This window comes from Streptomyces sp. CT34 (genome assembly GCF_000805335.1).
Lineage (GTDB): Bacteria > Actinomycetota > Actinomycetes > Streptomycetales > Streptomycetaceae > Streptomyces.
In genome coordinates, this window is the sequence record NZ_KN708638.1 from 3279573 (window position 1) to 3337243 (window position 57671).

A 57671-nucleotide genomic window follows, 5' to 3' on the forward strand; every position below is an offset into this window, starting at 1 on the left:
CGGCCATGCCCTGCACACCGCCAACCCGGCCCGCCTGCTGGGCCCGACGAAAGGAGCCCGTCCATGACCAACCGCACCGCCCCGGCCGGCGCCGGCGACGTCCGCAGCGCCGGGGACGACGGCTGCGCAGCGCCGTTCGCCGCGCTGCCCGAGCGCACCCTCGACAGGCGCGAACTGCGGGCGCTGGTCGAAGCGTTGGCGGACCGCCCGGAGCTGTGGCGGGACCGGGTCGCGTTCTCCGACACCGAGCGTCATTACGCGTCCCTGCACCGCGACGCGTTCGTCGACGTCTGGCTGCTGTGCTGGACCCGGCAGAACGACACCGGCTGGCACGACCACGACCTCTCCTCCGGCGCGGTCCGGGTCGTCCAGGGCGTGCTGACCGAGTCCAATCCGCGGATCGGTGGCGAGCATCTGGCGACCATGTTCGGCGCCGGCGAGTCGTTCTGCTTCGGGCCCGACCACATCCACCGGCTGACCGGCGCCACCGACGACGCGGTCTCGGTGCACGCCTACTCGCCGCCGCTGTGGCGGCTGGGCCAGTACGACATCACCGGGGACGGGCTGCTGCGCCGGATCTCGGTGTCGTACGCGGACGAGCTGCGGCCGGTGGGCGCGGCGGCGGGCGACCGGCGGCCGGCGGGCGACACCCCGGCGGCCTGAGTCCGGGCCGCGCCCTCTCCCGCCGCGGCGATCCGGCACGGCGATCCGGCCGGCCATCCAACGCCGCGATCCCTCCCGGCTGTTGGCCTCCGCACGGCGAGCGCCGCCAGATCGCCCCGCTCGGCGGCGCGGACGTCTCCTGGCTGGTCGGCCTCGCTGGTCGGCCTCCCGGTGCCCGCGGTCCTGTACTGAACGGTCGCCCGCCGCGACACCGCACGCCTGGCCGCCCCGGAAGCCGCGCGGGGGCGGCAGACCCCCGCTGGACCGGGGGGCTAGCCCTACCGCGCCGCCGGCCGCCCGCCCGTAATCTGACCGCTATGGCGACACACGACCGCGATCTGAAGAAGGAACTCGACGCGACCCTCCAGACGCGCAAGGAACTGGGGCCGGAGTACGAGTCCGAGCTCGTGGAGTCCTTCCTGGAGAAGCTGGACCAGAACGTGGACCGACGGGTGCGGCGACAACTGGCCGAGCAGCAGATGCAGGTGGCGCGCGGGGTGCAGCCGCGCCGGACGGACGCCGGCGCCGAGTTCTGGCAGCGGTTCGCGGTAGCCGTGGTGTCACTGGTGCTGGCCATCCCGCTGTCCGCGATAGCCGTGGCCCAGGCCGGGCTGGTCGGCCTGGTGGTGTGCTGGGCCGGTGTCGTCGGCGTCAACGCCGTCCACGGCCTGGGGATGCCGCAGTTGCTGAAGGGCCGGGCACAGCGGCGCGACGGCGACTGGGACTGACGGGGACGGGACCGACCGGGACGGGGACCGACCGGGACCGACCGGTCTCCCGCCGTGGAAAGAGTATTGCGGGGACCGCCGCACCCCGGCCGGAGCCGGGGGCGGGACGACGGCGGTCCCCGCAGGAGACGCGAGCCGGGTCAGGGCCGGTGGTCGCATCCTGGCGATCGGAGGTCCGGGAGCCGCTCCGGAGGTCCTGTCGCCTGCCCATCAATGTGCCGGACGAGTGTTAAGCGTGTGCTGCCAGAACGTGACGCATACGTACACCTTGCGGCGACGGCCCTTTTCCTGACGGACACTTGACGCCGCGCCCAGTACCGCGCCCGACGGCTACTTGGCCACCCCGCGCGCCAGATAGGCCAGCAGGTCCTGCCGGCTCACCACGCCCTTCGGCTTGCCCTCGACGAGGACGATCGCGGCGTCCGCGTCCTCCAGCACCGCCATCAGGTCGGAGACCGCCTCGCCCGAGCCGACCTGCGGCAGCGGCGGGCACATGTGCTTCTCCAGGGGGTCGGACAGCGAGGCGCGCTGGGTGAACAGGGCGTCCAGCAGCTCCCGTTCGACGACCGAGCCGACGACCTCGGCGGCCATCACGTCGGGGTGCCCGGCGCCCGGCTTGACGATCGGCATCTGCGAGACGCCGTACTCGCGCAGCACCTCGATCGCCTCGCCGACGGTCTCCTCCGGGTGCATGTGGACGAGCGAGGGCAGCGCGCCCTCCTTGTGCTGGAGCACCTCGCCGACCCGGGCCGCGGTGCCGCTCTCCTCCAGGAAGCCGTAGTCGGCCATCCACTCGTCGTTGAAGATCTTGGAGAGGTAGCCGCGCCCGCTGTCCGGGAGCAGGACGACCACCACGTCGTCCGGGCCGAGCCGCTCGGCGACCCGCAGCCCGGCGACCACCGCCATCCCGCAGGAGCCGCCGACCAGCAGCCCCTCCTCCTTGGCCAGCCGCCGGGTCATCTGGAAGGCGTCCTTGTCCGAGACCGCCACGATCTCGTCCGCGACCGTGCGGTCGTAGGCGGTCGGCCAGAAGTCCTCGCCGACGCCCTCGATCAGGTACGGCCGCCCGGATCCGCCGCTGTAGACGGAGCCCTCCGGGTCGGCGCCGATGACCTTGACCCGGCCGTCGCTGACGTCCTTCAGATAGCGGCCGGTGCCGCTGATGGTGCCGCCGGTGCCGACGCCCGCCACGAAGTGGGTGATCCGCCCGTCGGTCTGCTCCCAGAGCTCGGGGCCGGTCGTCTCGTAGTGCGAGCGCGGGTTGTTGGGGTTGCTGTACTGGTCCGGCTTCCAGGCGCCGGGGGTCTCGCGCACCAGGCGGTCGGAGACGTTGTAGTACGAGTCCGGGTGCTCGGGATCGACCGCCGTCGGGCAGACCACCACCTCCGCGCCGTACGCCCGCAGCACATTGATCTTGTCCGTCGACACCTTGTCGGGGCAGACGAAGATGCACTTGTAGCCCTTCTGCTGGGCCACGATCGCCAGCCCGACACCCGTGTTGCCGGACGTCGGCTCCACGATGGTGCCGCCCGGCTGCAACTCGCCGGACTCCTCGGCGGCCTCGATCATCCGCACCGCGATCCGGTCCTTGACCGAACCTCCGGGGTTGAAGTACTCGACCTTCGCCAGGACGGTTGCCTGGATCCCTTGAGTGACGTTGTTGAGCCGCACGAGCGGGGTGTTGCCGACAAGCTCAATCATCGATTCGTAAAACTGCACGGTGGTCTCCGCGGTCGGGGGCACGCTCTCCTGCGCCCGTGCCGCCAGCCTATTGCCCACCTCCCCGAGGAGCCCGCGCGCCGGGTAACCGGCTCCATTGGGAGCCCGGTGCGTTGCGCGGGGCACCGGAACGGGCATCACCCCGGTGAGGAGTTCTTGCCCTTTCAAGAGCGCGTCCGGCCCCCGGGGCCGCGACGCGCCCGCACTGCACGGGGAGGTGCCCGGCCGATGGCGACGACGGTGACGACGGGGTCCAGGGCGAGGGTGGCACGGCGGATCGCGACCGCCGCCGCGTTCGGCGGCGGCGGGATCGGGCTGCTCGGCGTCGCCGCCGTCGGCGTGCTGCTGACCGAGGTCCGGCTGGCCCGCCGCACGGTCGGCGGCTCCAGCGACGTCCCGCCGTGCGCCGACGGCCGCTACGGCACGGCGTTCGAGGAGTACGGCGACCCCACCGGCCGGCCGCCGCTGCGGCTCGGCTTCCTCGGCGACTCCACCGCCGCCGGCCAGGGCGTCCACCGGCCCTCCCAGACCCCGGGCGCGCTGCTCGCCTCCGGCCTGGCCGCGGTCGCCGAACGCCCCGTCGACCTCCGCAACGTGGCCCTGCCCGGCGCCCGCTCCGACGACCTGGCCCGCCAGGTGGAGCTGATGCTGGCGGACGGCCAGGAGCCCCCGGACGTCTGCGTCATCATGATCGGCGCCAACGATGTCACCCACCGGCTGCCGCCCGCCCGGTCCGTACGGCATCTGTCGGAGGCGGTCCGCCGGCTGCGCGCGGCCGGCTGCGAGGTCGTCGTCGGCACCTGCCCCGACCTGGGCACCATCGAGCCGGTCAACCAGCCGCTGCGCTGGGTGGCCCGCCGGCTCTCCCGCCAGCTGGCCGCCGCGCAGACCATCGGCGTGGTCGAGAACGGCGGCCGGACGATCTCGCTCGGCGCGCTGCTCGGCCCGGAGTTCGAGGCGCGCCCCCGGGAGCTGTTCGGACCGGACAACTACCACCCCTCGGCCGAGGGGTACGCCACCGCCGCGATGGCGGTGCTCCCCACGCTGTGCGCCGCACTCGGCCTGTGGCCCGAGGAGGAGCGGCCGGAGCCGGCCCGCCGCGAGGGCATCCTCCCGGTCGAGCAGGCCGCCGCGCGGGCCGCCTCCGAGGGCGGTACGGAGGTCACCGCCTCGCGCGCCCCGTGGGCCCTGCTCAAGCACCGCAGGCGCCGTCAGCTGCCGGCCCCGGAGACCGCGGACCGGCCGTCCGTCACGGGCTGAGACCGGGCACCGGGGGCGTACGGGAGGACCCGGTGGCGGCCGTCAGCAAGCCCCGCCGGTGGCCGTACGGGAATACGCGACGGCCCCGCCGGGTTCCCATAAGCGCCCGCTTAGAAAAGAGGCCCGCATCACAGCGCGCACCCCGTGACCTCAGCACTACGTGCGGGTAACTTCCCACACAGTCCTGCCCGTCTGCCACCGACCCCGCCCCTCAACGAGGCGCTACGCGCCGCCTCTTCACCTTCGCCTCTTGGAGCCGTGTGATGCCCGAAGCCGTGATCGTCTCAGCCGCCCGCTCCCCGATCGGTCGCGCCTTCAAGGGCTCGCTCAAGGACCTGCGCCCCGACGACCTCACCGCGAAGATCATCGAGACCGCCCTCGCCAAGGTCCCCGAGCTGGACCCGACCGACATCGACGACCTGATGCTCGGCTGCGGTCTGCCCGGCGGCGAGCAGGGCCACAACCTCGGCCGCATCGTGGCCGTCCAGATGGGGATGGACCACCTCCCGGGCTGCACCATCACCCGCTACTGCTCCTCCTCGCTCCAGACGACCCGTATGGCGCTGCACGCCATCAAGGCCGGCGAGGGCGACGTCTTCATCTCGGCCGGCGTCGAGACGGTCTCGCGCAGCGTGAAGGGCACCTCCGACGGCCTGCCCGAAACCCACAACCCGTTCTTCGCGGACGCCGAGGCCCGTACAGCCGCCCGCGCCGAGCAGGAGGGCACGGACTGGCACGACCCGCGCGAGGACGGCCTGATCCCGGACGCGTACATCGCCATGGGCCAGACCGCGGAGAACCTCGCCCGCCTCAAGGGCGTCACCCGCCAGGAGATGGACGAGTTCGGCGTCCGGTCCCAGAACCTCGCCGAGAAGGCCATCAAGGACGGCTTCTGGGAGCGGGAGATCACCCCGGTCGAGCTCCCGGACGGCACGGTCGTCTCGAAGGACGACGGCCCGCGCGCCGGCGTCACGCTGGAGGGCGTCCAGGGCCTCAAGCCGGTCTTCCGCCCCGACGGCCTGGTCACCGCCGGCAACTGCTGCCCGCTCAACGACGGCGCCGCCGCGCTCGTGATCATGTCCGACACCAAGGCCCGCGAGCTGGGCCTGACCCCGCTCGCCCGGATCGTCTCCACCGGCGTCTCCGGCCTGTCCCCCGAGATCATGGGCTACGGCCCGGTGGAGGCCAGCAAGCAGGCCCTCCGGCGCGCCGGCCTGAGCATTTCGGACATCGACCTGGTCGAGATCAACGAGGCGTTCGCCGCGCAGGTGATCCCCTCCTACCGCGACCTGGGCATCGACCTGGACCGCCTGAACGTCAACGGCGGCGCGATCGCCGTGGGCCACCCCTTCGGCATGACCGGCGCCCGCATCACCACCACCCTCATCAACTCCCTCCAGTGGCACGACAAGCAGTTCGGCCTGGAGACCATGTGCGTCGGCGGCGGCCAGGGCATGGCGATGGTCATCGAGCGGCTGAGCTGAGCTGTAGCGGAGGGTGGGAGCCGGGTGCGAGGAACGAGTGCCCGGCACCCGCCCGCAGCGGAGGCGAAGTTCAGCGCGACCACGGGCACGCGCGGCTGAGCTGAGCTGTAGCGGAGGGTGGGGGTCGGACCCGAGGAACGAGTGCCCGGCACCTGCCCGCAGCGGAAGCGAAGTTCAGCGCGACCACGGGCGCGACCACGGGCATGCGCGACCGAGCCGGCCCGGCGCCGGGGCGCCGTCGAGGGTGTGCGGGAAAACGGACCAACTCCCGTTTTCCGCGCACCCTTCGCTGTTGTCCGCACACCGTCAGCGAGACCGCGTGACCCGGATCACCCGTTGACGAGATCGCGACCCAATCGCCGCCACGATTGTGACCAACATCCTGGGGCAGCGGCGTCCTTGCAGCTCAGGCAGGAGGCACTCTGGCATACGAGGCCCTGATGCCTGGCTATTTCGGGGCAAATTACACCGCGAAAGGTCGCCGACCATGGCCAGGCTGATGTAGGAAGTCGGGGAACAATCTGCTAACGGGAGTACGCCGGTGAGCGAGCCGCTACAGCGAGTGCGTGGGTCCGTGAGCGAGCGCGTCAAGGGGGGCACCCCGGCCGACGGCCGGGGGAAGTCCGAGCGAAGCGAGGTTTCGGCATGAGCGTCACCACCCTCGTCCTGCTGCTGGCCGCGGCCGTCGCGGTGGTGCTGGGCGCCGTCGCCCTGCACACCGCCCGTACGCTGCGCCGCCAGATCGGCGCGCTGCACGCCGACCTCGTCGCCGCCCGCGCGGACGCCGAGGCCCGCGCCGAGGACGCGCGGCTGGCCGCCGCGGCGATCCCCGCGGCCCGCGCCGTCCCCGCCGCCGAGACCCCCCTCGCCGATATACGCGCCGCCGTCGCGGACGCGCTGGCCGAGGAGCGGGAGCGCGAGCTGGCCGAGGCCCGCGCCTTCTGGGCCGCTCAGGAGGCCCGGGACTCCCTGAACACGGCGGACGCCCGATCGCTGTTCGGCGGGCTGGGCGGCCTCGGCGACGAGGGCCCGCTCGACGGCCGCGAGGGCCGGCGCGAGCTGCCCGAGCGGCCGGAGCCGGACCGGCTCGACACCCAGCCGTTCGTACCGCGCCAGGCCGATCTCGCGGGGCTGGAGCCGCTGCTGGGCCCGGAGGCGCTGGAGCCGCTGCCGGCACTGGAGTCCGTCGAGGCCCTGGAGTCCGTGGAGGCGCTGGAGGCTCTGGAGACGCCGGAGTTCGAGCCAGCCGAGGAGACCGAGTCCGCCGAGCTGGCCGCCGCCCGCCGGCGCCACCCCTCGCACCCGGACTTCTCCCCCACCCCGGCGATCGGCGACCACGAGCGCACCGTGGCGCGCCTGGAGGAGCTGGCGCGCGAGAGCACCCCGCTGGTCGATGTGCGCCCCGGCCCGCTGGGCACCCTGGACGTCTATGTCTTCGCCGACGGCACCACGCTGTGCCTGACCCCCGGGCACCGGGAGACCGCCGAGAGCGTCGCCGGCGCGCTGCACGCGGGCCAGGTTCCCGTCCTCCTGGGCGGCTCGGGTGTCTCCGGCGGCTACGCCCTGACGTTCTCCTGGGGCGAGGGCCCGGACGAGAACGTCTACATCCTCGCCGACCGGGTCATCGCCTCCCTCTGACCCGCCGCTGACCCGCCGCCCCGGCGACGGCCCGGACCGCCCGGGGCCCGTCCGGCCCCGGTCCGCCGGACCACCCCTGGCCCGCCGGACCGTCCTGACCTGCCGGACCGGTCCCGCCCCCCGAGCAGCCGGCGGAGGCCGTCGGACCGGCCCTAACAGCGTCCCGCCGCCGCCCGGACCCATCGCACGGCCTCCGCCAGCTGTTCGGCGGGGGCCACTTTCACGTCAGCTTCCGCCGCCGGGCCGGCGGCGTCCGGGGTTCCCGCGGCGGGCGACGCCGCGGCGACGCGCAGGGCCTCGACGAGATCGTGGCCGGCCACCGCCAGCTGATCCCCGACGGCGAAGATCCCGGCGTCCGGGAGCTCGTGGGGCCGCTGTCCGGGGCGTTCGATCAGCTGTGCGCGGGTCGCCAACTTCCGCGCCAGGGCGAGCCCTTCGGCCGCGGCCCCGCGGCGCAGGGCGCTCTGCGGCAGCGACCTCAGGCGGTCGGCGAGCGCGTCCACGGCGGTCTGCAAAGGCATCACGTCAAGCACGTCGTGAGCCTATGCGCCACTCCGGGGTGGTTGCCAATGCCCGAACGCTCAGGCACGGTGAGCGAAAGAACCAGCATCGACCGCGTCCGGAGGCGCCGATGTCCCAGCTCTTCTCCGAAGAGACCCACCGGAACATGCTCTCCCGTATCCCGCAGTGCACCGGCCGGGAAATCTCCGAATGGCTGCGCACCGTTGACGAAGGCCCCGCTCTCTTCCGCTTCGACGAAAAGGTCAGCTGGCTGCGCGGCGAACACAATCTCGCGCACGGACACGCCAAGGCGATCGTCCACGAACACGATCTCAGGCGGGCCGCCCGCAAGTTCTGATCCGGGCGCGGCCGTGCCCCCGGAATGCACGAAGGGCCCGCAGGCGGTCGCCTGCGGGCCCTTCGTGCTGTCCGCGCGATGCGCGGTCCGGTGTCAGTCGCGCAGGATCTGGATCAGCCGCAGCATCTCCCAGTAGATCCACACCAGGGTCAGGGTCAGGCCGAACGCGGCCAGCCAGGACTCCTCGCGCGGTGCGCCGTAGGCGATGCCGTCCTCGACGTGCTTGAAGTCCATGGCGAGGAACAGCGCGCCGAGGACCACGCCCACGATGCCGAAGACGATGCCCAGGCCGCCGCTGCGGAAGCCGAGGCCGTCACCCCCGCCGAACACCATGAACAGCAGGTTCACCAGCGACAGCAGGACGAAGCCCAGCGCCGCGATCATCACGAAGCGGGTGAAGCGTTCGGTGACCCGCACGATCCGCGTCTTGTAGGCGACCAGCATGGCGACGAACACCGCCATCGTGCCCAGCACCGCCTGCATCGGGGCGCCGTTCATCTTCGGCAGGTCGTTGATGAAGCCGCTGAGCGCGCCGAGGAAGACCCCCTCCAGCGCCGCGTAGCCCAGGATCAGCGCCGGGACCGGCTTGCGCATGAAGGACTGGACGAATCCCAGCACCATCGCGACCAGGCCGGCGCCGATGGCGAAGGCGAGCTGGCCGGTCAGGAAGATCCAGCCGACGGTGGCGCCGGCGATGACCGTGCCGAGTGTCAGTCCGGTGCGCGTGACGACGTCGTCCATCGTCATCGGGCGGGTCTGCGGGGCGTATTGCGGTGCGTACTGCGGCGCCTGGGTCGCGTACGGGTTGGCTCCGGCGTACGGGTTGGCGGCGCCCCCGGCCTGCGGCGGTGCGTTGAAGCCCGCGTAGCCGGTGTCGCGGCTGAACCCCCGTCGCGAGAAGACCGGGTTGCTGCTCCTCATCTCACTCCTCCATGGCCGCCCTGCGCGGCCTTGACGCAAGCGTAATGGCTTGGCAAAGACACGTCTCTCGTACCTGGGCAGGATCTTCCCCTGAAGTTACGGAGGACACATCTCCTGCCTGGAGGACGATCGGGAGGGCGCGGAGGTGCCCGTATCGGCGGGCGAGTTGCCGGCCGGCGCCGCCTTCGTCACATCTGCCGCTGTGTCATATGCCACTCCGCCGTCAACACCACGGCCGGGCAACCCCGCGTGCGGGTCCGGACAAACTCCGGGTAATCGATCTTTTCCCGTCGTCATCGAACGGGCATTTTCCCGCACCGTCAACTCCGGCGGTCCCGGGTCACCGGCATGATCGGAATCCGATAAATGTCTGATCGCGGGCACGGATGCAACCGATTGACCCCGGATGCCGTCATACCCACTAGCCGGAACCTGCCCTTCCTCGCGTACCACCCCGTCACCACCCGTAGCGGTCCGAGTGCGGGCGGTCGTAAACCCCGAGTGGCGATGGGGCTATTCTTGCCGGAAACAGCAGCGAAAGAGGGTTGAGGTGCCTGTGCCTGACGTCTCAGTAGTCGTCATTGTCTACAACGACGCCGACCGGTTGCCGACCGCGGTCCAGTCCGTGCTGGATCAGACACTCCGGGACGTCGAGGTGGTGATCGTCGACGATTGCAGCACCGACCGTTCTTTCGACGTCGCGCAGCAACTCGCAGCCACCCACCCCGAGCGGGTCAGAGCCTTCCAACTGCCGGAGAACAGCGGTGCCGGCGGCGAGCCGCGCAACGTCGGCATTCAGCACACCAGGGGACAGTACGTCATGTTCCTGGACAGTGATGACGTCCTGGAACACAACGCCTGTCGCAATATGCTGGAGGCCGCCGAGGAAACCGGTTCGGACATCGTCTCCGGCCTGTGCGTCCGACTGCACAAGGACACTCGTAACCAGAAGCGCGACGAGTGGTACTCCTGGTTGTATTCCACGACCCGCACGCTGGATTCCGTTACCGAATTGCCGGACCTTTTTGTGTGGGACACCCTTTCCACCAATAAGTGCTACCGCCGCGATTTCCTCGTCGAGAACGATCTCCGTTTCCCCAAGGGGATGTTCTACGAGGACCTGATGTTTATCGCCGATGCTTATCTCGCGGCGAAGCGGATCACGCTGATTCCCAATCAGGTCTACTTCTGGCACGTCCACGAGCAGGCCGCCGTGAAGTCGGTGACGAACCGTCGGCACGAGATGACCAATTACATCCACCGGCTCGAGGTCCACCGGCGCATTGACGCCCTGCTGGAGCAGCGCGGCCTGGCCGGCATGAAGCTCGCCAAGGACGTCAAATTCCTCAAGCACGACCTCGTGCTGCACCTGCGGGACCTGCCCTTCCGGGACGACGCCTACCGCCAGGAGTTCGCCGAGCTCTCCCGCGAGTACCTGGCGGGCATCGAGCCCGAGGCGTACGAGCGTGTCCTGCCGATCCAGGCCATCTGTGCCTACCTGCTCCAGAAGGGCGACTGGGACAACCTGATCCCGGCGGTGGACACCCTCATCAACCGCGACAAGGTCTCCTCGCCGCTCGCCCAGCACGACGGCCGGATCTACTGGTGCGACGGCCACTACGACGACGACTTCGGCCGCCGGGTGCTGGACGTGACCGACATCGGCTACCACGAGAAGCCGGTCAACCAGCTGTTCCTGCGCAACCAGATCACCCGGTTCTCCGAGGCGGGCAGCTCGGTCTCGCTGGCCGGGCGGATCACCAACCCGCTCGGCGTGATCCCCGAGGGCGCGAAGCTGAAGGCCGAGCTGGAGTTCAGCGCCCGCCGGCGCAGCCTCCAGTCGTTCACCTTCCCGGTGCGGACGGTGCGCCACGACGGCGACGCCGTCCACTGGGAGACCACCGCGGACATCACCGCGCAGCTGCGCCCGCTGGGCATCGTCGACACCATCTGGGACGTCCGGCTGACCCTGGACGTGAACGGCGCGCGCACCACGACCCGGCTCACCGTCTCCGACACCGAGCTGGCCGGCGGCCCGCTGCCGGTCCGGCCGCGGCTGACCCGGATGGTCGCCGACCACATCGAGCCGCATGTCTCCTCCAAGGGGCACCTGGCGTTCCGTCTGATCAGCGAGGGCCGCAACGCCGAGCGCGTCCAGGAGCTCATCAACAGGGGCGTGCGCGGCAAGCCGGGCACGCTGGCCAAGACCGGTTTCCGCAAGGCGAAGGCGCTGCGCAAGACCCTCACCTCCGGGGACAGCAAGCTCCGGGCGTACCACGAGGTGTTCAGCCGGCTGCCGGTCAAGAAGCGCACGGTGGTCTTCGAGAGCCACCTGGGCAAGCAGTACAGCGACAGCCCGCGCGCCATCTACGAGGAGATGCGCCGCCAGGGCCTGGAGTTCGAGGCGATCTGGTCGTACGCCGGGTCCCCGAAGGACTTCCCCAAGGACGCCACCCTCGTCAAGCGCTGGTCGCTGCCGTACCTCAAGGCGCTCGCGCAGGCCGAGTTCTGGGTGGACAACCAGAGCTACCCGCTCAAGCTGACCAAGCGCCCCGAGACCACCTACATCCAGACCTGGCACGGTTCGGCGCTGAAGAACATGGGCTTCGACCAGCCCTCGCTCAAGGCGCAGACCCGCCAGCAGCAGGCCGAGCAGCAGCAGTCGCTGGACCGCTTCGACCGGTTCCTGTGCCGGACCGAGCACGACGCGCGGACCCTGGCCAAGGCGTTCCGCCTCAAGGAGAAGACCCTGCTGCGGGTCGGCTACCCGCGCAACGACGCGCTGGTGCGGGCCCGGCAGCAGGAGGCCGAGCTGGGCCGCCGGGAGCGCGGTGCGCTGGCGGCGGAGCTGGGTATTCCGGCGGACAAGACCGTGCTGCTGTACGCGCCGACGTTCCGCAAGGCGGGCGGCCGGCACGGCCGGTTCGCCCTCCCCTTCGACGTGGAGCGCTTCGCCGACGAGTTCGGTGACCGCTACGTCCTGCTCGTGCGCTCGCACTACCTCAACCACGTGGTGCTGCCGCCGACGGTGCAGGGCCGGGTCATCGACGTGTCGGCGCGGCACGACATCACCCCGATCCTGGAGCTGGCGGACGGTCTGATCACCGACTATTCCTCGGTGATGTTCGACTACGCGCTGCTCGACCGGCCGCTGATGTTCTTCACCTACGACTACGACGAATATGTGCACGAGGGCCGCGGAACGTACTTCGATCTGCTGGAGCACGCGCCGGGCCCGGTGGTGCGCACCGAGGAAGATTTCTTCGAGACCATGCAGTCTTTCGAGACCCAGCAGCTGGAATACGCCAAGGACCGCAAGGAATTCGTCGCCAAGTTCGGGGAATACGACCGGGGCGACGCCGCACAGAGCATCGTCGACCAGTTCTTTGCGCAGTGGAGCCGTTGATGACCAAGTCGAACGCAGCCGGGCCGCGGGACATCTTCTTCGTCTCCAACAGCGTCAACGAGCTGGGCGGAATCACCAGTTGGTCGCACCAGATGGCGCGCCTGTTCGTCGAGCAGGGCCATCGCGTGCACGTCGTCGGCATCGTGCCGCCGCCCGAGGGGCGGGTCCACGAACTGGCCGCCGACCTGCCGTACGAGACCACCACGCTCTACGACGTGCATCCGCCGAGCGTCCGCCCCGTGCGCGGCCTCAAGGACAAGCTGAACCTCGTCGAGCAGCGCCGGCGGACCGCCCGCGAGGCCGGGATGCACGAGCAGGCGGCCAAGATGAGCGCGCTGTTCCGGGCGGCCCGGCCGGGCGGCATCGTGATCGTCACCCAGGTGTGGGCGATGGAGTGGGTCGCGCTCGCCGACACCGCGGGGCTCGCGGTCATCGGAATGAGCCACGAGTCCTTCGAGACCTGCCGCCGGTCGTCCCGCTTCGCCCGCGTCAAGCGGTTTTACCAGGACGTCGACCGGATGTTGCCCCTCACCCGCGAGGACGCCGACCAGTGGATCCGGCAGCGGATGGACAACGTCGGCTTCATGCCGAACCCGCTGCCGTTCTTCCCTGACGTTCCCTCGGACCGCGCCCGGAAGGTCGTGGCCAGCATCGGCCGGCTCCACGAGGAGAAGGGCGTGGACCTGCTCCTGGAGTCCTGGGCCAGGGTCGCCTCGCAGCACCCGGACTGGACGCTGCGGATCTACGGCTCCGGTGAGGAGGCCGACGCGCTGCGCAAGCAGGCGGCCGAGCTGGGGGTGACCAATTCGGTCGAGTGGATGGGCCGGACCAGCGATGTGGCCGGGGCGCTGCGGGAGAGCGCGGTCTTCGCGCTGAGCTCGCGCGGCGAGGGCTTCCCGCTGGCTCCCATGGAGGCGATGGCCACCGCGGTGCCGTGTGTGGCGTTCGACGTGGCGCCGGGTGTCCGCGAGATCATCACGGACGGCACGGACGGCTTCCTGGCGCCTCCGGGCAACGTCACCGAATTCGCCCGGCACCTGGACACACTGATGTCCGACAAGGAACTGCGGGACCGGATGGGCGAGGCGGCCCGGGAGAACATCCAGCGGTTCTCGACCGACGAGATTGTCGCCCGCTGGGAGGCGCTGTTCGCGCTCGTGGAGCGCTGAGCCGGCCCGGTTCTCAACGCCGCGGGCCGCCGGTTTTCACCGGCGGCCCGTTCTCGTTGAAAGTTCAGGTATGTTCTGGTCTTTGATCCCCGCTGCTCGCGGGGAGTGCCCGGAGCCGGACTTGAACCGGCACGGCCCGAAGGCCAGCGAGGTTTAAGCTCGCCGTGTCTGCATTCCACCATCCGGGCTTGGGGTCCCCCATGCCGCCTCAAAGAAGGCAGCACGAGCGTAGCCCGCGGCGCACGGGGCACATCGGCCGCTCATCCCGAGGTTGTCTTATTTTATTGGCAACTGAGGATGCATCAGCCACCGCCAGAGCCCCCGGCACATGCCTGATGCCCATGTTCGGCGTTGCGTGCCACGGCCAAATTCGAACCCGAATTGACGGAAAGTCGACGCCCGTCCGATGCCCCGTCGGCGCGCCGGCGGGCCCCTGCGGCGCCGTCCGCCGGTCGACCTTGAAGCCGTCACGGCATCAGGGTCCGACTCATACCCAGGGATGACGGAGCCGTTGTCGGCTAATCCCCTGGAGTGGTCCAAGGACGGTCACACGGGTTGACGTCCCGGCCCCTGTCCCTGCCGGACGATGGGATCCGTTGTTCTTCTGCCCGCTTCCCCGGCCGCCCGGCCGGCACCGAGGCGGTCGGTCCCCGTCCCGACAGGAGCCCCTTCCCGTGACCACCACCCACTCCGGCGTCAGCACCGCCGGCCGCAGCACCGCGGTGGCCGCCCGCGCCACGGATCTCACCAAGGTCTACGGACAGGGCGAGACCCAGGTGGTCGCCCTGGACGCGGTCTCGGTCGACTTCCGCCAGGCCCAGTTCACCGCGATCATGGGCCCCTCCGGGTCCGGCAAGTCGACGCTGATGCACTGCATGGCCGGTCTGGACTCCATCTCCGGCGGCTCCGCACGGATCGGCGACATCGAGCTGACCGGGCTCAAGGACAAGAAGCTCACCCAGCTGCGGCGCGACAAGATCGGCTTCGTCTTCCAGGCGTTCAACCTCCTTCCGACGCTGACCGCGCTGGAGAACATCACCCTGCCCATGGACATCGCGGGCCGTAAGCCGGACCGCGCCTGGCTGGACCGCGTCGTGGAGACCGTCGGCCTGTCCGGCCGCCTCAAGCACCGCCCCAGCCAGCTCTCCGGCGGCCAGCAGCAGCGCGTCGCGGTCGCCCGCGCGCTGGCCTCCCGGCCCGAGATCATCTTCGCCGACGAGCCCACCGGAAACCTCGACTCCCGCTCCGGCGCCGAGGTCCTGGGCTTCCTGCGCAACTCCGTGCGCGAGCTGGGCCAGACCGTGGTGATGGTGACCCACGACCCGGTCGCCGCGTCGTACGCCGACCGCGTCATATTCCTCGCCGACGGCCGGATCGTCGACGACATGCCCAACCCCAGCGCCGAGATGGTGCTGGAGCGGATGAAGGGCTTCGACGCCAAGGGCCGTACGAGCTGACCGACAGCAGCCGACTCCGCCACCCCGGACCTCTCCTCCAGGACTGACCCACTCATGTTCCGTACCGCCTTGCGCAATGTGCTCGCGCACAAGGCCCGGCTGCTGATGACCGTTCTCGCCGTGATGCTCGGCGTGGCCTTCGTCTCCGGCACCCTGGTCTTCACCTCGACCGTCTCCGACGCGTTCCAGTCCAGCTCCCAGAAGGGCTTCGACAACGTCGACGTCGCCATCCAGCGGCACTCCTCCGACCCCGCGGCCGGCGCCCCCGGTGCCAGCGGCGCACCCGGCGCGCCCTCCCCGCTCGACCAGAAGCTGCTCGACAAAACCGCCCGGCTGCCCGGCGCCGCCTCCGCCACCGGCACCGTCTCCGGCTTCACCGCCATCGCCGACAAGAGCGGCAAGCTGATCGGTGACGGCTTCACGACCCGCGGCAGCAACTACTTCCCCGGCAAGGACGGCAAGGACGCCCGCTATCCGATGCGGGACGGCGCCGCCCCCAAGGGCGCCGACCAGTTCGCGCTGGACGCCCACACCGCGGACCGGGCCGGCTACAAGGTCGGCGACACCGTCCGGATATCCGTCGACGGACCGGTCCGCGAGCAGAAGCTGACCGGCGTCTTCACCACCGACGACGGCACCGTCGCGGCCGGCGGCAGCCTCGCGCTGTTCGACACCGCCAGCGCCCAGAAGATGTTCGCGACGCCCGGCGAGTTCAGCGAGATCGACGTCAAGGCCGCACCGGGCACGTCCCAGACGGCCCTGAAGGACGCGGTCGAGAAGGTGCTGCCCAAGGAGGGCGCCGAGGCGACCACGGGCAAGCAACTCGCCGACGACCAGGCCAAGATGATCGCCCAGAGCATGGACGGCATGAAGACCGGCCTGCTGGCCTTCGCCGGTATCGCGCTCTTCGTCGGCGTCTTCATCATCGCCAACACCTTCACCATGCTGGTCGCCCAGCGCACCAAGGAGCTGGCGCTGCTGCGCGCGGTCGGCGCCAGCCGCCGCCAGGTGACCCGCTCGGTGCTGATCGAGGCGTCCGTGGTGGGCGCGGTGGCCGCGGTGACGGGCCTGGTGGCCGGTATCGGCATCGGCGCCGGACTGCGTGCGCTGATGAGCAGCACCGGTGCGAAGGTGCCGGACGGCCCGCTGGTGATCTCGCCGTCCACGATCCTCACGTCCCTGCTGGTCGGCATCATCGTCACGGTCCTGGCCGCCTGGCTGCCGGGCCGTCGGGCCGCGAAGATCCCGCCGGTCGCCGCGATGAACAGCGTGCACGCCACCGCCACCACCAAGTCCCTGGTGGTCCGGAACACCATCGGCGCACTGTTCGCCGGCGTCGGTACGGCCGCGGTCCTGGTCGCCACGGGTATGTCCGACGGCAAGGCGACCATGGCCGCCGGTGCCGCGCTGCTGCTGATCGGCGTGTTCATCCTGACGCCGCTGCTGTCCCGCCCGCTGATCGCCCTCGCGGCCCCCGTGCTGCGGATGTTCGGGATCTCCGGCGTCCTCGCCCGGCAGAACGCGGTCCGCAACCCGCGCCGGACCGCCGCCACGGCCTCCGCGCTGATGGTCGGGCTGACCCTGATCACCGGTCTGACGGTGATCGCGGGCAGCGTGCAGCAGGGCATCGACAAGATGGCCACCGCCTCCCTGAAGGCCGACTACGTGGTCTCCATGGCGAGCCGGACCCCGCTCTCCCCCGACGTGGCGAAGAAGATCGCCGGCCTGGACGAGGTCACCGCGTCCAGCCCGCTGCGCAACTCCCCGTCCCGAATAGGCACCGGCACCGAGTATCTGACCGGCGTCAACGGCAAGGACTTCGGCAAGCTCACCGCGCTCGACTTCACCTCGGGCTCCCTCGGCACCCTCGGCGGCGACCGTGCCGTCGTCGACGACGGCACGGCCAAGGAGAAAGGCTGGCACACCGGCTCCCGCTTCCCGGTGACCTTCGAGGACGGCAAGCAGGGCACGCTCACCGTCGCGGGCGTCTACCAGGGCAACGAGATGATCCACGGCATCATCCTCGACAACGCCACCCTCGCCCCGCACCAGAAGCACGCCACCGATATGCAGGTGATGGTCAAGACCAAGGACGGCGCGACCGCGGCGTCCAAGGACAAGCTGGTCACCGCGCTCGGCAAGAACCCGGCGATCACCGTCGCCGACAAGAAGGACGTCTCCAACGCCATCGCCCAGGTCTTCACCCTGATGCTGAACATGCTCTACGGCCTGCTGGCCATGGCCGTGATCGTCGCGGTGCTCGGCGTCATCAACACCCTGGCGATGTCGGTCTTCGAACGGGCGCAGGAGATCGGCATGCTGCGCGCCATCGGCCTGGACCGCCGTGGCATCAAGCGGATGGTGCGCCTGGAGTCGCTGGTGATCGCGCTCTTCGGCGGGGTGCTGGGCATCGGCCTGGGCGTGTTCTTCGGCTGGGCGGCCGGCGAGCTGATCGGCGGCTCGCTGCCGACGTACCAACTGGTGCTGCCCTGGGGCCGGATGGGCGTCTTCCTCGCCATGGCCGCGGTCGTGGGCGTGCTGGCCGCGCTCTGGCCGGCCCGCCGGGCGGCCCGGCTGAACATGCTCCAGGCGATCAAGGCCGAGTAGCCACGGCAGGTAGTCACAGCAGCGGGATCGCGGGGCCGCCGGCACGGCCCGGCGCACGATCCGATCCCGGAAGGGCCGGAGGGCCCCGGCACCACGGCATCCGTGGCACCGGGGCCCTCCGGCCTGTCCGAGGGGTCGGGGCCGGGGCCCGCCGCGCGGCCCCGCGGACGGCCCGGGGAGGTCGCGCGGCGCCCCCCTGTCAGCCCCGCCAGTCGCGCGCCCGCAGGCGCATCCCGGCGGCACCGGAGTCCGGCGTACGGACCGCCAGCACCTGGTTGACCCCTATGCGGTTCCGCTCGAACGACAGCGCCGACGCGGCCATGTAGAGCCGCCAGACCCGGGCCCGCCCGGGGGAGGTGAGGCGTACCGCCGCCGCCCAGTGCGCCTCCAGATTGGCGACCCACTGCCGCAGCGTCAGCGCGTAGTGCTCCCGGATCGCCTCCACGTCGCGCACCTCGAAGCCGGCCTCCTCCAGCTGGCCGACGGTCCGCCCGACCGGCGCCAGCTCGCCGTCCGGGAAGACATAGCGGTCGATGAACTCATCGACGTGGTACGCCTCCTCGTCGGCCAGCGGACGGCGGGCGATCTGGTGGTTGAGCAACCGACCGCCGGGCTTCAGCAGGGCGTACAGGGCGCTCGCGTACTCCGCGTACCGGGCCCGGCCGACGTGCTCGGCCATGCCGATCGAGGAGATCGCGTCGAACGGCTCGTCATGGATCTCGCGGTAGTCCTGCACCCGGATCTCGACCCGGTCGGCGAGCCCGGCATCGGCGATCCGCTTCCGGGCGTAGCCGGCCTGCTCCTCGGAGAGCGTGATGCCGACCGCCCGCACGCCGTACTCGCGGGCGGCGTGCAGCACCATCGAGCCCCAGCCGCAGCCCACGTCCAGCAGCCGCTGGCCCTCCTTGAGGCCGAGCTTGCGGCAGATCAGGTCGAGCTTGTCGCGCTGGGCGTCCTCCAGGGAGGCGGCGCCGCCTTCACCGGTCCCCCAGTACGCGCAGGAGTAGACCATCGACGGGCCCAGCACCAGCTCGTAGAAGTCGTTGCCGACGTCGTAGTGGTGGCTGATGGCCGCCTTGTCGCGCAGCAAGGTGTGCAGCGGGCCGCGGCGCGGCCGGGCCTCCTCGGCGGGCGGCGCGGGCGGGACCGGTGCGCCGGCCAGGGACAGCAGCTCCCGGGCGGCGGCGCGGATCTCGGGGCGGGCCAACGCCCGCAGGCCGGCGGCGCGCCGCGGCTTGGGGGCATTGGCGGGGCGCTCCCAGACCAGTTCGGCGAGCAGGTCGAGCGCCTCGTAGAGGTCGCCGTCGACGTCGATGTCGCCGGCCACCCAGGCGCGGGCCAGGCCCAACTCGCCCGGTTTGAAGAGCAGATGGCGCAGCGCGCGGCGGTTGCGGAGCACCAGCGCGGGTGCCCCCGGAGGGCCGGACTCGCTACGGTCCCAGGCGCGGATCCGCACCGGGAGCGGGGCTCCCAGCACCTTCTCGGCGAGCTTGGTGAGCCGTACCGCGGCGTCGGCCATGTCGCACACCTCCGTGTTGACGAGTCGGGCAAAGAAGTTTCACCCACCACGTAAACATCAAGTGGGCGCCCAGATAGTCCCGTTCGCCAGCAAGAGAACCGCAATACGTCCGGTTTCGGCCACACCGGACACGCCAAAGGGCGCCCGCCCCACGGATGGCGGACGCCCTTCGGGCTGGTCGGAGTACCGACCGGAGATTCAGGAAGCCTTGGCCTTCGGCTTGTCACCACCGGCCGCTGCGGCCGGGGCGGGCGCCGGCTTGGCCGCCTCGTAGAACTCCTCGCGGGGGTTCTCCATGGCGCCGAGCGAGACCACCTCACGCTTGAGGAACATGGCGAGGGTCCAGTCGGCGAAGACCCGGATCTTGCGGTTGAACGTCGGCATCGCCATGCCGTGGTACGCGCGGTGCATGTACCAGGCGAGACGGCCCTTGAGCTTGATCTTGGTCTTGCCCATGACGATCATCGCGACGCCCTTGTGCAGACCCAGACCGGCCACCGCGCCCTTGTTGGCGTGGCTGTACTCCTTCTGCGGGAAGCCGCGCATGCCGGACACGACGTTGTCGCCGAGGACCTTGGCCTGCCGCAGCGCGTGCTGCGCGTTCGGCGGGCACCAGGCGTTCTCGTTGCCGGCCTTGCGGCCGACCACGTCGGGGACCTGGGCGTTGTCGCCGGCCGCCCAGATGTAGTCGGTGCCCTGCACCTGGAGGGTGGCCGCGGTGTCGACGTGGCCGCGCGGGCCGAGCGGCAGGCCGAAGCGGGACAGCACCGGGTTCGGCTTGACGCCGGCGGTCCACACGATGGTGTTGGAGACCACCTCGAGGCCGTTGTCGAGGACGACATGGCCGTCGACGCAGGACTTCATGCTGGTCTTGAGGTAGACCTCGACGCCCCGGGACTCCAGGTGCTCCTTGCCGTAGGCGCCGAGCTTCGGACCGACCTCGGGAAGGATCTTGTCCGCGACGTCGACCAGCAGGAAGCGCATGTCCTCGCGCTTGACGTTCTTGTAGATCTTCGCGGCGTCGCGGGCCATGTCCTCGACCTCGCCGACGGTCTCCGCACCCGCGAAGCCGCCGCCGACGAAGACGAAGGTCAGCGCCTTGCGGCGGACCTCCTCGTCGGTCGTCGAGTCGGCCTTGTCCAACTGCTCCAGGACATGGTTGCGCAGGCCGATGGCCTCCTCCACGCCCTTCATGCCGATGCCGTTCTCGGCCAGCCCGGGGATCGGGAAGGTACGGGAGACCGCACCCATCGCGATGACCAGGTAGTCGAAGGGCAGCTCGTACGCCTCGCCGACCAGCGGCGCGACGGTGGCGACCTTGCGGTCCTGATCGATGGTGGTGACCCGGCCGGTGAGGACCTCCGCCGTGGGCAGCACGCGCCGCAGCGGAACCACGACGTGGCGGGGAGAGATGCTGCCGGCCGCAGCTTCAGGGAGGAAGGGCTGGTACGTCATGTACGAGCGCGGGTCGACGACCGTGACGGTCGCCTCGCCGTACCGCATCTTCTTCAGAATGCGGCGCGCCGCGTACAGGCCTACGTACCCACCGCCTACAACGAGGATCCTGGGACGCTCCGTGGTGCTCATGCAATCGAGTATCCACCCCCACATGGGGGGTCGCTCGTGAGCCCCTTCACAAGAATGTTGGGGGCGTCTGCTACACTCCGCCGGCTCCGTGACCGACGCCATAGCGAAGTCGGGGAACCACGGTGTAACGCGACACGTTGGAGACCCCCGTTGATCAGGGCTTGTCCCGTCGCACACCGCCGAACCACACCTCGTGTGCACACTCGCGTAACACAGCGGAGACACACCGCGGACCCGGCAATTCGCGGGCGGGAGGGTCCTAGGACCTTCGAATGAGGGTCGGACGGACGGATAGTTCGCCCATGAGGCGGGTTTTTCATGTGAAGGATTTCACGAACTTTCTTTCCGGCGGTCCGTCCGGAACCCCCGCGACCCGCCTGAAGGCCGCTCAGACGGCGGCTGATCCGCTCAAAATCCCACTCAGCGGGGGCGGTTGCCGTGCCGGGCGCCGCCCGGCGGCACCGGCCGCCGGGACGGTCCCCGGCACGGCGAAGAGGCCGGGGCGGGGGTCAGACCATGCTCCAGGCGATGCCGTCCAGAATGTCGTGCTCGCTGACCACGACCTCCTCGGCGCCGATGCGCTCCATGATCGACAGGAGGACGAGGGCGCCGGCGCCGATCACGTCGACCCGGCCGGGGTGCATGACCGGGCTGGCCGCGCGTTCGGCGTGGGTGGAGGCGAGCAGGTCCCCGGTGATCTCGCGGACCTTGGCGAGGGAGATCCGGGAGTGGTGGATGGCCGCGGAGTCGTAGTGGTCCAGGCCGAGGGCGATGGCGGCGACGGTGGTCACCGAGCCGGCCAGGCCGACCAGGGTGCCGGCCTCGCTCAGCGGGACGGTCTCCTCGGCGCGGTCCAGGGCCGCGGCGATGTCCGCCTTTATAGCGGTGATCTGGCCGGGGGCCGGCGGGTCGCTGATCTCCCCGCCGTGGACGAGATGGCGCTCGGTCATCCGGACGCAGCCGACGTCGACGGAGCGGGCCGCCCGTACGGAGCCGTCGCCGAGGACGAACTCGGTCGAGCCGCCGCCGATGTCCACGACCAGGTAGGGCGGTGCGATATCGGGGCGGCCGGTCAGTTCGCGGGTGGCGCCGGTGAAGGAGAACTCCGCCTCCTGGTCGCCGGTGATCACCTCGGGCTCGACGCCCAGGATGTCGACGACGCCGCGGACGAAGTCCTCGCGGTTCTCCGCGTCGCGGGAGGCGGAGGTGGCCACGAACCGGATCCGCTCGGCGCCCAGGCCCTTGATCACCGCGGCGTACTCGCGGCAGGCCGCGAAGGTGCGCTCCAGCGCCTCGGGGGCCAGCCGGCCGGTCCGGTCGACGTCCTGGCCGAGCCGGACGATCTGCATCCGGCGGTCCAGGTCCTTGAGTTCACCGGTGCCGGGGTCCAGGTCGGCGACCAGCAGCCGGATGGAGTTGGTACCGCAGTCGACGGCGGCGACCCGCTTCACTTGGCGTCTCCTTCGGGGGCGTCGGAGGTTTCCGAGGTGTACCGGGTCGCGGCGGCCGGGGACTGCGCGTCCTGCGGGGCGTCGGCGCACGGGGACACGCAGGGGCCCTTGCGCCACCACTCCGGGAGCATCGCCAGGGCCTCGTCGCCGAGCGGGTTGACGCCGGGCCCGGCCGCCAGCGAGTGGCCGACGAGCACGTGCAGGCACTTGACCCGGTCGGGCATGCCGCCCGCGCTCGGGAAGCCCTGGAGCACCTCGATCTCGTCCCGGCGCCGGATGTAGTCCTCGTGGGCCGCGCGGTAGGCGGCGGCCAGCTCCGGGTCGGCGGCCAGCCGCTCGGTCATCTCCTTCATCACGCCGTTCGCCTCCAACGTGCCGATCGCGGAGGCCGCGCGCGGGCAGGTGAGGTAGTAGAGCGTGGGGAAGGGCGTGCCGTCCTCCAGGCGCGGTGCGGTCTCCACGACGTCCGGCTGCCCGCAGGGGCAGCGGTGCGCGATGGCGCGCAGGCCGCGCGGCGGGCGGCCGAGCTGCTCCTTGAAGGCGGCGATGTCCGCGGCGGTGGGCTCGGTGGGCTCGGTCTGGGGCGGAGGCGTTTCCATGGGCGCTTTCGGTGAGGGCGGCGGGTTCTGGTCCGGCCGCGGCAGTGCCGGACGGGGCGGCGGACCGCCCCGCGGGGCCGGCCGGCCGCCGGGCTCGGTGCGTACCGCCGCGGGGGCGTGCGGGTGGGGCCGTGCGGACGGTCCCGGTGTCGACAGTACGGGCTACCGCTGGTCCGCGGCGTCGACACCGTCCCACAGCTTCTCGTACCAGGGCTGCTGCGAGGCCGCCGACCCCTTCGGTGCCGGGCGTACGCCGGAGCCGTCCTGGACGATGTAGCCGGTCTCGCCCGGCATGACGTAGTGCAGATGCCGGCGGGCCTGCTGCCGGACGTACTCCGGATCCTGCCAGCGGTCCTTCTCGTCGCGCAGCCGGTTCAGCTCGGCGCCGGCGTCCTGGGCCTTGCGGCGCTGCTCGGCGATGTCCGAACGCTGGGAGATGTACTGCCTTATCGGGTACGCGAGGGCGACGACCAGGGAGCACATCACCAGCGCCAGCAGGGCGGCGCGGCCGGTGAGGCGATTGCGCCGCGGGCGCCGCTTGGCGCGGTAGACGCGGGCGGCGGCCTGTTCGCCGAGCGCCTTGAGCCGGGTCGCGGTGGAGAACCGGTCCGCGGGCACGTGGCCTCGCCTCCCCTTCAGATTCCGTCGTGCCGCCGTGTCGCCACAACGACGTACGTCCCCGGCAACGGTACGGGACCGGTGCCGGGGACGCTTCGCTTCGCTCCGCCTTTGCTCCTTTATTGAGTCCTTGGGGGCAAAGCCCGGAAGTGCCGCGGCTGGGGTCGTCAGCCCCGGCGGTGTCGTTCCGTCAGCCCGTGAGGCGGGGGACCGCCGGGCGTTTCAGGGCGTCAGCCCTTGAAACGCGGGAAGGCGCTGCGGCCCGCGTAGACCGCGGCGTCGTCGAGGATCTCCTCGATGCGCAGCAGCTGGTTGTACTTGGCGACGCGCTCGGAGCGGGCCGGGGCGCCGGTCTTGATCTGGCCGCAGTTGGTGGCGACGGCGAGGTCGGCGATGGTGACGTCCTCGGTCTCGCCGGAGCGGTGCGACATCATGCACTTGAAGCCGTTGCGCTGGGCCAGCTCGACGGCGTCCAGGGTCTCGGTCAGCGAGCCGATCTGGTTGACCTTCACCAGCAGGGCGTTGGCGGAGCCCTCCTCGATGCCGCGGGCCAGGCGCTCCGGGTTGGTGACGAACAGGTCGTCGCCGACCAGCTGCACCTTGGCGCCGAGCTTGTCGGTGATGACCTTCCAGCCGGCCCAGTCGTCCTCGAACAGCGGGTCCTCGATGGAGACCAGCGGGTAGGCCGCCACCAGCTCCTCGTAGTACTCGGTCATCTCGGCGGCCGAGCGGTCCTTGCCCTCGAACCGGTACTTGCCGTCCTTGTAGAACTCCGAGGCGGCGACGTCCAGGGCCAGCGCGATGTCCTGGCCGGGGGCGTAGCCGGCCTGCTTGATGGCCTCCAGGATGAGGTCCAGGGCCTCGCGGTTGGAGCCGAGGTTGGGGGCGAAGCCGCCCTCGTCGCCGAGGCCGGTGGACAGGCCGCGCTCCTTGAGGACCTTCTTGAGGGTGTGGTAGACCTCCGCGCCCCAGCGCAGCGCCTCGGAGAAGGACTCCGCGCCGATCGGGGCGATCATGAACTCCTGGATGTCCACGTTGGAGTCGGCGTGCGAGCCGCCGTTCAGGATGTTCATCATCGGGACCGGCAGGATGTGCGCGTTCGGGCCGCCCAGGTAGCGGAACAGCGGCAGGTCGCTGGCCTCGGCGGCGGCGTGCGCGACGGCGAGGGAGACGCCGAGGATGGCGTTGGCGCCGAGCGAGCCCTTGTTGTCGGTGGCGTCCAGGTCGAACATCGCCTGGTCGATCAGCCGCTGCTCGGTCGCGTCGTAGCCGACGAGCTCCGGGCCGATCTGCTCGATGACGGCGAGGACGGCCTTCTCCACGCCCTTGCCCAGGTAGCGGTTGGGGTCACCGTCGCGGAGCTCGATGGCCTCGAAGGCGCCGGTCGAGGCACCGGACGGCACGGCGGCACGCCCGGTGCTGCCGTCGTCGAGGCCGACCTCGACCTCGACCGTGGGATTACCTCGCGAGTCGAGAATTTCGCGGGCTACGACGACGTCGATGGACGGCACGTTGTCTCCTTCATGGGTGTCTGGAGTTCTGCAGCATGAGCCTAACGGCCCCGGACGGATCCGCTCGCCCTCGGCCCGCTCCATGGGACGGAAAAACCCAACAAGCAGGGCAAAGGCCCAGTTCACGGGAGGTTCAGGCACATTGTTCGCTGAGCGGGGAAAGCGGTGGAAGCCGGCCGTCGGCCGGGCGGCGCGACGCCACGGACGCGGCGCCATGACGTCATGACGTGGTGACGTCATGGAGAAGCCCCGCCGCGGCGCGCTCGGGGGAAGTACGCGCCGGGGCGGGGCAGGCTCGGACGGCCGGTCCGGACCGGGTCCGGCTCACGTTCGGCTCGGGCTCAGGAGGCCGGGCCGGCCGAAGCGGCTCAGACGCTGAGCTTCTGGCCCGGGAAGATCAGGTTCGGGTTGCCGCCGACGACCGACTTGTTGGCCGCGTAGAGCGACTTCCAGTCGGTGCCGTGCGCCTTGGCGATCTTCGCGAGGGTGTCGCCGGGCTTCACGGTGTAGGTCTCACCGGAGCGGTGCGAGGGCTGCGGGGCCGACTCGGCCTTCTCGCGGACCGGGGCGGACTTCTTGGTGGTGCCCTCGGTCTTCTTGTGGGTCTCGGTGGTGCCCTGGCTCTTCTTGGCGGTGGAGCCGGACGGGTCGACGTTGGCGGCCGGGCCACCAGCGGTCAGGTTGCCGGCGCCGGCGCAGGACCAGGCACCCGGGCCCTGGATGGCGAGCAGCTTCTCGGCGACGGCGATCTGCTGGGCCTTGGTGGCCAGGTCGGCGCGGGCCGCGTACTTGGTGCCACCGGCGGCGGCCCAGCTGGAGTTCGAGAACTGGAGGCCACCGTAGTAGCCGTTACCGGTGTTGATCGACCAGTTGCCGCCGGACTCGCACTGGGCGACCTTGTCCCAGGTGGCGACCGAGGCCGCGGAGGCGGAGGTGGCGCCCATCAGCGGGACGGCGACGGCGGCACCGGCGACACCGGCCAGGGTGGCGACGCGGACGGCCTTGGAGCTGCGGCGGTGCTTGCCCTTGTTGATCAGCATCGTGTGTTCGTTTCCTCACCGACGCCTGCGAGGTGAGCTGTCGGGTTCGGGCCATGTGAGTTGCCCGGCCGTGTGTGCTGCACACATGGCTTCACCCCAAGCCGGCTGACCCGCTTTCACGGGCGGGGCCGGCGCTTACCTTGGGTCCCCCGCTCCTGCCTTCGGCGCTTGCGCGACGGTTACCTCCGACCGCCGGCAGGATTCGGCGTGCGATCGAAGAACTCGCTTTGGCGAGCGGTCATGACCGTAAGCAGTAATCCGCTTGGTGTTCAAACCCCATGTTCTGAACCAAGTTGACCGTTTTTGATCATCAGGGGTGGCATTTCCGCAGGTCGGCACCGGTATGGCAGCGGGGGGCGGGACCGGACCCGCCCCCCGCAACGAGAGCCTTGTCTCACTTTGAAGAAAACGGACGAACCGGCGGTAACTAGCCTTCTCCGTGCCCGAGATCGAGCAGCTGACCAGGCTGAATCAGGTCCGCGTCGGCTCCGACGACGTCCTTGTTGCGCTCGTAGAGCGCGGGCCAGCCGCCGCGCAGGTCATGGCTCCCGGCGATCGCTGACAGGGTGTCACCGCGACGTACGAGGTAGCGGTCGGCACCCGCGGGGGGCGTGTCGTGCGCGTCACCGCCGCGGGAGGCGTGGCCGCCCGGGGAGCGGGTGGGGTCGTCGCCCCGGTCGCCACCCCGGTCCTCGCCCGGGCCCGCACCGGGGCCGTTGCCGCCGGGCTTGCCGTTGCCCTTGCCCTTGCCGTCGTCCCCACGACTGTCCCCGATGCCGTCTCCGGCACCGTCCCCGCTGCCGCGCCTGCCGTTGCCCTTGTCATCACCCTTGCCGTCGCCCTTGTGCTCGCCGTCGTCCGGGGCGCCGCGGTGCTTGCCCCGGCCGGGCGGCGCGGACGGGGTCGACCGGTCGCCGCCGGGCGACGGGGAGGCGGTGCCGGACGGTGACGGGGAGGCGGAGCCGGACGGCGAGGGGGTCGGGGTCGGGGTTGCCGACGGGCCGGTGGGGTCGGTGGAGCCGCTGGGATTGGTGGGATCGGTGGGGTGGTCGGACGGCGTGCCCTGGTTGCCCGGGTTGCCCGGGTTGCCTTGGCCGTCGCGGTTGCCCTGGTCGCCCTGGCCGCCGGGGTCCGTCGGCCCAGGGGCGTCGGGTCCGGGGGCCGTACCGGACGGTCCAGCGGTGCCCGAGTCGCCGTCCGACCCGTCGGAGGGGTCGGTGGTGTGGGAGGGCGACGGGCGCGGGGAGGGCTTGGTGGTGCTGCCGGGGTCGACGTCCGGCGTCCGGCCGCCCTTGGTGAGGCCGGCGCTCGCCGCACAGCCGGAGAAGGCGTCCAGGCCGCGGTCGTCGAGTATGGCCTGGGCCACGGCGATCTGCTGGGCGCGGCTGGCGAGGTCGGGGCGGGCGGCGTAGGCCGCGCCGCCGTAGCCGTCCCACATCTCCTGGGTGAGCTGGAGGCCGCCGTAGAAGCCGTTGCCCGCGTTCGCGCTCCACACCCCGGCGCTCTCGCACTGGGCGACCTTGTCCCAGGTGGCGGTGTCGGCGGCGTGTGCGCCGCCGGCGCTGAGCAGGGGCAGGGCGAGGCCCGCGCCGGTCACTCCTGCCGTGACAAAGATGGCCGGTGCTTGACGGGGGCGACGGTGCCGGCCGTTCCCGGAACGCATGCGGTTGCCTTTCGCGCGGCGGTTGAGTTGTCGGATCGGCGCCACAGCGGCCCCGGCCGGTCCGCCGGGTCTGCCGTCGGTCCGGCCGCCGGTCGAACAGTTCGACCGCGATCGTCCGTGGAAAGGTAGCCGGGGTCACGGGTAGTCACAAGTCGGTGTAGTGGAGATCACGCATAGGTCACGTAGCTGACGTCATGTCAGATGTGGCTGGGTCCGGCGGTCTTCGCCGGTCAGCGGGGGTGCGGTGTGAACTCCACCGGGAGGGACCGCAGTCCGCGCATGATGAGCCCGCCACGCCAGCGCAAATCATCCGGTTCCACCGCAAGCCGGATGTCCGGGAGTCGGGTCAGCAGGGTGGCGAGCGCGGTCTGCCCTTCGAGGCGGGCCAGCGGCGCGCCGAGGCAGTAGTGGATGCCGTGCCCGTATCCCAGGTGCGGGTTGTCACGCCGGGTGAGGTCGAGGACGTCCGGCTCGGTGAACCGCGCCGGGTCGCGGTCGGCGGCGGCCAGCACCACGAGCACCGGGTCCCCCTCGGCGATCCGCTGCCCGCCCAGCGTCAGCTCCCGGGTCGCGAACCGCCAGGTGGCCAGCTCCACGGGACCGTCGAAGCGCAGCAGCTCCTCGATGCCGGTGGCGAGAAGTTCGGTGTCGCCGGCCGCCATCGACTTCTGGAGCAGCTCGCGCTGGGCGGGGTGGCGCAGCAGCGCGTAGGTGCCGTTGCCGATGAGGTTGACGGTGGTCTCGAAACCGGCGAAGAGCAGGATGAAGGCCATCGCCGCGGCCTCGTTCTCGGTGAGGTGCTCGCCGTGGTCGGAGGCGCGGATCAGGCCGGAGATCAGGTCCTCGTCCGGGGCGGGCGTCGCGCCCAGGCCCGCCCGCTTGCTGTGGATCAGCTCGGCCAGGTACGCGCGCATCTTCTTCACCGAGCGGGCGACGCCGCCGCGCGGCCCCCCGCCGTGGCCGGCTTTTATGTGTCGCAGCATCATGCCCGCCCAGTCGCGGAAGTCGTCCTGGTCCTCGGGCGGGACGCCGAGCAGGTCGCAGATCGCGTAGATCGGCAGCGGGAACGCGAACTCGTGGATCAGGTCCGCACTCCCCCGTGCCGCGAAGCCGTCGATCAGGCGGTCCGTCAACTCCTGTACGCGCGGTGCGAATTCGGCGACCCGGCGGGGGGTGAACGCCTTCGAGACCAGGCGGCGCAGCCGGGTGTGGTCCGGCGGGTCGATGTTCAGCAGATGCGTCATCAGGTTCGCGCTGCGCTCACCGGGGATGCCGATCTTGCCCTTGCCGTGGGCCGCCTCGGAGTGGTGCACCGGGTTCTTGGACAGCCGCGCGTCGGCGAGCGCCTGCCGGGCGTCCGCGTAGCGGGTGACCAGCCACGCCTCGACGCCGCTGGGCAGCGCCGTCCGGTGCACCGGGGCGTGCTCCCGCAGCCAGGCGTAGGCCGGGTACGGGTCGGCGGCGAACTCCCAGGTGAAGAGGTCGGGGGTGGGACCGGGGGTCGGACCGGGGACGGCCACGGGGCAACCGGTGGGCGGGCCGCCCACCGGGCGGGCGTCGGGCCGGCTCTCCGGACAGGCATCGGGCCCGGTTTCCGGGCGGGCGTCGGACATCTGCTGCACATATCGACCGTAACCGGTGACGCACCCGCCCCACTCCGCCCGCACGTCACACCCGTGGCCCGCCCCCACGGCTCACCCGCGGCTCATCCCTAACCCACGGCTCACCCGTCACCCGCGGCTCATCCCGTCACCGGGACTCACCCCGTCACCCGGGGCTCACCCCGTCTCCACGCCCAGCCCCGTCAGGAACGCCGCCGCGGCCGGCGACGGTCCCAGGCCGCTCCACACCACCCGCTCGGTGCGCTCCGGCGCCGGCCGCACCCGCACGATGCGCAGCCCGGTCAGCTTCCGGGCGAACGCCTCCGGCACCATGCCCACGCCGAGCCCGGCCCGGACCAGCTTCGCCAGGAACTCCACGGTGGTCACCTCGAACGCCACCTCCGACGTCAGCCCCGCCACCCGGAACGCCTCCTCGCGCTGACGGCGGGCCGCCGAGCCCTCGGCGTAGTCGACGAAGGTCTCGCGCGCCACCCGCGCCAGCGTCGTCCACTCCCGCCCGGCCAGCGGATGCTCCGGCGGCACCACCGCGACCAGCTCCCCGTGCGCCAGCACCTTCTCCCGCACGCCGACCGTGCGCGCCCCGGGCACCAGCCCGACGAACGCCACGTCCAGCACGCCCGCCCGCACCCGCTCGATCAGCAGATCGCTCATGTCCATCTGGAGGCTGATCCGCACCTTCGGGTACTTCGTACGGAACGCACCCAGCTCACGGGCGAGATCGACCGCCTCGACGGTGGAGATCGCCCCCACCGCCAGCCGCCCGCGCACCTCGCCGGTCGCCGCCTCCACCTCGGCGCGGGCCCGCTCGGCCGCCTGGAGCGCCTGCCGGGCGACCGGAACGAACGCTTCCCCGGCGGCGGTCAGCCGCACGCTCCGGCTCGTCCGGTCGAAGAGCCGGGCCCCCAGCTCCTTCTCCAGCCTGGCGACCTGATGGCTGAGCGCGGACTGCACCACATGACAGCGCTCCGCGGCCCGGGTGAACCCACCGGTCTCGGCGACCGCGACGACGTACCGCATCTGCTGGAGCTCCATGCGCGCGATGGTAGGCGCGCGACCACCGGCACCCGCCGCGCGCCCGTCCGTCGCGATACGAGATCGACGATCAATCGCTGTACGAGATCGATGCGATGAAAACTATGTGTTGGACCGATGGATGGCGCGGCCCCGAGGCTGGACGCCATGAGAACCATCACGCCGCAGCAGACCGCACCGGACACGCACACACCACCGCCCCGCCTGGGGCGCGGCACCCTGCTGCTCATGTCCGCCGCCGCCGGACTGTCCGTCGCCGGCAACTACTTCGCCCAGCCCCTCCTGGACGTCATAGGCCACGACCTCCACCTCTCCGCCGGCACCGCCGCCCTGGTCGTCACCGTCGCCCAGACCGGCTACGGAATCGGCCTGCTGCTCCTCGTCCCCCTCGGCGACCTCCTGGAACGCCGCCGGCTCGCGGTCGTCCTCTGCGCCCTGACCGCCGCCTTCCTGACCGTGACGGCGAGCGCCCCGAACGGCGCGCTGCTGCTGGCCGGCACCGCCCTGACCGGTCTGGCCTCGGTCGCCGCCCAGGTCGTCATGCCGTACGCGGCGACGCTGGCCGCTCCCGAGGAACGCGGCCGGACCATCGGCACCGTGATGACCGGCCTGCTGCTCGGCATCCTGCTGGCCCGTACGGCGGCCGGGCTGCTCGCCCAACTCGGCGGCTGGCGCACCGTTTACTGGGTCAACGCCGCCCTGATGCTGCTGATGGCCGTCCTGCTGCGGCTCCGCCTGCCCGCCCTCCGCACCACCGCCGGGCTGCGCTACCCCGCCCTGCTCCGCTCAACTCTGGCCCTGTTCGCGCAGGAACCGATGCTGCGCCGGCGGGCGGCGCTCGGCGCCCTGTCCTTCGCGGGCTTCAGTGTCCTGTGGACCGCGATGGCGTTCCTGCTGTCGGGACCCGCGTACGGCTGGCAGGAGTCCACGATCGGGCTGCTGGGGCTGGTCGGCGCGGCCGGTTCGCTCGCCGCCTCGGTCGCCGGGCGCCTCGCGGACCGCGGACTGGTCCACCGGGTCACCGGCGTCTGCGCGTTCCTGCTCCTCGGCTCCTGGGGGCTCCTCGCGGCCGGCGGCGCGGGCGGCGGCTGGTCGCTGGCGGCGCTGCTGGCCGGGGTGATCGTGCTGGACCTCGCCGCCCAAGGGGTGCACGTCAGCAACCAGAACCTGGTGTACGGGGTACGCCCCGAGGCGCGCAACCGCCTCAACTCGGCCTACATGACCAGCTACTTCGTGGGCGGCGCGGTGGGGTCGGCGCTGACCTCGGTGGTGTGGAGCCGCGGCGGCTGGAACGGCGTCTGTGCGCTGGGGGCGGGGCTGGCGGTGGCCCTGGCGGGGGTTTGGACGGTGGAGCGGCTCAGGCGGAGAACTCTCCGTGCCTGACGGCCGAGACGAAGGCTGACCAGCTTTCGGAGGGGAAGATCAGCGCGGGGCCGGTGGGGCGCTTGCTGTCGCGTACGGGGACTTGGGCGTGGCCGCGGGCTACTTCTAGGCAATCGGCTTGACTGCCGCCGCTGTGGCTGGACTTGTACCAGTCGGTGAGTGTGGACGAGTCGGTGACGGTGTGCTCACTGCTGACCATGTGCGTGTTCCTCCGCTGCCGCTCTGACGAGGTCCAGTGACTCCTTTCGCGACAAGGCGTCGCTCAAGGCCAGAGAGTAGGCCGTCTGACAGGCGTTCACCAACGACGGATCATCCATCAGACGCCCGGTCTCGAAAGCGTCGACATACGCTACCGGGGCGGAGCCCTCGAAGCTCATCAGTGTGAGCAGACTCTCCATGAGCGGGTGTGCACCGACGCGGTACGGAAGGACGTGCAGTCGAATCCGTCGCGACTCGGCCAAATCGACGATCTTGTACAGCTGTTCCGCCATGACCTGAGGCCCACCGACCGCGCGTCGCAGCACGGCCTCGTCGAGAAGCGTCCAGACGACCGGAGCCGATGGTCCGTCGAGAATCCGGGCACGCTCTGTTCGGATGAAAACTTCCCTGTCAAGTTCCTCGTCTGTGGGGTTGGGGCGATAGGCGGCGAACACAGCCCGCGCGTAGCCGGGCGTCTGGAACAGGCCGGGAACCAGCGAGAGCGCGAACTGCTGGATCAGCGTTGCCTGTCGCTCCAGTTCGGCCGCGGCAGCGAAGCGAGGGTCGTACTTGCTCTCCAGATCCTCCAGCCACCGGCCGAAGAACCCGTCCGTCCCCAGCGCCCGGTCGATCCGCTGCGCGTCATCCGGCTTCGGAAGCCGCCTACCCGCCTCGAAATGGCTGATCAGCGTCGGCGAGCACACCACGAGCTCACTCAGCGCCTCCTGCGTCAGGCCGGCCGCGATGCGCCGGATCCTCAGCTCCTCGCCGTACTTCTCCCGGGGCGTACGTGGCCGGTGTTCCCTCTGCATGGCTGAACTCCCCTGCTTGACGGCTGCGTTGTCGGGCTCGACCCACTAGCAGCGTAGCCAGCACAGGCCCGACTCTGTGAGGGAACGACCACACAGCGTGAAGAAACGCAGAACCCTCGCGACCGGGGTGCACCGGCCCGAGGGCGTGGCCACCAACCCCACGGAGGTTGACGACATGACCGACCCTAATCGACGGCTCATGGACGGCGGGCGGCTTCTGCCATGGACCAGTCCGGAAGGGAAGCCGTGCTATCTCCTCGCGAGCGACGGGGCCGGATACGTCTCCCGCATGGCCGACCGGGTCGAGGCGGCGCAGCTCGACTCGGCGGCCGAACTCATCGAGGAGGCCGGTCGCGTCCTTCGCACTCGGACGTGGACGCCAGGTGAAATCCACCTACTCGCGGCCGACTTGACCACATCGCTCGCCAATGTGCGCCGGGTGGCGGTGAGTCGGGGCGACCGGTTGCCCGTGGCCCCGTACGACGACACGGACGGCGACGACGACGGTCGCAGAGCGGATCACTTGCTCTGATCGGGCACGGGGTGGCCCAGGGCCGCGGCCTTGCGGTACCAGGCCGCGGCTTCAGCCTCGTCACCGTCCTTCTTGTGCAGCTCGGCGAGGCGGAACGCACCGTAGGCGTCGCCCATTTCGTACCCCTTGAGGTACCAGTCCCTGGCCCCTTCGGCACCGTTATGCGTTTCGAGGAGTACTCCGAGATTGGTGGCGTGCATCGCACGGCCCTCGTCGGCGCCGTCCCGGAAGTTCTCCGCCGCATCGCCCACGGACTCCGAGCGCGTGGAGTGGTGCTTGAGCACCTCGGCGGCCCACGCATCGCCCGCGTCCATAGCCCGTCGCAGCCATACCCTGGCGGACTCCTGCTCGTTCCACAACAGGTTCGCGGCAGCCACGCCTGCCGCGACCGGCGCGTACCCGGCACGCTCCGCCTCTAGATAGCTGTCGATGGCGCCGTCTTCATCGCGCCTGCCGAACAACAGATCGCCGAGTATGTACGCCGCCTCCGCGCTGCCGCCTTTCCGCCCCACCGTCAACCAGTGCTCGGCCCGCGCCCGCAGCAGCTTCCCCAGCAGTGTCGCCGCCTCCGCGTCTCCGGCCTCGGCAGCGCTCTCCAAGTACGGCTCGGCGGCCTTGCCGTCGCCCCGCTCGGCGAGCATCCAGCCGAGCCGCCCCGCCGACTGTGTCTGCCCGGTTTCTGCGGCCCGCCGGAACCACTGCTCAGCCTCGGCCTCCTCCCCCAGTGATTCCGAGAGGACGCCGAGGTTGTGCAGGGCGGAGCTGTCCCCCGCCTCCGCGGCGCGCTCAAACGCGGCGCGCGCTTCCGCTGCGACCTCCCCGTAGTCGTACGCCTCGTCTGTCCGGGCCGCCTCCAAGGCACAGCCCCACACTTGGCCGTCCACGGCGGGCAGTTCGTCGCGCCGGGCCGCCGTCTCGACGAGGAACGGCGCGGCCCGCCAGGTGTCGCCCGTGACGCGGTCGAGCAGCCGCAGCAGCCCGTGGCGGCGCTCGACCGCCCAGGCACGGGCGTCCTCGATCGACTCGCGGTCCATCCCGGTCACGTCCGCATAGCCCTCGTGGACCTTGAGGAGGAGGTCCATGGGGAGGGGGCCGGTGAGCCCGCAGCGGGCGAGGTCCAGGGCGGCGCGGACCAGGGCGTGGCCGCGCGGGTGCCGGTCGGCGCGGCGGGCGCGCCACCACTCGTCCCAGAGGAGGGGGGAGAGGGTGAGGTAGGCGGGGGCGCCTTCGGGGCCGCTGGACGCGACCGCGTCGAGCAGCCGGGGGTCGGCCGTGTGTTCCGCCGTCGTGGCGAGCCGTTGCCGTTCCGCCGGGCTCCACTCCCGCCCCAACTCGACGGTGTGCGCGAGGTCGAGGACACGGCCGCGCGGCTCGTTGCGGCACGCGTCGTACGCGTCCTCGCGCATCGTCGCGATCACGACGACCCGCAGCGCGGTCAACTGGGCCAGCAGACGCGGCTCCAGCCCGCCGTCGCCGTCACCGAGATACCCGTCCAGGTCGTCGAGCCAGAGGACGTAGCGGTCCGGGCGGCCCTGCAACAGGGCCGGCAGTCCGCGCAGATCCGTGCCTCGTGCCGGCGCGAACGTCCGGAAGTCCGCGAGCTCTCCGGCCATCGCCTCCAGCGCGCTGCGCGACTTGCCGGTGAACGGTTCACCGAGCAGCAGCATCAGACCACCGCGCAAACGGGCCTGCGTGACCGTGGAGTTCAGCTCGGTATCGCGGTCGCGGATGACGTAGGGAGGCAAGGGCGGATACCCGCCCACGCGGTGGGTGGGGCGCACGCCCAGCGCGATGGGGTCCACGTCCCCGGCCAAGGGCCAGCCCGCTGGGTCAGGAATGGCCCCGGGGAAGCCGCCCGGGTGCAGGGTCACCGCGCCGATGGTTTCGGCCTGCACCACGCTGCCCAGGCTGCCACCGGAGATGACGTTCTCCGACCGCCGTGGCTGCTCATTTTCCACCCGCGCCCCCTCATCTACCGCTCCCCCAACGGTACTTAACCAACGCGCCCTTCAGCGGCTTTCGGCCGCCACCACCGCATCCCGATACGTCCGGGCCGCCGCCCGGAGTGCGGCCTCCGGGTCGACGCCCTCGGACTCGGCGCGGACGGCGAGGGAGAGCAGTTCGTAGCCGATGCCCGGGCCCGAGGGGGTCGGGACGTTCAGGCCCGCGGTGCGGACCCGGGAGGCGAGCTTGGCCGCCAGGGCGAGGCCGGGCTGGGCGAGCGGGATGCCCTCGGTGACGGACTCGCGCTGCTTCTCCTCGGCCTTGGTGCGGAGCCAGTGGGCCTTGACGTCCTCGGGGGTCTGGGCGGTCTCGGCGCCGAAGACGTGCGGGTGGCGGCGGAGCAGCTTCTCGACGATGGTGCCGGCCACGTCGTCGACCGAGAACGGCTCGTCGGGGTCGTCCTGGGCGATCCGGGCGTGGAAGACGACCTGGAGGAGCACATCGCCCAGTTCCTCGCGCAGCGCCTCGCGGTCGCCCTCCTCGATGGCCTCGACCAGCTCGTACGCCTCCTCGATGGCGTACTTGGCCAGGTCGCGGTGGGTGCGGATGCCGCTCCAGGGGCACTCGGCGCGGATCTGGTCCATGACCTGGACGAGGTCGAGCAGCCGGGCGCCGGGGAGGTCGTAGGAACCAGGGAGCAGTTCCAGGTCGGGCATGGTCTCGCGGCCGGATCCGGCGAGCCGGGCCAGGCCGTCGGTCAGCGCGCTCTCGCCGTCGGCGGAGGTGATGACCACGGCCGTACGGGCGCCGGATGGGGGGACCTCCCGTGCCGTTGAGGCTACGGGGGAGCAGTAGTCGACCAGTTCGCGGGCGGTGGGGGCGGCGATCTCGACAGTGACGCCGGCCTCCCGTAGGTAGGGCAGCTGCGGATGGTCCGGGTCGGCGCAGAGCACCCGCTCGGCGGCCCGCACGATCTGCCACGCGGGCCAGGACAGCAGTCCGGGGGCGACCCGGTGGCTGGTCGTGAGCAGGACCAGGCGGCCGGTGCCGGCGCCCTGGGGGTGGGGCTCGGCGCCGGCGTCGGCGGCGGAGGTGGCGTCAGCGTTCACGCTTCGAACGTAACGCAAGGGGGTGACAGAGACGCCGGTGCCCGCCCCCTCCCCAGGGGGCAGGCGCTAGACCTGCTGCTGTTGTGGCGCCGCCGGGATGATCCACGGGTCCTTGGTCTCGCCGAGGATGACCTGCTGGTCGTCCCACTTGCCGAACCGCGGATTGACGTCGACCCCCATCGCCCGGGATGTCGTGGACAGCACCTGGGCGAGCTTCTGCTGGCCCTGCGGAAGGTTGCGGTCCGCGCCGAGGTGCCGGGCCAGACCGTCCATCAGCAGCTGGTTGCGGACCATCGCATCGATCTCGTCGGGCGCGATGCCCTGCTGGAGCCACATCAGCTTCAGGCGCTCCGCGCCGCCGGAGTGCTGCTCCGCCGTCGTCCGCCACCGCTGGATCTCGGCGCGGGTGACCGTCACCCCGGCGTCCTTCGCGGCCCGCGCCAGCACCTCGTCGAAGATCATGCCGTTGAGGGTGGCCAGGCTGAGCCGCCCGGTGTTCGTGACCAGCTGCTCGCCCTGCGGGGACTTGGCCTGCGCGGCGCGGATGTCCTTCACCCTGGACTGGAGCTGCGCGACGGTGATCCGCTTTCCGTCGACGATGGCGGCGGCACCGGGATGCGCGTCGGTGCCGCAGGCGGCGAGCAGCGGGGTCGCGGCCAGCAGAGCGGCGGCGGCGGAAACGGAGAGCGCTGTCCTACGGCGGAACACTTGGCCTCCCGGCAGATCGTGCGACGACGGAACGGACGGAGACTCGACCTCGAGGGTCGATGCTATGGAGTCGGCGTGGCTCAGGGCCACTGCTTCGGCCAACGATCCGCGCGGGGGCTCGGTTCTCCGGGTGGGGCCGGGCGCGACCGCCGCCGAGGCGCCGCCCCCTGGCACACACCTCCCTGACGCGGACCGATCCGCCCGCGGTCCCGATCCGCCCCGGTCCCGGCCCGTCCGCGGGAACGGACCGGCGCGCCCCGACGTCTGAGTCACCGACGCGCGGCGAGGGGGAGCGGCGCGGAGGTCGTGCGGTGGCCGGGCCACGGAGCGGCGGACGGCGCGGTCCGCTCCACTGTTCCCACGCGTGGCAATGGCGATCCGGGACAGGTGAACAGGACGCGGACCGCCCGGCAGCCCCCGGACCACCCCATACATCCATTCGAGTAAGTTTTCGGAAAGCGAGAGTGAGGACCCCCATGGACACGGCCGCAGCACCGGCGGCGGGCGACCGCATCGGCCCGGCGCGCGGCACCGCCACTCCGGCCACCGCGTCCCCGGCCCGTCCGAGCGCGGCCCGGCTGGCCGCCCTCCGGGCGCCGCGCCTCGACCCGTACTGGATCGCCGGGCTGTGCTTCCTCGCGTTCGCCACGCTCTCGTACTGCCGCTTCCGCTCCCTGTCCGACGTGTCCTGGGACCTGGGCATCTTCGAGCAGGCGATACGGGGCTACGCCCACCTCGGGGCGCCGATCGTCGACCTCAAGGGACCCGACACCAACATCCTCGGCGACCACTTCAGCCCCATCCTGGTCCTGCTCGCCCCCATCTACCGCCTCCTCCCCTCACCGCTGACCCTGCTCACCGCGCAGGCCGCGCTGTTCGCGCTGTCCGCGGTGCCGGTGACCCGCGCCGCCGCCCGCCACCTCGGCCGCCGGCCGGGCCTGGCCATCGGCGCCGCCTACGGCCTGTCCTGGGGCATACAGAAAGCCGTCGACTTCGACTTCCACGAGATAGCGTTCGCGATGCCGATGATCGCCTTCGCCCTCGAAGCGGTGCTGCGCGGCCGTTGGAACGCGGCGGTGTTGTGGGCCGCGCCGCTGGTACTGGTCAAGGAGGACCTGGGCGTCACCGCCGCCGCCATCGGCGCGCTGGCACTGCTCCGCACCCGGCGCGCGAGCCCGCTGCCCATCGCACTGGTCGCGTTCGGCATCACCGCCACCGCCATCACCCTCGGCCTGATCATCCCCGGCTTCAACGGCTCCGGCTCCTACGACTACTGGAGCAAACTCGGCCCGCACGGCGGCGCCTCCCCCGCCGTCCCGGTCGACGTCGCGCTCCGCACCGTGCTGTGGGTGCTGCTCCCCACCACCGGGCTGCTCGCCCTCCGCTCCCCGCTCCTCCTGGTCGCGCTGCCGACGCTCGGCTGGCGCTTCCTCTCCCACGACCCGCACTACTGGGGCATCGACTGGCACTACAACGCCGTCCTGATGCCCGTCGTCTTCCTCGCCCTGGTCGACGCCCTGCCGCGCGCCCGCGCCTCCGCCCGCCCGTGGCTGCGCTCGTACGCACACCATCTGCCGGCCGCCGTACTGGCCGCCGCGCTGGCGCTGACCACCAGCCTCCCGCTGGCCCGGCTGACCGAGGCCGCCACCTACCGCAAGCCCCCGGGCGTGGCCGCCGCCGAGCGGCTGCTCGACCGGATACCGGACGGCGCGACCGTGGAGTCCGACGTCCGCCCGATCAGCCACCTCACCGGCCGCGCCCGCGTCTACTGGACCGGCGACACGGGCGGTCTGGCGCCCGACTACGTCGCCACCGAGCTGCACGACAACCACACGCCCGAACAGGCCCTGGCCGAAGTGGCCGCGCGGCACCCGAAGTCCACCTACGTCCCGCTGGGCACGGCCGCGGACATCGTCGTCCTCAAGCGAACGTCCGCGCCGGTGCGCTGACGGTATCGCCCCCACGTTGTCGGATTACCCGCCGTGGGGGTTGCCGCCGTTCTCCGCCTTCGGCGGAGGGGGGGGTGGGCGGGGGGGCTCGGTGTGTGGTGGGTGGCGGGGTCGGTCCTCCGGGGGTGGGTTTCCGGACTGCTTCGCTTTACGCTCCGCTTCGCTCCGCCTTTGCTCTTGTTCGGGCCTTCGGAAGCAAAGCCCGGAAACCCACCCCCTCCGGCCCGCCCCCTCCCGCCAGAGACGCGCGCCCCCGCCCGGTGGGGGAACGGTTTCCGGGCCGTCGTGGTGAACCCCCCGACCAGAAGCGCGGGTTGGGCGTGAGCACCCAGGGCCGCTCCCTCTTCCCCCAGGGGTGGGGACCCACGAGTCCGGCGGGAGGGTGTGGGGCCGGAGGGGTGGGTGTTCGGACGTAAAGCGAAGCAGTCCGAACACCCACCCCGGAGGCCCCGCACCCGGCACCCACCACACACCAGGGGCCCCACCCCGAACACCCTCCCGCCGAAGGCGGAAACCGGCCACCGACCCCGCCCGCTCCCGCCGAAGGCGGGGAAAACGCACCCGCACCCCCGCGGCGGGGAAGCCGGCAACATGGGGCGCACCCCCAGCCGGCAACGTGGGAGTCATCCCAAAACGGTCGTCAGGAACTCCCCCACCCACGACAGCAGTTCGCGCCCCACCAACGGCTTGCCGCCGATCTTGCCGGTCGTCGGGCGCGGCACCAGGATCTGGCGGGTGGCCGGCTTGAGGACCGTACGGGGGTAGAGGCGCTTGAGGCGGAGCTCCTGGGATTCGCGCAACTCCACCGGGCCGAAGCGGATGTTGGAGCCCTGGAGGGTGATGTCCGAGACGCCGCAGGCGCGGGCCAGCATCCGCAGGCCGGCGACCAGGAGGAGGTTCTCGACCGGCTCGGGCAGCTTGCCGTAGCGGTCGGTCAGCTCCTCGCGGACCGCCGCGATGTCCTCCTCGGAGTTCGCCGAGGCGATGGCGCGGTACGCCTGGAGGCGCAGCCGCTCGCCGGGGGCGTAGTCGTGCGGGACATGCGCGTCCACCGGGAGTTCGATCTTGACCTCCAGTGGGGGCTCCTCCTCCGCGCCGCCCTCCAGGGACGCGCGGTAGTCGGCGACCGCCTCGCCCACCATCCGTACGTAGAGATCGAAGCCGACGCCGGCGATATGGCCGGACTGCTCGCCGCCCAACAGGTTGCCCGCGCCGCGGATTTCGAGGTCCTTCATGGCGACGTACATGCCCGCGCCCATCTCGGTGTGCTGGGCGATGGTCGCCAGCCGCTCGTGGGCGGTCTCGGTGAGCGGCTTCTCCGGCGGGTAGAGGAAGTAGGCGTAGCCGCGCTCGCGACCGCGGCCCACCCGGCCGCGCAGCTGGTGGAGCTGGGAGAGGCCGAAGTTGTCGCCGCGCTCGACGATCAGGGTGTTGGCGTTGGAGATGTCGATACCGGATTCCACGATGGTCGTGGAGACCAGAACGTCGAACTTCTTCTCCCAGAAGTCGACCACGACCTGCTCCAGCTGCGACTCGCCCATCTGACCGTGGGCGGTCTGGATGCGCGCCTCGGGCACGATCTCGCGGAGCCGGGCCGCCGCGCGGTCGATGGACTCGACGCGGTTGTGGATGTAGAAGACCTGGCCCTCGCGCAGGAGTTCGCGGCGGATGGCGGCGCCGATCTGCTTCTGCTCGTAGGGGCCGACGAAGGTGAGGACCGGGTGCCGCTCCTCGGGGGGCGTGGTGATCGTGGACATCTCGCGGATGCCGGTGACCGCCATCTCCAGGGTGCGGGGGATGGGGGTCGCGGACATGGTCAGCACGTCGACGTTGGCGCGGAGCTTCTTCAGCTGCTCCTTGTGCTCGACGCCGAAGCGCTGCTCCTCGTCGACGATGACCAGGCCGAGGTCCTTGAACCTGGTCTCGGAGGAGAAGAGGCGGTGGGTGCCGATGACGATGTCGACGGCGCCGTCCCGCAGGCCCTCCAGCGTCGCCTTCGCCTCGGTGTCGGTCTGGAAGCGGGAGAGCGCCTTGACGTTGACCGGGAACTGGCCGTACCGCTCGGTGAACGTGCCGTAGTGCTGCTGGACGAGGAGGGTGGTGGGGACCAGCACGGCCACCTGCTTGCCGTCCTGGACGGCCTTGAAGGCGGCCCGGACCGCGATCTCGGTCTTGCCGTAGCCGACGTCGCCGCAGATGAGCCGGTCCATGGGGACGGACTTCTCCATGTCCTCCTTGACCTCGGCGATGGTCGTCAGCTGGTCGGGCGTCTCGGCGTACGGGAACGCGTCCTCCAGCTCGCGCTGCCAGGGGGTGTCCGGGCCGAAGGTGTGGCCGGGCGCCGCCATCCGCGCCGAATACAGCTTGATCAGGTCGGCGGCGATCTCCTTGACGGCCTTCTTGGCGCGCGCCTTGGTCTTCGTCCAGTCGGCGCCGCCGAGCCGGTGCAGCGTCGGGGCCTCGCCGCCCACGTACTTGGTGACCTGCTCCAGCTGGTCGGTGGGGATGTAGAGCCGGTCGCCGGGCTGGCCGCGCTTGGCGGGGGCGTACTCGACCAGGAGATATTCGCGGGTGGCGCCCTGGACCGTGCGCTGCACCATTTCGATGTAGCGGCCGACGCCGTGCTGCTCGTGGACGATGAAGTCGCCGGCCTGGAGGGTGAGCGGGTCGATCTGCTTGCGGCGGCGGGCCGGCATCCGGGCCGCGTCCTTGCCGGCGGCCTTCTGGCCGGACAGATCGGTCTCGGTGAGCACCGCGACCTTCAGGCCCGGGTCGATGAAGCCGTTGTCGATCGAACCGCAGGCCACATGCACGACGGACGGCTCGATCTCGCCCAGGTCGGCCTCCAGGCGGGCGGCGATGCCCTCACCGCCCAGCACCTCGACCGTACGGGCCGCGGGGCCGTGGGCCTCGGTGACGAACACCGTGCGCCAGCCGTCCGCGAGCCACTGCTTGGTGTCGGCCAGCGCCCGCTGGGTGTCGCCCCGATACGTCTCCGGCGCGTGCATCCCCAGCTTGAGGGTGTCCCCGTCGGCGTCTTCCTCGTCGCCGGCGGCGAACGGAGACACCGACCACCACGGCATGCCCAGCTCGCGGGCCCGGTCGCGGACGTCCGCGATGCCCCACAGGGACGCGGCGCCCACGTCGATCGGGGCCGAACCCCCGCCCGCGGTTGCCGCCCAGGACGCCTGGAGGAACTCCTGGCTGGTGGCGACCAGGTCGGCGGCCCGGGTGCGCACCCGCTCCGGGTCGCAGACCACCGCCATGCTGCCCTTCGGGAGGACGTCCAGCAACAGCTCCATGTCGTCCACGAGGACGGGCGCCAGGGACTCCATGCCCTCGACGGCGATCCCCTCGGCGATCTTGCCGAGCAGCTCGCCCAGCTCCGGGTGCTGCTCGGCGAGGTGCGCGGCCCGCGCCCGCACCTCGTCGGTCAGCAGCAGCTCGCGGCACGGCGGCGCCCACAGCCCGTGCTCGGCGACCTCCAGGGACCGCTGGTCGGCGACCTTGAAATAGCGGATCTCCTCGACGTCGTCGCCCCAGAACTCCACCCGCAGGGGGTGCTCCTCCGTGGGCGGGAAGACGTCCAGGATGCCGCCGCGGACCGCGAACTCGCCGCGCTTCTCGACCAGTTCGACGCGTGCGTAGGCAGCCGCCGCCAGTCCGTCGACGACCTCCTCCAGATCGGCGGTCCGCCCCGTGCGCAGGCTGACCGGCTCCAGCTCGCCCAGCCCCTTGACCTGCGGCTGGAGCACCGAGCGGATCGGCGCGACGACGACCGAGACCGGGCCCGCCGTCGGGTCGTCCGCCTGCGGGTGGGCGAGCCGGCGCAGCACCGCCAGCCGGCGGCCGACGGTGTCCGAGCGCGGCGAGAGGCGCTCGTGCGGCAGCGTCTCCCAGGAGGGGAACTCGACGACCGCGTTGTCCTCGCCGGCCGGCATCAGCGAGCGCAGCGCGGCGGCCAGGTCCTCGGCCTCCCGGCCGGTGGCCGTCACCGCCAGCACCGGGCGGCCGGCCTGCCGGGCGAGAGCGGCCACCGCGAACGGGCGGGCGGCCGGCGGGCCGACCAGGTCCACGTGCGGCCGGTGTCCGTCGGCCGCGGCCTTGACCGCTTCGGCGAGCGCCGGGTCCCGTACGACGGCGTCGAGCAGACCAGTCAGGCTCATGAAAAAGATTCCGTCCCAGCGAGGCGAACAACGCGACCGGTCCGACACTCCCTCGGCAGCGCCGACGGGCGCGCACGGACCAGGGTTGCCAACCTTACGCGCGCCCACTGACAACCGACCGCCGGATCGGGCCGCCGGCCCGTCCCACCCTTCGAGAAACCCCGTTCCGCCCGGCGCCGGTGCGTGGAAGGGTGTCGGCAGAATCATGCCGACTACACGTAGTGGGTCGGGCGCACAGGACAGGGCGGTCGGGCGGGTGCCGGCCGCGCCACGCACCACGCCAGGAGGGGCCCGGTGAGCCGCATCACCCAGGACAGCCACAGCGCCGGCCGGAACGGCGCCGGGAACCAGCGACCGGGCGGGCCGGGCGCCACCGGCCCGGCCACCTCGCGGCGCGGCCCCGTGGTCGCCGCCCTCATGCTCGGCATGGCGCTCGCCGCCCTCGACTCGACGATCATCGCCACCGCCATCCCCCAGATCGTCGGCGACCTCGGCGGCTTCGCCGTCTTCTCCTGGCTCTTCTCCGGCTACCTGCTCGCCGTCACCGTCACCCTCCCCGTCTACGGCAAGCTCTCCGACACCTACGGCCGCAAGCCCATCCTCGTCACCGGTATCGCCCTCTTCCTCCTCGGTTCCCTGGCCTGCGCCGGCGCCTGGAACATGGCCTCCCTCATCGCCTTCCGGGTCCTCCAGGGCCTGGGCGGCGGCGCCCTCCAGGGCACCGTGCAGACCATCGCCGCCGACCTCTACCCGATGAAGGAACGCCCCAAGATCCAGGCCAGGCTCTCCAGCGTCTGGGCCGCCTCGTCCGTCGCCGGGCCGGGGCTGGGCGGGCTGCTCGCCGCGTACGGCGACTGGCGCTGGATCTTCCTGGTCAACCTGCCCGTGGGCGCGCTCGCCCTCTGGCTGATCGTCCGGCACTTCCACGACAGCGAACGGGCCCGCACCGCCGCCGGGCAGCGCCCCCGCGTCGACTGGCCCGGCGCGCTCGCCATCTTCGCCTGCGGCGGACTGCTGCTGACCGCCCTCGTCCAGGGCGGCACCGCCTGGCCCTGGCTCTCCGCGCCGTCCCTGCTGCTGCTCGCCGGCAGCGCGCTGTGCGCCGCGGGCACCGTCGTCATCGAACGCCGCGCCGCCGAGCCGATCATCCCCGGCTGGGTCTGGCGCCGCCGCACCATCTCCGCGGTCAACCTCGCCCTCGGTGCCCTGGGCCTCCTGATGGTCGCCCCCACCACCTTCCTGCCCACCTACGCCCAGACGGTCCTCGGCCTCGGCCCGATACCCGCCGGCTTCGTGCTCTCCGTGATGACCGTGAGCTGGCCGATATCCGCCGCCTTCAGCAGCCGGGTCTACACCCGCACCGGCATCCGGAACTGCGCGCTCCTCGGCATGGCCGCCACCGGCCTGATCCTGCTGGCCTTCCCGCTGCTCCCCTACCGGGGCGCCGCCTGGCAGCCCGCGCTGCTCATGCTGGCGCTCGGTGCCGCGCTGGGCCTCTTCCAGCTCCCGCTGATCATCGGCGTCCAGTCCTCGGTCGGCTACGCGGAGCGCGGCACCGCCACCGCCTCGATCCTCTTCTGCCGCCAGGTCGGCCAGTCCATCGGCGCCGCGCTCTTCGGCGCCATCGCCAACGCCACCCTCAACGACCGCCTCGCGCACGCCCCTTCGGCCATCCGCACCGGTCTGCCGCACGACCTCGACGCGGTCTCGCACGCCCTGGAGCACGCCGGTGCGCTCACCGCCCGCACCGCCGACTACCTGCGCCGCGCCGTCGACACCACCGTCCACCACGTCTACCTGGGCGCCGCCGCTGCCGCCGCGCTCGCCCTGCTCGCCGTGCTCCTGCTGGCGCCGCACCGCTTCCCCGTCCACGCGGATGCCCGTACGGGCACGAGCCCCACGGACGCGGCCACGCCTGCCGCGCCTGCCGCCCCGAACAGCTAGGCCCTGTCGTCGAACTCCCGTCGTCCGCCCGAAGGGTGGGCCGGGCGGCGTCCGGTGCGTGCTCTCGGCGTGCCGGGCGACGGCCCCCGTACTGGAGTACTGGGGTCGTTGCCCGGTGCGGCGAAGGGGGTCCCCCCGCCCGAGCCGTGCGAGGCCGGTTCGAGGGTGGGGGCGCGTGCAGGGCGTCGCCCGGCAGGCGGGAGTTCGACGACAGGGCCCAGGTGCGTTGTTCGGGCAGGTTGGTGACGCGGCTGCCCGAGGGGGCGGGACGGTCCGACGGGTCAGGGCCGGGGTCCGCCTGGGCTACCGGCCGCCGCCGCGCTCGATGCGGGGCCGCTGGGTCTCCACCGTCTCCTCGTTGTCCGGATCGCCACCGGGGGCGGCGGCACCGACCGCGGGACCGGCGTCCGCGCCCATCGCGGCGAAGTCCCCCGGGTCCTTGCCGGTGAGCGCCGCCAGGCTGTTGCGCACATGTGCCATATGGGTCCGGACCTCCTCACGCTCCTCGTCGTGCTCCCGCACGATCCGCTCGGTGGCCCGCTCGATCCGCTCCGCGTCGACCCGCGCCTGCGCCAGCAGCTCCGCGGCCCGTGCCTCGGCGTCCTCCTGGCGGTGCCGGGCCGACTCCTCGGTCTCCGCGGTCAGCCGCCGGCGCTCGGTGACGACGGCCTCCCCGTGCGCGTCCAGCTCGGCGACGCGCAGGTCCATCTCGGCCGCCAGGCTGGTCAGTTCGCGCTCCAGGCCGTCCCATTCCTCGTTCTGCCGCGCCTCCTGGTCGCGCAGCAGCTGCGCCGTGCGGCGGCGCATCTCCACCAGCCCCGCGGACGCCTCGGACCGCAGCTGCTCGGCGTCCTTGACCGCCGCGGCCACCAGCGCCGACGCCTCGTCGCACGCCGCCTCCTCGATACTGCGCGCGTCCTCCGACGCCTCCGCGCGCAGCCGCTGCGACGCCTTGTCCGCCGCGGTCTGCGTCCGATGCCCGAACGCGGCGGCATCGTCGCGCATCCGCTCCGCGGCGGCGTCGGCCTCGGACCGCAGCCGGGCCGCCTCGGACTCCGCGGTCGTCAGGATCAGCCGGGCCTGGTCGCCGAGTTCCTCGTAGGTCTGCTCCGGCAGCTGCGCCACGTAGGCGCGCAGCTCGGCGAGTTCGTTCTCCATCTCGTTGCACAGGTGCGTCAGCCGTGCGGCCCGCTCCCAGCAGGAGTCCCGGTCGATGGAGAGCCCCTCGACACGGCGGTCCACGTCCTCAGGGCGGTAGCCGCGTCCTCGTACGGTCTCGAACCCGTGAGGCGAAACCGAAGTACTCATCCCTCAAGCCCCTCTCCGCTGCGCACAGCAGTCGCGCGGACCCGCATTCCTCCGGACAGTCCCGCGCACATCTTTCTGGATAGGCCCGAAGCGGCTCCATTACGACACTCCGCCCATTCCCTCCCACAAGGATGCGGCATGTCCGGCAGAAGCCAGAATTGGATCTTCGCCCGCGAGGGGGGTGCCGACTGTCAACGACCTGACACGGTCGGATGTCACGGGAAGCGCGCGGTGCGGCGCGGCGCGGCGGCGCGCCGCACCGCGCGCGACGGAAAGCGGGGGCGCGGACGGCCGAGCCGTCCGCGCCCCCGTCGTGTGCCGCGCCGGATCAGCCGGCCCGGCCGCCGGCCTGGTTTGACGAGGAGGGCCTACAAGACGAGAGGGCCTACAACAGGCCGTCCCACATCTGCTCCAGCAGGACCGACCACCAGGTCTCCGGCGATCCCAGTGCCGGCGGGTCCAGCGCCACCAGCTGTGCCTGGAAGTCGACCGTCCAGCGGCCCGCCTGCTCCGGCGTCAGCCCGTAGCGCAGCCGCCACATCCGCCCCAGCATCGCCAGGCAGCGCACGAACTCCGGCAGCCCGGTGTTCACGAACTGCGGTGCCACCGGCTGCCCGCCGGGCCCGGCCTCCAGCGGGACCGCGACGACGTTCGCGGTCCCGTACTGGACGCACAGCTGACGGCCGAAGTCGTTGCCCATGACCAGGTACGAGCCCGCGTCCGGCGCCGGCTGCACACCGCGTTCCGCGGCCAGTTCCGCCAGCGTCGGCACCGGGCGGCCCGGCTGCGCCTGCGCCCAGAAGAACGGCCCGAAGTCGACCGGCAGCCCGGCCCACACCAGCATCTGCGCCACGACGTCCGGTACGCCCTGCCGGGAGACCGCCCGCTGGTCGAAGTGGAAGATCCCCTGCGGGCCGAACGCCTGCTCGAGCTCCTGCCCGATCGCCGGCGGCGGCACCGGCATCGCCGGCTGCACCTGCGACGGGTGCGGCAGCGGCGCCCGGACCGGCGCCGGCCGCGCCGGACCGTCCGCGACCTGGTGCAACTCGCCCTGGTGCTCCACGAGATGGCGCACGCCCTGCTGCCGCGAGGCGTGGTCCCGGCCGTACGCGGCGGTGTGGCTGATCCGCACCTGCGGCCAGGTCTCCCGGATCATCCGGGCGCAGTAGCCACCGGGCAGATCGCAGCACTCCAGCTCGGTGTGCAGCTCCACCACCTGCTGCGGCGGCACGTTCATCGCGCGCAGCTCGTGCAGCAGCTGCCACTCCGGGTGCGGCGTACCGGGCGCCGAGCGGCGCACGATCTTCTGCTCGGAGCCGTCCGGTGCGCGGTAGCTCAGCACGGCCATGTAGCCGGGGCCGACGGTCGGTTGACCGCTGGGCGCCTGCGGATAGCCGTACGCACCGGGCGCGCCGGGACCGCCGGTACCGGTAACTCCGGGACCACCGGGGCCGGGTGCGCCGGGCGGGCCCGGCTGGGGGTACCGGCCGGCGCCGGCCGGGGCGGGACCGGGCAGGTCCGGAGGGGCCACCGGAGCGCCCGGCGGCGGGACGCCGGGACCGGCGGACGGCGGCATGCCGGGGACACCGGGACCGCCCGGACCACCGGGGACACCGGGACCGCCCGGACCACCGGGGCCACCGGGGCCACCCGGACCCGGCAGCGCGGCGCCGCTCGCGAGCATGGTCGCCGCGGCGTGCACACCACCGCCGGCGTTGCCCGGCGGGGGCGGCGGCGGAGGCGGGCCGCCCTGGCCGCCGGCGCCCCGGCCGCCCGCGGACGCACCGGGCTTGCCCGGCGCCCCCGGAGGCCTGGGCGCGCCGAGCGCACCGGGAGGCGCGGGCGGTGGCGGCACGCCGGGACCGCCGGCGCCCGGACCGTTCGCCGGGCCGGCGCCGGGCATGCCGCCCTGCAACGCCGCGCCGTCGGCCAGCATCGTCGCGGCGGCGTGCACCCCGCCTCCGGGACCGCCCGCACCGGGACCGGCCGTACCGGAAGCACCCGGTCCACCGGCCGCACCGCCGTCCGAAGGCCCGTCGACCGCGCTCAAGTCCAGGTCCGCCGCGTCCAGTTGGGACACCAGCTGGGTGGGTACGTAACCGCCGGCCGGCGCACCGGGCGCACCGGGGCCGGAGGGCGCCGGGCCGTCACCGGGGCGCGCGTCCGCCTTCTGCGTCGCCTCGGCCGCGACCGCCTCCGGGTCCGGTCCACCGGCCCGGCCCTCCCCGGGAACACCGGGCGCGCCGGGAGGCGGCGGCGGGCCCCCGGCGTCACCGGGCACCGACGCGCCGTCGGCCGGCATCGTCGCCGCGCCGTGCGCCCCGCCCGAGTACGGCGGTGCCGGGGGCACGGGGGGCGGCAGCGGCGCCGACGGCGGCATCACACCGGGCGGCGGCGGGACCTCGGCGACCGGCGCCCCGGACGGCGGCGGCAGGTCCGGCAGCCCCGGCGGCGGCACGGACGGACCCGGCGGCGGGGGCGGGGGCATCGCCCCGGGCGGCGCGGGCGGCATCTGGGGCGGCGCCGACGGCACCGGCGGAGCCGCGGGCGGTCCACCGGGCCCGTCCGGACCCGGCTGACCGCCGTCCGGGGAACCCGGCGGGGGCGCCACCTGCGTACGCGGCAACTGGCTGCCGCCGTACAGCAGTTCGGTCTTCGCGTCGGGCCGGGCCCGCGGCTCCGACGGGGTGTCACCCGCCGCGTCGAGACCGGCGAGCGGCGGCGCGAACACCGTCTGGGGCAGCCCCACCGACCGGTCCTCGCCGTCGTCGTCGGAGGTGGTGTCCGCGGCGGCCCACGGCGTCTCCCCGCCGGAGGCAGCACCGGACGCACCGGACGCACCGACCGCACCGGGCGCGGCGGGGGAAGGAGTTGGGGAAGAGGAAGGAGAGGAAGGGGACGGGGAGGAGGGCGCGGGGGGCGCCTCGGCGTCGTTCACGTTCACCTCGGCCCAGGCGTCCGCGGCGGCCGGCCCGGCAGCGGAGGCGGAAGCAGCATCGGCACCGGCACCCGAACCGGAACCCGTAACGGAGTCGGCGTCGGAGCCGGCCCCGGAGCCGGATGCCGGCTCGGCCTGCGCGCCGGCCCCGCCGGCCCCACCGTCCGCGTCGGCCGTGCTCGTGCCCGTATCCGTGCCCGTGCTGCTCTTGCGTCCGCCGATCCCGATCGCGTCCGCCGCCTCCTGGAGCCACTCGGGCGGCGTCAACAGGAACGACGTGGCCTCCAGATCGATCCGCTGCGGCGGCGCCTCCGCCGCGCGCCCGCCGTCGACCGGCGAGCCGTACTCCTCCTCGTACCGGCGGATCACCTCGCCGACCGGCAGCCCCGGCCACAGCGTCGTCTCCCCGCTGTCCCGGGCTATGACCAGCCGGCTGCGGCCACCGTCGACCCCCGGGCCGCCCTCGCGGTCCTCCGCCCAGGCCACAAAGCCCAGGTCGAACTCCCGTACCCGCACCTCGCGTTGGAGCGGTGGCGGCACATCGCCGTTCACCCACTGCTCCGCACGCTCCTGCGCCTGCGCGAATGTCACCACCGCGATCAGCCCCCCACCGGTACGGCGTACGCGAAGCCGCCGTCCACCATCAGGTTCGCCACCGTCTCCAGCTCCGGCGGATTGCCCGCCAGCCGTCCCAGGAACTCGTCGAAATCCGCACCGCAGGGCAGCAGCAGCCGCGCCACCCGCTCCTGCACCGTCAGGCCGTTCTCGTCCCGGGCGTCGTCGTAGGGGCAGAACCACACCGAGCCCGGCGCCTCGCCGCGCACCTTCACCGCCACCACCCCGCCCTGCGCGAACGCCACTCCCAGATAGTCCTTGGTGAAGTGGTCGCGCAGGCACTTGTTGACATAGACCAGGTCGTTCAGCGCCGCGTCGTCCCGCACCGTGAAGAACGGCTGGTCGACCAGCAGTCCCAGCTCCGCGTCGAGCGCCGCGCCCACCGGCGCGCAGCCGCCCGCCGCTTTCAGGAACGACCGGTAGGCGCCCGGCAGCCGGTAGCCCAGCGCCTCCTCGGCCTGCGCCAGCTGCTCCTCGGGCACCGACAGGTCGCGGCGCGGCAGCCCGAAGTGCACCGGCCGGGTCTCCTGCAACGGCCGGGTGCCCCGCTTGTCGTGCGCCACCGCCGCCGTCGCCAGCCCCGCGTGGTGCCGCAGCAGCGCCTTCACCTCGACCGGGATCAGCTCCATCCGCCGGGTGCCCGCCACGTGATGCCAGGTCCAGCCGTGCGGCGTGGCCACCGCGGGCACGTCTATCCACAGCTCGTGGCCCTGTGCGTGCAGCGCCGCGTTCGCCGACACGTAGTCCGTCAGCCGCAGTTCGTCGACGCCGAAGCCCTCCGGAGGCTCCGCGATCTCGGCCGCCGCCCGGGCGTACGGCGAGAAGTCCGGGAAACCGTGCCCGTCCATCCGCACCCCGGCCGGATAGCGCGCGGCCCGCACCGGATCCGGGAAATGCACGACCTGCCCGGCATAGGCCGAGTTCGGTGGCACGGGACGTCCTCCGGCCTGGAGGCCGGGATGCGCCCCCAGCCCTTGCCGACCTGTCGTCATCGCGGTTGCCCCCTGGCTGAAGCTGGCTTTGGGGCACAGCCTATGTGGTACCGCAACGCCCGCCCGTCGCCCGGCCACCGCCCCTCGACGGCGCCGCGGCGCGGCGACACCCCCAACCGCCCCCGCCCACCCACGTCAGCCCCGTGACACCCCCGCGTCACCCGGCACCCCGCCACCCCGGCACCGCCCAGCGGCACCCCGCCCACCAGCCCCGTTACCGGGCATCCGACGAACCGTCACAGCCCAGTGACATCCCTGACAGCGTGCCCGACTACCGCAATGCCCAGCACATTTGGCAGTCTGACTCCGCAACCAGGGGGATTGCAGGGAGGGAAGCACCACCATGAGCACCACCGCACACCACACATCGACCACCGGCTCGACCTCCGGCGACCCCCGCGCCACCGGCGACCCCCGCATCGGCTGGAGCGGCACCGCCGACACCGACCGCGCCCCGGTCCTGCGCCACCGCCGCGACGGCATCCTCCCCACCATCGGCGCCGCCCTGTCGGTACGCGGACAGACCCTCACCGGTACGGCCAGCAAGGCGGAACAGCCCCCCACCCTGCACCCCCTCGTACAGGACTTCCTGGACACCCTCGCCACCGACCGGCGCTACCGCTTCACCGGGCGCTGTCCCGAGGCCGTCCTGCTCTCCCGGCACCTCACCGCCGTCGAGGCCAACCGCGGCAAACGGGCCTCCCGCAAGCCCCTCACCAACGGCGAGGCCCGCCGCTCCCTGAAACACTCCAAGATCACCGCACGCCATATCCGCGAGGACGGCGACCCCGAGCACGGCAACTACGCACCGCCCTGCCGCTCCTGCGACGCCCTCCTCGCCCACTTCGGCGTCATGCCCATCGGGGCGTCGACGCCCCAAGGGAGCTGACCGCCACCATGCCGCCCACCCCCGCGCCGCGCACCCCGGCCCACGAGCGCACCGGGTCCACCCGCTTCCCCGCCGCCGTGGACGTCGCGCTCCAGGACGCCGGCTGGCAGCCCGGCCGCTGGGACATAAAGCAGGCCGAGGAGTGGGCCGACACGCTCCGCGCCCACGCCTCCCCCGCCGGCCACCGTCACACCGTCTTCGCCGCCGCCGTCGAAGCCTGGGCAGAGTTCGGCGGCCTGCGCATCACCGGGCCGGGCCCCGGCCGGCACATCGCGCCCACCCCCTTCGCCATCGACCCGCTGCACGGCCTGCACCTCGCCCGCACCCTCGGCGACCTCGGTCGCGCCCTCGGCACCGACGTGGCCCCCCTCGGCCGGGAAGAACTCCCCGACACCAAGACCACCCGCGGCACCACCCACCCCCAGGCCGCCCTCGCCATCGACACCGAGGGCCGCGTCTACAGCCTCGACCACACCGGCGACTGGTACCTGGGCCCGGACCTCGACCAGGCCCTGAGCACCCTCGTCCTGGGCACCCGTCCGAGCCGGCTGACCGTCGCGGCGGACTGAGCGGACTGAGCGGACTGAGCGGACCGAGGCGACGAGCCGCAGCAGCGCAGCGGGCGGCGCACGGAGTCCGGGCCGGGGACGGAGGCTCCCGCTCGGCCGGTCACGCCGCCGTCCGTCTCACCCGGCCGCGGCCCCGGAGCCCGCACCGGCCACCGGCACCACCGCCGACACCCGGAAGCCCCCCGCGTCCGTCGGGCCCGAGACGAAGACGCCGCCCAGCGCCGTCACCCGCTCCCGCATCCCCACCAGGCCGTTGCCCCCGCTCGGCAGCCCGGCGTCCGTCGCCCCGCGCTCCGACGGGCCGTTCTCCACCTGCACCGCCACCTCGCCGGCCCGGTGCGCCAGCCGCACCCGCGCCCGCGCGCCCGGCGCGTGCTTGTGCACATTCGTCAGCGCTTCCTGCACCACCCGGTAGACGGTCTGCTCGACCCGCGCCGCATACCGGCGCCCGCCACCGCCGTCCGCGGCCCCGGTGCCGTCCTGCGCATCGCCGGCGGCGCCGTCCACCGAGAGCTCCACCGTCATCCCGGCCGCCCGGGACTGCCCCACCAGGTCCCCCAGCTCCGCCAGGCAGGGCCCGTCCCCCTCCGGCTCGCCCGGCGCCGCGGCGGCCGAACCGGCCGCGTCCGCCGGCGCCGGCCGCACCGCCTGCGACGCCACCGCCACCAGCCGCGCCGGCTCGTCCGACCCGGCGGCGCCCCGGACCGCCGCCCCCTCGGCCGTCCGCAGCACCCCCAGCATCTCCCGCAGCTCGGTCAGCGCCTGCCGCCCCATGTCCCCGACCAGCGCCGCGTTCTTCGCCGCCTTCCGGGGGTCCTTGAGCGCCACCGCCTGGAGCGCCGCCGCGTGCACCACCATCAGGCTCACCCGGTGCGCGACCACGTCGTGCATCTCCCGCGCGATCCGGGTGCGTTCCTCGTTACGGGCCCACTCGGCCCGCTCCTCGGCGCGGTCCGCGAGCAGCGACAGCTCGCGCTCCAGACCGTCCGCCCGCTCCCGCAGACTCTCCACCAGCCGCCGCCGGGCGCCGATGTACAGGCCCCACAGCACCGGCGGGGCCGTCAGGACCAGCCCCACCGCCAGCGACATCGCCGGCACGAACCACTCCGGCGGATTGAAGTGGTGGTCCGCGGCCACGTCCTGCCGCATGCCGAGGAACGTCGTCACCAGCGTCCCCACCACCGTCATCCCGGCCAGCAGCCCGGTGATCCGGCGCGGCAGGTCCGACGCGGCGAGTGTGTAGAGCCCCACCACGCTCAGCAGCCCGCCCATCTGGGCGGGCATCACGGCTATCGAGACCAGCACCACCACGACCGGCCACCGCCGGCGCAGCAGCAGCACCGGCCCGGCCACCAGGCCGAGCAGCATCCCGAGCGGCTCGGGTACCCCCACCGTGTGCGCGAACGGGATCCCCTCCGCCGTGCACTCCACCGTGGACGCCACGGCCAGCAGCACGTCCAGCACCGCACTGCGGCGCCGCGCCCACCACCAGGGACCGCCCCCCGGCCTGCCTCGCGCGGCCACGTTCTCACTTGCCCCCGTTGCGGTCATACCGACCAGCGTACGGGCGCCGCCGTCCGTTCCCAGGTTCCGTGCACGGACACAGGTCTGGCCCATTACAAACCGTTACGACCAGATATCCCGTGAACCGCTGAATCGTTCGCATTTCCACCGCCCACCGCATCCACATCCGCGGGGACTCCGGGAGGTGAGAACTCCGGGAAACGCCGAGAAAAGCCGAGAAAGCCGGGAAGGCCGGTAAGGACGGGAAGGCCGGGAAAGGGAGGCAACGGCCGCCCCGTCAGGCGCGATCCGCATGGCGCCGCCCCATATCGTCGCGCCGGAGGCCGGTGGTACGGCATAGTGGTGGGTGCCAAGCGATCAGCCCGACGCAATGTCCGGTCTGAATCGCATTTCCATCCCCTGTGGTGTAATTGGCAGCACTGAGGCTTTTGGTGCCTTATGTCCGGGTTCGAGTCCTGGCGGGGGAGCACACGCCGGCAACGGCACGGTTCGGGTCCTGACCACTCGGTCAGGACCCGCCCTCGTTTCGCCCGCAAAACGCCCCGGTATCCTTCCGGTGACCACCACCCGAAGTAGCCAAGAAGCCGAAGGGCATCTCCGTGAGCGCCAACCGCCCGGCCGCCGTCGTCGTTCTCGCAGCGGGTGAGGGAACCCGCATGAAGTCGGCGACCCCCAAGGTCCTGCACGCGATCTGCGGACGCTCCCTCGTCGGACACGTCGTCGCCGCATCCCGTGAACTGGACCCCGAGCACCTCGTCGTGGTCGTCGGCCACGCCCGCGAGCAGGTGCGGCAGCACCTCGCCGAGGTGGACCCCGCCGTCCGCACCGCCGTCCAGCACGAGCAGAACGGCACCGGGCACGCCGTGCGCACGGCGCTGGACGAGCTGCGCGGCAGCGGTGCCGCCCTCGACGGCACGGTCGTCGTGGTGTGCGGCGACACCCCGCTGTTGACCGGCGAGACGCTGCGGAAGCTGAGCGACACACACGCGTCGGACGGGAACGCCGTCACCGTGCTGACCGCCGAGGTCCCGGACTCCACGGGCTACGGGCGGATCGTGCGGGACGAGGTCTCCGGCGCGGTGACCGCGATCGTCGAGCACAAGGACGCGAGCCCGGCGCAGCGGGCGATCCGGGAGATCAACTCCGGGGTGTTCGCCTTCGACGCGCGGCTGTTGGTCGACGCGCTGGGCAAGGTGCGTACGGACAACAGCCAGGGCGAGGAGTACCTCACCGATGTGCTGGGGATCCTGCGCGAGGCCGGGCACCGGGTCGGCGCCGCGGTGGCGGCGGACCACCGGGAGATCCTGGGGATCAACAACCGGGTGCAGCTGGCGGAGGCCCGCCGGCTGCTGAACGCGCGGCTGCTGGAGCGGGCGATGCTGGCCGGCGTCACGGTGGTCGATCCGGCCACGACGTGGGTGGATGTGACGGTGTCGTTCGAGCAGGACGCGACGGTGCAGCCCGGGACGCAGCTCCTGGGGGCCACGCATGTCGGTGCGGGTGCCGAGGTCGGTCCGCAGTCGCGGCTGACCGACACCCGGGTCGGCGCGGGCGCGTCGGTCTCCTTCACGGTGGCGGACGGCGCGGAGGTCGGGCCCGGCGCTTCGGTGGGTCCGTACGCGTATCTGCGGCCGGGGACGGTGCTGGCCTCGAAGGCGAAGGCCGGGACGTTCGTCGAGATGAAGAACTCGCAGATCGGCGAGGGCACCAAGGTGCCGCATCTGTCGTACGTGGGAGACGCGACGATCGGCGAGTACACCAACATCGGTGCGGCGAGCGTGTTCGTGAACTACGACGGTGAGGCAAAGCACCACACGACGGTCGGTTCACACTGCAAGACGGGCTCGGACAACATGTTCGTGGCGCCCGTCACGATCGGGGACGGCGCGTACACCGCCGCCGGTTCGGTCATTACCAAGGATGTGCCCCCGGGTTCGCTGGCGGTCGCGCGCGGCCAACAGCGCAACATCGAGGGCTGGGTCGCGCGCAAGCGACCCGGGAGCGCCGCCGCGCAGGCCGCCTCGGCTGCTCGCCAGGAGTCCGGTCAGGACTCGGATGCCAAGTCCGAGGGCGAGCGGTGACTGTGCCGACGGGTACGCCGTGCGGGGCGTACCGTGATGAGCGCACGCAAACTGTGATGCAAGGAGATTTGCTGTGACCGGGATCAAGACGACCGGCGAGAAGAAGCTGATGCTCTTCTCCGGCCGCGCCCACCCCGAGCTTGCCGAGGAGGTCGCGCACCAGCTGGGTGTGGGCCTGGTCCCGACGAAGGCTTTCGACTTCGCGAATGGCGAGATCTACGTTCGCTATCAGGAGTCGGCGCGCGGCGCGGACTGCTTTCTGATCCAGAGCCACACGGCTCCGATCAACAAGTGGATCATGGAACAGCTGATCATGATCGATGCGCTGAAGCGGGCCTCGGCCCGGAGCATCACCGTGGTCTGTCCGTTCTACGGGTACGCGCGCCAGGACAAGAAGCACCGCGGCCGGGAGCCGATCTCGGCGCGGCTGATCGCGGATCTGATGAAGACCGCGGGTGCCGACCGCGTGGTGACGGTCGATCTGCACACGGACCAGATCATGGGCTTCTTCGACGGCCCGGTGGACCACCTGTTCGCGCTGCCGGTCCTGGCGGACTACGTCGGTGCGAAGGTCGACCGCTCGAAGCTGACCGTGGTGTCCCCGGACGCGGGCCGGGTGCGGGTCGCGGACCGCTGGTGCGACCGGCTGGGCGCGCCGCTGGCGATCGTGCACAAGCGGCGCGACAAGGACGTGGCGAACCAGGTCACCGTCCACGAGGTCGTCGGCGATGTACGGGACCGGGTGTGCGTACTGGTCGACGACATGATCGACACCGGTGGCACGATCTGCGCCGCGGCGGACGCGCTGTTCGCCAACGGTGCGGCGGACGTCATCGTGACGGCGACGCACGGTGTGCTGTCCGGTCCGGCGGCGGACCGGCTGAAGAACTCGAAGGTGAGCGAGTTCGTGTTCACGAACACGCTGCCGACGCCTTCGGAGCTGGAGCTGGACAAGATCACGGTGCTGTCGATGGCGCCGACGATCGCGCGGGCGATCCGCGAGGTGTTCGAGGACGGCTCGGTGACGAGCCTCTTCGAGGAGCAGTGAGCCGGATCCGGTGATCCGGTGCGGGCCCCGGCCCGCAGCGGGGGCTCCGGAGATCCATTTTGGGGCGGCCTGCCCGCCGGGTAGACTCATCGAGTTGCTCGGCGAGGGAGGCCGCCCTTTTGTGCGGTGGCTGTCCGTTATCGACGCGCTCTTCGTAGCAGGTCTGTCGTGGGCCGGGTGACGCCCCGCAGATGTTTCTGAGATACGAGGAGTGCAGTCATGGCTGAGGTCAAGCTCACCGCCGAGGCCCGTGCCGATTTCGGCAAGGGCGCCGCCCGCCGTCTTCGCCGCGAGGCCAAGGTTCCGGGTGTCGTTTACGGTCACGGTGCCGAGCCGCAGCACGTCGCCGTCGACAGCCACGCGCTGATGATGGCCCTGAAGACCCCCAACGCCCTGATCCGTCTGGACG

At 72.1% G+C, this 57671-nt stretch carries 42 protein-coding genes, 2 tRNA genes and 1 riboswitch (1 of these 45 only partly in view); of the genes, 20 read left to right on the forward strand and 24 right to left on the reverse strand.

Features of this window, described 5'->3' with window-relative positions; genetic code table 11:
• The first annotated feature begins 63 nt into the window (after window positions 1–63).
• On the forward strand, window positions 64–663 hold the full coding sequence (locus tag RZ84_RS14265; protein WP_052229939.1) for a cysteine dioxygenase: 600 nt from the start codon (window positions 64–66) through the stop codon (window positions 661–663).
• 317 nt (window positions 664–980) lie between these two features.
• Entirely contained in the window at window positions 981–1391 is a 411-nt protein-coding gene (locus RZ84_RS14270; RefSeq protein WP_043264638.1) for a membrane protein, read from the forward strand.
• A gap of 330 nt (window positions 1392–1721) precedes the next feature.
• Here RZ84_RS14270 and RZ84_RS14275 read toward each other — a convergent pair whose 3' ends face one another.
• A complete protein-coding gene (locus tag RZ84_RS14275; RefSeq protein ID WP_043269880.1) occupies window positions 1722–3110 on the reverse strand; it encodes a cystathionine beta-synthase in 1389 nt (462 codons plus the stop codon).
• Between the two features lie 264 nt (window positions 3111–3374).
• Here RZ84_RS14275 and RZ84_RS14280 point away from each other — a divergent pair, with 264 nt between their 5' ends.
• The 3 genes from RZ84_RS14280 (at window position 3375) to RZ84_RS14290 (ending at window position 7492) form a co-directional block, all read left to right on the forward strand.
• Complete coding sequence (locus tag RZ84_RS14280) at window positions 3375–4370, forward strand: SGNH/GDSL hydrolase family protein (RefSeq protein ID WP_043264639.1); 996 nt, start codon at window positions 3375–3377, stop codon at window positions 4368–4370.
• A 263-nt stretch (window positions 4371–4633) separates the two neighbouring features.
• Window positions 4634–5854: an acetyl-CoA C-acetyltransferase gene (locus RZ84_RS14285; RefSeq protein WP_043264640.1), complete on the forward strand. Its 1221-nt coding sequence runs from the start codon at window positions 4634–4636 to the stop codon at window positions 5852–5854.
• A 645-nt stretch (window positions 5855–6499) separates the two neighbouring features.
• The gene (locus tag RZ84_RS14290; protein WP_043264641.1) at window positions 6500–7492 is read left to right on the forward strand and encodes a hypothetical protein; all 993 of its coding nucleotides are present in this window, start codon (window positions 6500–6502) and stop codon (window positions 7490–7492) included.
• 152 nt (window positions 7493–7644) lie between these two features.
• Here RZ84_RS14290 and RZ84_RS14295 read toward each other — a convergent pair whose 3' ends face one another.
• Window positions 7645–8025: a hypothetical protein gene (locus RZ84_RS14295; protein ID WP_043264642.1), complete on the reverse strand. Its 381-nt coding sequence runs from the start codon at window positions 8023–8025 to the stop codon at window positions 7645–7647.
• A 98-nt stretch (window positions 8026–8123) separates the two neighbouring features.
• Between RZ84_RS14295 and RZ84_RS14300 the strand changes: the two genes are divergently transcribed.
• Window positions 8124–8351: a DUF4287 domain-containing protein gene (locus RZ84_RS14300; RefSeq protein WP_043264643.1), complete on the forward strand. Its 228-nt coding sequence runs from the start codon at window positions 8124–8126 to the stop codon at window positions 8349–8351.
• 93 nt (window positions 8352–8444) lie between these two features.
• Here RZ84_RS14300 and RZ84_RS14305 read toward each other — a convergent pair whose 3' ends face one another.
• The gene (locus RZ84_RS14305; protein WP_043264644.1) at window positions 8445–9272 is read right to left on the reverse strand and encodes a Bax inhibitor-1/YccA family protein; all 828 of its coding nucleotides are present in this window, start codon (window positions 9270–9272) and stop codon (window positions 8445–8447) included.
• Window positions 9273–9828: 556 nt separating this feature from the next.
• Between RZ84_RS14305 and RZ84_RS14310 the strand changes: the two genes are divergently transcribed.
• Both RZ84_RS14310 and RZ84_RS14315 read left to right on the forward strand, forming a co-directional pair.
• A complete protein-coding gene (locus tag RZ84_RS14310; protein ID WP_241778054.1) occupies window positions 9829–12678 on the forward strand; it encodes a bifunctional glycosyltransferase/CDP-glycerol:glycerophosphate glycerophosphotransferase in 2850 nt (949 codons plus the stop codon).
• The gene (locus tag RZ84_RS14315) at window positions 12678–13847 is read left to right on the forward strand and encodes a glycosyltransferase (RefSeq protein WP_043264646.1); all 1170 of its coding nucleotides are present in this window, start codon (window positions 12678–12680) and stop codon (window positions 13845–13847) included. Before RZ84_RS14310 ends, RZ84_RS14315 begins: the two co-directional genes overlap by 1 nt.
• A gap of 106 nt (window positions 13848–13953) precedes the next feature.
• Here the strand turns inward: RZ84_RS14315 and RZ84_RS14320 are convergent.
• Window positions 13954–14035 (reverse strand) — tRNA-Leu (locus RZ84_RS14320).
• Between the two features lie 486 nt (window positions 14036–14521).
• Here RZ84_RS14320 and RZ84_RS14325 point away from each other — a divergent pair.
• Window positions 14522–15304, forward strand: coding sequence for an ABC transporter ATP-binding protein (locus tag RZ84_RS14325; protein WP_043264647.1), 783 nt, complete (start codon window positions 14522–14524; stop codon window positions 15302–15304).
• Window positions 15305–15358: 54 nt separating this feature from the next.
• A complete protein-coding gene (locus tag RZ84_RS14330; protein ID WP_043264648.1) occupies window positions 15359–17911 on the forward strand; it encodes an ABC transporter permease in 2553 nt (850 codons plus the stop codon).
• A gap of 199 nt (window positions 17912–18110) precedes the next feature.
• Here RZ84_RS14330 and RZ84_RS14335 read toward each other — a convergent pair whose 3' ends face one another.
• The 10 genes from RZ84_RS14335 to RZ84_RS14380 form a co-directional block, all read right to left on the reverse strand.
• Window positions 18111–19430 (reverse strand): SAM-dependent methyltransferase, encoded by a 1320-nt coding sequence (locus RZ84_RS14335; RefSeq protein WP_043264649.1) that lies wholly within the window; start codon window positions 19428–19430, stop codon window positions 18111–18113.
• A 198-nt stretch (window positions 19431–19628) separates the two neighbouring features.
• The gene (locus tag RZ84_RS14340) at window positions 19629–21017 is read right to left on the reverse strand and encodes an NAD(P)/FAD-dependent oxidoreductase (protein ID WP_043264650.1); all 1389 of its coding nucleotides are present in this window, start codon (window positions 21015–21017) and stop codon (window positions 19629–19631) included.
• A gap of 509 nt (window positions 21018–21526) precedes the next feature.
• Complete coding sequence (locus RZ84_RS14345; RefSeq protein ID WP_043264651.1) at window positions 21527–22468, reverse strand: Ppx/GppA phosphatase family protein; 942 nt, start codon at window positions 22466–22468, stop codon at window positions 21527–21529.
• A complete protein-coding gene (locus RZ84_RS14350) occupies window positions 22465–23067 on the reverse strand; it encodes a DUF501 domain-containing protein (protein ID WP_043264652.1) in 603 nt (200 codons plus the stop codon). The genes RZ84_RS14345 and RZ84_RS14350 overlap by 4 nt, the downstream gene beginning before the upstream one ends.
• A 162-nt stretch (window positions 23068–23229) precedes the next feature.
• The gene (locus tag RZ84_RS14355) at window positions 23230–23685 is read right to left on the reverse strand and encodes an FtsB family cell division protein (protein ID WP_043264653.1); all 456 of its coding nucleotides are present in this window, start codon (window positions 23683–23685) and stop codon (window positions 23230–23232) included.
• Window positions 23686–23915: 230 nt separating this feature from the next.
• A complete protein-coding gene (gene eno, locus RZ84_RS14360; RefSeq protein WP_043264654.1) occupies window positions 23916–25196 on the reverse strand; it encodes a phosphopyruvate hydratase in 1281 nt (426 codons plus the stop codon).
• Window positions 25197–25564: 368 nt separating this feature from the next.
• The gene (locus RZ84_RS14365; protein ID WP_043264655.1) at window positions 25565–26236 is read right to left on the reverse strand and encodes a transglycosylase family protein; all 672 of its coding nucleotides are present in this window, start codon (window positions 26234–26236) and stop codon (window positions 25565–25567) included.
• Between the two features lie 7 nt (window positions 26237–26243).
• Window positions 26244–26413, reverse strand: a riboswitch (cyclic di-AMP (ydaO/yuaA leader).
• Between the two features lie 250 nt (window positions 26414–26663).
• Complete coding sequence (locus tag RZ84_RS14370; protein ID WP_052229940.1) at window positions 26664–27833, reverse strand: transglycosylase family protein; 1170 nt, start codon at window positions 27831–27833, stop codon at window positions 26664–26666.
• 296 nt (window positions 27834–28129) lie between these two features.
• Window positions 28130–29521, reverse strand: a complete 1392-nt coding sequence (locus RZ84_RS14375; protein ID WP_241777705.1) for a cytochrome P450 family protein — start codon at window positions 29519–29521, stop codon at window positions 28130–28132.
• A gap of 156 nt (window positions 29522–29677) precedes the next feature.
• Window positions 29678–30553 (reverse strand): LysR family transcriptional regulator, encoded by an 876-nt coding sequence (locus tag RZ84_RS14380; protein ID WP_043264656.1) that lies wholly within the window; start codon window positions 30551–30553, stop codon window positions 29678–29680.
• 147 nt (window positions 30554–30700) lie between these two features.
• On the opposite strand from RZ84_RS14380, the gene RZ84_RS14385 reads away from it, so the two are divergent.
• On the forward strand, window positions 30701–31936 hold the full coding sequence (locus RZ84_RS14385) for an MFS transporter (protein WP_052230484.1): 1236 nt from the start codon (window positions 30701–30703) through the stop codon (window positions 31934–31936).
• On the opposite strand, the gene RZ84_RS14390 is transcribed toward RZ84_RS14385, so the two are convergent.
• Window positions 31911–32135 (reverse strand): DUF397 domain-containing protein, encoded by a 225-nt coding sequence (locus RZ84_RS14390; protein ID WP_043264657.1) that lies wholly within the window; start codon window positions 32133–32135, stop codon window positions 31911–31913. The genes RZ84_RS14385 and RZ84_RS14390 overlap by 26 nt on opposite strands.
• Complete coding sequence (locus tag RZ84_RS14395) at window positions 32122–32946, reverse strand: helix-turn-helix domain-containing protein (protein ID WP_043264658.1); 825 nt, start codon at window positions 32944–32946, stop codon at window positions 32122–32124. Before RZ84_RS14395 ends, RZ84_RS14390 begins: the two co-directional genes overlap by 14 nt.
• Window positions 32947–33121: 175 nt before the next feature.
• On the opposite strand from RZ84_RS14395, the gene RZ84_RS14400 reads away from it, so the two are divergent.
• The gene (locus RZ84_RS14400) at window positions 33122–33478 is read left to right on the forward strand and encodes a hypothetical protein (RefSeq protein ID WP_052230485.1); all 357 of its coding nucleotides are present in this window, start codon (window positions 33122–33124) and stop codon (window positions 33476–33478) included.
• Here the strand turns inward: RZ84_RS14400 and RZ84_RS14405 are convergent.
• The 3 genes from RZ84_RS14405 to RZ84_RS14415 form a co-directional block, all read right to left on the reverse strand.
• Window positions 33466–35436, reverse strand: a complete 1971-nt coding sequence (locus tag RZ84_RS14405) for an SEL1-like repeat protein (protein ID WP_198539988.1) — start codon at window positions 35434–35436, stop codon at window positions 33466–33468. The two genes, RZ84_RS14400 and RZ84_RS14405, sit on opposite strands and share 13 nt — an antisense overlap.
• 51 nt (window positions 35437–35487) lie before the next feature.
• Entirely contained in the window at window positions 35488–36531 is a 1044-nt protein-coding gene (locus RZ84_RS14410) for a nucleoside triphosphate pyrophosphohydrolase (protein ID WP_043264659.1), read from the reverse strand.
• Window positions 36532–36597: 66 nt separating this feature from the next.
• On the reverse strand, window positions 36598–37239 hold the full coding sequence (locus RZ84_RS14415) for a SurA N-terminal domain-containing protein (RefSeq protein ID WP_043264660.1): 642 nt from the start codon (window positions 37237–37239) through the stop codon (window positions 36598–36600).
• 476 nt (window positions 37240–37715) lie between these two features.
• On the opposite strand from RZ84_RS14415, the gene RZ84_RS14420 reads away from it, so the two are divergent.
• Window positions 37716–39188 carry a DUF2079 domain-containing protein gene (locus tag RZ84_RS14420; protein ID WP_043264661.1) on the forward strand — a complete coding sequence of 491 codons (1473 nt, stop codon included), beginning with the start codon at window positions 37716–37718 and terminating at the stop codon, window positions 39186–39188.
• A 623-nt stretch (window positions 39189–39811) separates the two neighbouring features.
• Here the strand turns inward: RZ84_RS14420 and mfd are convergent.
• Complete coding sequence (mfd, locus tag RZ84_RS14425; protein ID WP_043264662.1) at window positions 39812–43354, reverse strand: transcription-repair coupling factor; 3543 nt, start codon at window positions 43352–43354, stop codon at window positions 39812–39814.
• Between the two features lie 417 nt (window positions 43355–43771).
• Here mfd and RZ84_RS14430 point away from each other — a divergent pair, with 417 nt between their 5' ends.
• Entirely contained in the window at window positions 43772–45298 is a 1527-nt protein-coding gene (locus RZ84_RS14430) for an MFS transporter (RefSeq protein WP_198540142.1), read from the forward strand.
• Between the two features lie 303 nt (window positions 45299–45601).
• Here the strand turns inward: RZ84_RS14430 and RZ84_RS14435 are convergent, their stop codons facing one another.
• From RZ84_RS14435 to RZ84_RS14445, 3 genes are all read right to left on the reverse strand, one after another.
• On the reverse strand, window positions 45602–46606 hold the full coding sequence (locus RZ84_RS14435) for a coiled-coil domain-containing protein (RefSeq protein WP_347232754.1): 1005 nt from the start codon (window positions 46604–46606) through the stop codon (window positions 45602–45604).
• Window positions 46607–46991: 385 nt separating this feature from the next.
• On the reverse strand, window positions 46992–50138 hold the full coding sequence (locus RZ84_RS14440; RefSeq protein ID WP_043264664.1) for an SUKH-4 family immunity protein: 3147 nt from the start codon (window positions 50136–50138) through the stop codon (window positions 46992–46994).
• A gap of 5 nt (window positions 50139–50143) precedes the next feature.
• Entirely contained in the window at window positions 50144–51151 is a 1008-nt protein-coding gene (locus RZ84_RS14445; RefSeq protein ID WP_043264665.1) for an HNH endonuclease, read from the reverse strand.
• Window positions 51152–51494: 343 nt separating this feature from the next.
• On the opposite strand from RZ84_RS14445, the gene RZ84_RS14450 reads away from it, so the two are divergent.
• Complete coding sequence (locus RZ84_RS14450; protein WP_043264666.1) at window positions 51495–52040, forward strand: YwqJ-related putative deaminase; 546 nt, start codon at window positions 51495–51497, stop codon at window positions 52038–52040.
• A gap of 8 nt (window positions 52041–52048) precedes the next feature.
• Entirely contained in the window at window positions 52049–52609 is a 561-nt protein-coding gene (locus RZ84_RS14455; RefSeq protein WP_043264667.1) for an SUKH-3 domain-containing protein, read from the forward strand.
• 117 nt (window positions 52610–52726) lie between these two features.
• Here the strand turns inward: RZ84_RS14455 and RZ84_RS14460 are convergent, their stop codons facing one another.
• Window positions 52727–54160 (reverse strand): sensor histidine kinase, encoded by a 1434-nt coding sequence (locus RZ84_RS14460; protein WP_078894634.1) that lies wholly within the window; start codon window positions 54158–54160, stop codon window positions 52727–52729.
• A 368-nt stretch (window positions 54161–54528) separates the two neighbouring features.
• Here RZ84_RS14460 and RZ84_RS14465 point away from each other — a divergent pair.
• From RZ84_RS14465 to RZ84_RS14480, 4 genes are all read left to right on the forward strand, one after another.
• Window positions 54529–54600 (forward strand) — tRNA-Gln (locus RZ84_RS14465).
• A 132-nt stretch (window positions 54601–54732) separates the two neighbouring features.
• Window positions 54733–56214 (forward strand): bifunctional UDP-N-acetylglucosamine diphosphorylase/glucosamine-1-phosphate N-acetyltransferase GlmU, encoded by a 1482-nt coding sequence (gene glmU / locus RZ84_RS14470; RefSeq protein ID WP_078893755.1) that lies wholly within the window; start codon window positions 54733–54735, stop codon window positions 56212–56214.
• Window positions 56215–56287: 73 nt separating this feature from the next.
• On the forward strand, window positions 56288–57262 hold the full coding sequence (locus RZ84_RS14475; protein WP_043264670.1) for a ribose-phosphate diphosphokinase: 975 nt from the start codon (window positions 56288–56290) through the stop codon (window positions 57260–57262).
• Window positions 57263–57481: 219 nt separating this feature from the next.
• Window positions 57482–57671, forward strand: the 5' end (the start) of a protein-coding gene (locus RZ84_RS14480; RefSeq protein WP_043264671.1) for a 50S ribosomal protein L25/general stress protein Ctc. It continues 386 nt past the right edge of the window; the window shows 190 of its 576 coding nt (coding positions 1–190); it begins with the start codon at window positions 57482–57484; its stop codon lies off the right edge, out of view.

Coding starts and splice junctions, on each gene's coding strand:
- RZ84_RS14365 (WP_043264655.1), bottom strand. CDS start 26,236: ATGCTGATCAACAAGGGCAAGCACCGCCGCAGCTCCAAGGCCGTCCGC.
- RZ84_RS14450 (WP_043264666.1), top strand. CDS start 51,495: ATGAGCACCACCGCACACCACACATCGACCACCGGCTCGACCTCCGGC.
- RZ84_RS14330 (WP_043264648.1), top strand. CDS start 15,359: ATGTTCCGTACCGCCTTGCGCAATGTGCTCGCGCACAAGGCCCGGCTG.
- RZ84_RS14390 (WP_043264657.1), bottom strand. CDS start 32,135: ATGGTCAGCAGTGAGCACACCGTCACCGACTCGTCCACACTCACCGAC.
- RZ84_RS14460 (WP_078894634.1), bottom strand. CDS start 54,160: ATGACCGCAACGGGGGCAAGTGAGAACGTGGCCGCGCGAGGCAGGCCG.
- RZ84_RS14395 (WP_043264658.1), bottom strand. CDS start 32,946: ATGCAGAGGGAACACCGGCCACGTACGCCCCGGGAGAAGTACGGCGAG.
- RZ84_RS14400 (WP_052230485.1), top strand. CDS start 33,122: ATGACCGACCCTAATCGACGGCTCATGGACGGCGGGCGGCTTCTGCCA.
- RZ84_RS14270 (WP_043264638.1), top strand. CDS start 981: ATGGCGACACACGACCGCGATCTGAAGAAGGAACTCGACGCGACCCTC.
- RZ84_RS14265 (WP_052229939.1), top strand. CDS start 64: ATGACCAACCGCACCGCCCCGGCCGGCGCCGGCGACGTCCGCAGCGCC.
- RZ84_RS14385 (WP_052230484.1), top strand. CDS start 30,701: ATGAGAACCATCACGCCGCAGCAGACCGCACCGGACACGCACACACCA.
- RZ84_RS14445 (WP_043264665.1), bottom strand. CDS start 51,151: ATGACGACAGGTCGGCAAGGGCTGGGGGCGCATCCCGGCCTCCAGGCC.
- RZ84_RS14420 (WP_043264661.1), top strand. CDS start 37,716: ATGGACACGGCCGCAGCACCGGCGGCGGGCGACCGCATCGGCCCGGCG.
- RZ84_RS14315 (WP_043264646.1), top strand. CDS start 12,678: ATGACCAAGTCGAACGCAGCCGGGCCGCGGGACATCTTCTTCGTCTCC.
- RZ84_RS14380 (WP_043264656.1), bottom strand. CDS start 30,553: ATGGAGCTCCAGCAGATGCGGTACGTCGTCGCGGTCGCCGAGACCGGT.
- RZ84_RS14285 (WP_043264640.1), top strand. CDS start 4,634: ATGCCCGAAGCCGTGATCGTCTCAGCCGCCCGCTCCCCGATCGGTCGC.
- RZ84_RS14305 (WP_043264644.1), bottom strand. CDS start 9,272: ATGAGGAGCAGCAACCCGGTCTTCTCGCGACGGGGGTTCAGCCGCGAC.
- RZ84_RS14300 (WP_043264643.1), top strand. CDS start 8,124: ATGTCCCAGCTCTTCTCCGAAGAGACCCACCGGAACATGCTCTCCCGT.
- mfd (WP_043264662.1), bottom strand. CDS start 43,354: ATGAGCCTGACTGGTCTGCTCGACGCCGTCGTACGGGACCCGGCGCTC.
- RZ84_RS14435 (WP_347232754.1), bottom strand. CDS start 46,606: ATGAGTACTTCGGTTTCGCCTCACGGGTTCGAGACCGTACGAGGACGC.
- RZ84_RS14430 (WP_198540142.1), top strand. CDS start 43,772: ATGCTCGGCATGGCGCTCGCCGCCCTCGACTCGACGATCATCGCCACC.
- RZ84_RS14350 (WP_043264652.1), bottom strand. CDS start 23,067: ATGGAAACGCCTCCGCCCCAGACCGAGCCCACCGAGCCCACCGCCGCG.
- RZ84_RS14290 (WP_043264641.1), top strand. CDS start 6,500: ATGAGCGTCACCACCCTCGTCCTGCTGCTGGCCGCGGCCGTCGCGGTG.
- RZ84_RS14455 (WP_043264667.1), top strand. CDS start 52,049: ATGCCGCCCACCCCCGCGCCGCGCACCCCGGCCCACGAGCGCACCGGG.
- RZ84_RS14340 (WP_043264650.1), bottom strand. CDS start 21,017: ATGAGCACCACGGAGCGTCCCAGGATCCTCGTTGTAGGCGGTGGGTAC.
- RZ84_RS14335 (WP_043264649.1), bottom strand. CDS start 19,430: ATGGCCGACGCCGCGGTACGGCTCACCAAGCTCGCCGAGAAGGTGCTG.